Source organism: Scytonema sp. HK-05 (assembly GCF_963872035.1).
Classification (GTDB): domain Bacteria; phylum Cyanobacteriota; class Cyanobacteriia; order Cyanobacteriales; family Nostocaceae; genus Kalymmatonema.
Window position 1 is genome coordinate 1 of sequence record NZ_CAWMYC010000068.1, and the last position, 57,671, is coordinate 57,671.

48 protein-coding genes, 1 tRNA gene, 5 pseudogenes and 2 CRISPR repeat arrays (1 of these 56 running past the window's edge) are annotated in these 57,671 nt (G+C 43.8%); of the genes and pseudogenes, 29 read left to right on the top strand and 25 right to left on the bottom strand.

Going from position 1 to position 57,671, the window contains the following annotated elements; genetic code table 11:
- Positions 1 to 423: pseudogene (locus AACT52_RS09670) on the bottom strand (hypothetical protein); the annotation flags it as partial.
- Positions 424 to 475: 52 nt separating this feature from the next.
- Between AACT52_RS09670 and AACT52_RS09675 the strand changes: the two are divergent.
- On the top strand, positions 476 to 691 hold the full coding sequence (locus tag AACT52_RS09675; RefSeq protein ID WP_143172762.1) for a hypothetical protein: 216 nt from the start codon (positions 476 to 478) through the stop codon (positions 689 to 691).
- A 62-nt stretch (positions 692 to 753) separates the two neighbouring features.
- Entirely contained in the window at positions 754 to 2,250 is a 1,497-nt protein-coding gene (locus tag AACT52_RS09680) for a site-2 protease family protein (RefSeq protein ID WP_073630440.1), read from the top strand.
- Between the two features lie 416 nt (positions 2,251 to 2,666).
- On the opposite strand, the gene AACT52_RS09685 is transcribed toward AACT52_RS09680, so the two are convergent.
- From AACT52_RS09685 to AACT52_RS09705, 5 genes are all read right to left on the bottom strand, one after another.
- The gene (locus AACT52_RS09685; RefSeq protein ID WP_073630442.1) at positions 2,667 to 3,266 is read right to left on the bottom strand and encodes a hypothetical protein; all 600 of its coding nucleotides are present in this window, start codon (positions 3,264 to 3,266) and stop codon (positions 2,667 to 2,669) included.
- Positions 3,267 to 3,440: 174 nt separating this feature from the next.
- On the bottom strand, positions 3,441 to 3,725 hold the full coding sequence (locus tag AACT52_RS09690; RefSeq protein WP_073630444.1) for an AraC family transcriptional regulator: 285 nt from the start codon (positions 3,723 to 3,725) through the stop codon (positions 3,441 to 3,443).
- Between the two features lie 187 nt (positions 3,726 to 3,912).
- On the bottom strand, positions 3,913 to 4,314 hold the full coding sequence (locus tag AACT52_RS09695; RefSeq protein ID WP_143172763.1) for a hypothetical protein: 402 nt from the start codon (positions 4,312 to 4,314) through the stop codon (positions 3,913 to 3,915).
- Positions 4,315 to 4,386: 72 nt separating this feature from the next.
- A complete protein-coding gene (locus AACT52_RS09700; protein ID WP_073630449.1) occupies positions 4,387 to 4,569 on the bottom strand; it encodes a nuclear transport factor 2 family protein in 183 nt (60 codons plus the stop codon).
- Between the two features lie 338 nt (positions 4,570 to 4,907).
- Positions 4,908 to 6,164, bottom strand: coding sequence for a glycoside hydrolase family 10 protein (locus tag AACT52_RS09705; protein ID WP_073630451.1), 1,257 nt, complete (start codon positions 6,162 to 6,164; stop codon positions 4,908 to 4,910).
- 617 nt (positions 6,165 to 6,781) lie between these two features.
- Between AACT52_RS09705 and AACT52_RS09710 the strand changes: the two are divergent.
- The 3 genes and pseudogenes from AACT52_RS09710 to AACT52_RS09720 form a co-directional block, all read left to right on the top strand.
- Positions 6,782 to 7,063 (top strand): annotated as a pseudogene (locus tag AACT52_RS09710) (zinc ribbon domain-containing protein); the annotation flags it as partial.
- A gap of 530 nt (positions 7,064 to 7,593) precedes the next feature.
- A complete protein-coding gene (locus AACT52_RS09715) occupies positions 7,594 to 9,243 on the top strand; it encodes a hypothetical protein (protein ID WP_073630453.1) in 1,650 nt (549 codons plus the stop codon).
- 231 nt (positions 9,244 to 9,474) lie between these two features.
- On the top strand, positions 9,475 to 10,074 hold the full coding sequence (locus tag AACT52_RS09720) for a gamma-glutamylcyclotransferase (protein WP_073630455.1): 600 nt from the start codon (positions 9,475 to 9,477) through the stop codon (positions 10,072 to 10,074).
- A 124-nt stretch (positions 10,075 to 10,198) separates the two neighbouring features.
- Here AACT52_RS09720 and AACT52_RS09725 read toward each other — a convergent pair whose 3' ends face one another.
- A complete protein-coding gene (locus AACT52_RS09725) occupies positions 10,199 to 13,753 on the bottom strand; it encodes a two-partner secretion domain-containing protein (protein ID WP_073630457.1) in 3,555 nt (1,184 codons plus the stop codon).
- A 1,323-nt stretch (positions 13,754 to 15,076) separates the two neighbouring features.
- On the opposite strand from AACT52_RS09725, the gene AACT52_RS09730 reads away from it, so the two are divergent.
- From AACT52_RS09730 to AACT52_RS09740, 3 genes and pseudogenes are all read left to right on the top strand, one after another.
- Positions 15,077 to 15,748 (top strand): response regulator transcription factor, encoded by a 672-nt coding sequence (locus tag AACT52_RS09730; RefSeq protein WP_073630459.1) that lies wholly within the window; start codon positions 15,077 to 15,079, stop codon positions 15,746 to 15,748.
- A 4-nt stretch (positions 15,749 to 15,752) separates the two neighbouring features.
- Positions 15,753 to 15,866 (top strand): annotated as a pseudogene (locus AACT52_RS09735) (IS607 family transposase); the annotation flags it as partial.
- Positions 15,866 to 16,099 (top strand): hypothetical protein, encoded by a 234-nt coding sequence (locus AACT52_RS09740; RefSeq protein ID WP_073630461.1) that lies wholly within the window; start codon positions 15,866 to 15,868, stop codon positions 16,097 to 16,099. The pseudogene AACT52_RS09735 and the gene AACT52_RS09740, both read left to right, overlap by 1 nt.
- 13 nt (positions 16,100 to 16,112) lie before the next feature.
- Here AACT52_RS09740 and AACT52_RS09745 read toward each other — a convergent pair whose 3' ends face one another.
- Entirely contained in the window at positions 16,113 to 17,408 is a 1,296-nt protein-coding gene (locus tag AACT52_RS09745) for an NB-ARC domain-containing protein (protein WP_073630463.1), read from the bottom strand.
- 669 nt (positions 17,409 to 18,077) lie between these two features.
- Positions 18,078 to 18,329 (bottom strand): Mo-dependent nitrogenase C-terminal domain-containing protein, encoded by a 252-nt coding sequence (locus AACT52_RS09750; RefSeq protein WP_073630465.1) that lies wholly within the window; start codon positions 18,327 to 18,329, stop codon positions 18,078 to 18,080.
- Between the two features lie 501 nt (positions 18,330 to 18,830).
- Here AACT52_RS09750 and AACT52_RS09755 point away from each other — a divergent pair.
- Complete coding sequence (locus AACT52_RS09755) at positions 18,831 to 19,268, top strand: peptidoglycan-binding domain-containing protein (protein ID WP_073630466.1); 438 nt, start codon at positions 18,831 to 18,833, stop codon at positions 19,266 to 19,268.
- A gap of 113 nt (positions 19,269 to 19,381) precedes the next feature.
- Here the strand turns inward: AACT52_RS09755 and AACT52_RS09760 are convergent, their stop codons facing one another.
- Positions 19,382 to 20,026: a MarC family protein gene (locus AACT52_RS09760; protein WP_073630468.1), complete on the bottom strand. Its 645-nt coding sequence runs from the start codon at positions 20,024 to 20,026 to the stop codon at positions 19,382 to 19,384.
- Positions 20,027 to 20,358: 332 nt separating this feature from the next.
- Here AACT52_RS09760 and AACT52_RS09765 point away from each other — a divergent pair, with 332 nt between their 5' ends.
- A complete protein-coding gene (locus AACT52_RS09765; RefSeq protein WP_198940891.1) occupies positions 20,359 to 20,514 on the top strand; it encodes a hypothetical protein in 156 nt (51 codons plus the stop codon).
- Positions 20,515 to 20,752: 238 nt separating this feature from the next.
- Here the strand turns inward: AACT52_RS09765 and AACT52_RS09770 are convergent, their stop codons facing one another.
- Complete coding sequence (locus tag AACT52_RS09770; RefSeq protein WP_073630469.1) at positions 20,753 to 22,012, bottom strand: RNA-guided endonuclease InsQ/TnpB family protein; 1,260 nt, start codon at positions 22,010 to 22,012, stop codon at positions 20,753 to 20,755.
- A gap of 344 nt (positions 22,013 to 22,356) precedes the next feature.
- Here AACT52_RS09770 and AACT52_RS09775 point away from each other — a divergent pair, with 344 nt between their 5' ends.
- Positions 22,357 to 22,875, top strand: coding sequence for a DUF4232 domain-containing protein (locus AACT52_RS09775; protein ID WP_073630470.1), 519 nt, complete (start codon positions 22,357 to 22,359; stop codon positions 22,873 to 22,875).
- Positions 22,876 to 22,966: 91 nt separating this feature from the next.
- On the opposite strand, the gene AACT52_RS41320 is transcribed toward AACT52_RS09775, so the two are convergent.
- On the bottom strand, positions 22,967 to 23,107 hold the full coding sequence (locus AACT52_RS41320) for a hypothetical protein (protein ID WP_445263922.1): 141 nt from the start codon (positions 23,105 to 23,107) through the stop codon (positions 22,967 to 22,969).
- Positions 23,108 to 23,133: 26 nt separating this feature from the next.
- On the opposite strand from AACT52_RS41320, the pseudogene AACT52_RS41325 reads away from it, so the two are divergent.
- Both AACT52_RS41325 and AACT52_RS09780 read left to right on the top strand, forming a co-directional pair.
- A pseudogene (locus tag AACT52_RS41325) lies at positions 23,134 to 23,337 on the top strand (acetolactate decarboxylase); the annotation flags it as partial.
- A gap of 108 nt (positions 23,338 to 23,445) precedes the next feature.
- Positions 23,446 to 25,410 (top strand): amylosucrase, encoded by a 1,965-nt coding sequence (locus tag AACT52_RS09780; protein ID WP_233153897.1) that lies wholly within the window; start codon positions 23,446 to 23,448, stop codon positions 25,408 to 25,410.
- Here the strand turns inward: AACT52_RS09780 and AACT52_RS09785 are convergent.
- On the bottom strand, positions 25,393 to 25,539 hold the full coding sequence (locus AACT52_RS09785) for a hypothetical protein (RefSeq protein ID WP_158054596.1): 147 nt from the start codon (positions 25,537 to 25,539) through the stop codon (positions 25,393 to 25,395). The two genes, AACT52_RS09780 and AACT52_RS09785, sit on opposite strands and share 18 nt — an antisense overlap.
- An 820-nt stretch (positions 25,540 to 26,359) precedes the next feature.
- On the opposite strand from AACT52_RS09785, the gene AACT52_RS09790 reads away from it, so the two are divergent.
- Positions 26,360 to 26,491, top strand: coding sequence for a hypothetical protein (locus AACT52_RS09790; RefSeq protein WP_272937087.1), 132 nt, complete (start codon positions 26,360 to 26,362; stop codon positions 26,489 to 26,491).
- 19 nt (positions 26,492 to 26,510) lie between these two features.
- Here AACT52_RS09790 and AACT52_RS09795 read toward each other — a convergent pair whose 3' ends face one another.
- Complete coding sequence (locus AACT52_RS09795; protein WP_073630474.1) at positions 26,511 to 27,011, bottom strand: hypothetical protein; 501 nt, start codon at positions 27,009 to 27,011, stop codon at positions 26,511 to 26,513.
- Positions 27,012 to 27,348: 337 nt separating this feature from the next.
- Positions 27,349 to 28,326: an RNA polymerase sigma factor, RpoD/SigA family gene (locus tag AACT52_RS09805; RefSeq protein ID WP_443216625.1), complete on the bottom strand. Its 978-nt coding sequence runs from the start codon at positions 28,324 to 28,326 to the stop codon at positions 27,349 to 27,351.
- Positions 28,327 to 28,515: 189 nt separating this feature from the next.
- On the opposite strand from AACT52_RS09805, the gene AACT52_RS09810 reads away from it, so the two are divergent.
- The 11 genes from AACT52_RS09810 (at position 28,516) to AACT52_RS09860 (ending at position 42,053) form a co-directional block, all read left to right on the top strand.
- Positions 28,516 to 32,337, top strand: coding sequence for an NB-ARC domain-containing protein (locus AACT52_RS09810; protein WP_073630478.1), 3,822 nt, complete (start codon positions 28,516 to 28,518; stop codon positions 32,335 to 32,337).
- A gap of 121 nt (positions 32,338 to 32,458) precedes the next feature.
- A complete protein-coding gene (locus AACT52_RS09815) occupies positions 32,459 to 32,707 on the top strand; it encodes a DUF7219 family protein (protein ID WP_073630480.1) in 249 nt (82 codons plus the stop codon).
- 483 nt (positions 32,708 to 33,190) lie between these two features.
- A complete protein-coding gene (locus AACT52_RS09820) occupies positions 33,191 to 33,424 on the top strand; it encodes a hypothetical protein (RefSeq protein ID WP_073630482.1) in 234 nt (77 codons plus the stop codon).
- Between the two features lie 74 nt (positions 33,425 to 33,498).
- A complete protein-coding gene (locus AACT52_RS09825) occupies positions 33,499 to 33,675 on the top strand; it encodes a hypothetical protein (protein ID WP_198940892.1) in 177 nt (58 codons plus the stop codon).
- Positions 33,676 to 33,757: 82 nt separating this feature from the next.
- The gene (locus tag AACT52_RS09830) at positions 33,758 to 34,054 is read left to right on the top strand and encodes a hypothetical protein (RefSeq protein WP_073630484.1); all 297 of its coding nucleotides are present in this window, start codon (positions 33,758 to 33,760) and stop codon (positions 34,052 to 34,054) included.
- A 2-nt stretch (positions 34,055 to 34,056) separates the two neighbouring features.
- Positions 34,057 to 34,185, top strand: coding sequence for a hypothetical protein (locus AACT52_RS09835; RefSeq protein ID WP_272937088.1), 129 nt, complete (start codon positions 34,057 to 34,059; stop codon positions 34,183 to 34,185).
- Between the two features lie 74 nt (positions 34,186 to 34,259).
- A complete protein-coding gene (locus tag AACT52_RS09840; RefSeq protein ID WP_272937089.1) occupies positions 34,260 to 34,391 on the top strand; it encodes a hypothetical protein in 132 nt (43 codons plus the stop codon).
- 352 nt (positions 34,392 to 34,743) lie between these two features.
- Positions 34,744 to 37,878 (top strand): ATP-binding protein, encoded by a 3,135-nt coding sequence (locus tag AACT52_RS09845; protein ID WP_073630485.1) that lies wholly within the window; start codon positions 34,744 to 34,746, stop codon positions 37,876 to 37,878.
- 28 nt (positions 37,879 to 37,906) lie between these two features.
- A complete protein-coding gene (locus AACT52_RS09850; RefSeq protein WP_073630487.1) occupies positions 37,907 to 38,986 on the top strand; it encodes a hybrid sensor histidine kinase/response regulator in 1,080 nt (359 codons plus the stop codon).
- Between the two features lie 118 nt (positions 38,987 to 39,104).
- Entirely contained in the window at positions 39,105 to 39,323 is a 219-nt protein-coding gene (locus AACT52_RS09855; RefSeq protein ID WP_073630489.1) for a hypothetical protein, read from the top strand.
- 232 nt (positions 39,324 to 39,555) lie between these two features.
- Positions 39,556 to 40,306: direct repeats of the CRISPR family, unit length 35 nt; unit sequence GTTTGACTCTTGTTAAAGAGAAAAGGTGCTGAAAC.
- Between the two features lie 205 nt (positions 40,307 to 40,511).
- Positions 40,512 to 42,053 (top strand): RAMP superfamily CRISPR-associated protein, encoded by a 1,542-nt coding sequence (locus AACT52_RS09860; protein WP_073630491.1) that lies wholly within the window; start codon positions 40,512 to 40,514, stop codon positions 42,051 to 42,053.
- A 197-nt stretch (positions 42,054 to 42,250) separates the two neighbouring features.
- Positions 42,251 to 43,159: direct repeats of the CRISPR family, unit length 37 nt; unit sequence GTTGCGACCTCTTTTAAAGAGGAAAAGGTGCTGAAAC.
- Between the two features lie 127 nt (positions 43,160 to 43,286).
- Here the strand turns inward: AACT52_RS09860 and AACT52_RS09865 are convergent.
- From AACT52_RS09865 to AACT52_RS09885, 5 genes are read right to left on the bottom strand one after another with little or no spacing between them, the layout of a single operon-like run.
- On the bottom strand, positions 43,287 to 43,721 hold the full coding sequence (locus AACT52_RS09865; RefSeq protein WP_073630493.1) for a hypothetical protein: 435 nt from the start codon (positions 43,719 to 43,721) through the stop codon (positions 43,287 to 43,289).
- A 3-nt stretch (positions 43,722 to 43,724) separates the two neighbouring features.
- On the bottom strand, positions 43,725 to 44,516 hold the full coding sequence (locus AACT52_RS09870) for an RAMP superfamily CRISPR-associated protein (protein ID WP_073630495.1): 792 nt from the start codon (positions 44,514 to 44,516) through the stop codon (positions 43,725 to 43,727).
- A 5-nt stretch (positions 44,517 to 44,521) separates the two neighbouring features.
- On the bottom strand, positions 44,522 to 45,487 hold the full coding sequence (locus AACT52_RS09875; RefSeq protein WP_073630497.1) for a hypothetical protein: 966 nt from the start codon (positions 45,485 to 45,487) through the stop codon (positions 44,522 to 44,524).
- Positions 45,484 to 47,700 (bottom strand): Cas10/Cmr2 second palm domain-containing protein, encoded by a 2,217-nt coding sequence (locus AACT52_RS09880; protein ID WP_073630499.1) that lies wholly within the window; start codon positions 47,698 to 47,700, stop codon positions 45,484 to 45,486. The genes AACT52_RS09875 and AACT52_RS09880 overlap by 4 nt, the downstream gene beginning before the upstream one ends.
- Complete coding sequence (locus tag AACT52_RS09885) at positions 47,691 to 49,148, bottom strand: hypothetical protein (protein ID WP_073630501.1); 1,458 nt, start codon at positions 49,146 to 49,148, stop codon at positions 47,691 to 47,693. The genes AACT52_RS09880 and AACT52_RS09885 overlap by 10 nt, the downstream gene beginning before the upstream one ends.
- 427 nt (positions 49,149 to 49,575) lie before the next feature.
- Here AACT52_RS09885 and AACT52_RS09890 point away from each other — a divergent pair, with 427 nt between their 5' ends.
- Entirely contained in the window at positions 49,576 to 49,806 is a 231-nt protein-coding gene (locus AACT52_RS09890; protein ID WP_073630503.1) for a hypothetical protein, read from the top strand.
- Here the strand turns inward: AACT52_RS09890 and AACT52_RS09895 are convergent.
- A complete protein-coding gene (locus tag AACT52_RS09895) occupies positions 49,798 to 50,757 on the bottom strand; it encodes an N-acetylmuramoyl-L-alanine amidase (protein WP_073630505.1) in 960 nt (319 codons plus the stop codon). The genes AACT52_RS09890 and AACT52_RS09895 overlap by 9 nt on opposite strands.
- Positions 50,758 to 50,851: 94 nt before the next feature.
- Here AACT52_RS09895 and AACT52_RS09900 point away from each other — a divergent pair, with 94 nt between their 5' ends.
- Positions 50,852 to 51,022, top strand: a complete 171-nt coding sequence (locus AACT52_RS09900; RefSeq protein WP_158054598.1) for a hypothetical protein — start codon at positions 50,852 to 50,854, stop codon at positions 51,020 to 51,022.
- A 126-nt stretch (positions 51,023 to 51,148) separates the two neighbouring features.
- On the opposite strand, the gene AACT52_RS09905 is transcribed toward AACT52_RS09900, so the two are convergent.
- From AACT52_RS09905 to AACT52_RS09920, 4 genes and pseudogenes are all read right to left on the bottom strand, one after another.
- The gene (locus AACT52_RS09905) at positions 51,149 to 52,066 is read right to left on the bottom strand and encodes a tyrosine-type recombinase/integrase (RefSeq protein ID WP_233153898.1); all 918 of its coding nucleotides are present in this window, start codon (positions 52,064 to 52,066) and stop codon (positions 51,149 to 51,151) included.
- 65 nt (positions 52,067 to 52,131) lie between these two features.
- A pseudogene (locus AACT52_RS09910) lies at positions 52,132 to 53,257 on the bottom strand (RNA-guided endonuclease InsQ/TnpB family protein).
- Positions 53,258 to 53,677: 420 nt separating this feature from the next.
- Positions 53,678 to 53,749, bottom strand: a tRNA-Cys gene (locus AACT52_RS09915).
- A 317-nt stretch (positions 53,750 to 54,066) separates the two neighbouring features.
- On the bottom strand, positions 54,067 to 54,669 hold the full coding sequence (locus tag AACT52_RS09920; protein WP_073630507.1) for a chromophore lyase CpcT/CpeT: 603 nt from the start codon (positions 54,667 to 54,669) through the stop codon (positions 54,067 to 54,069).
- A gap of 234 nt (positions 54,670 to 54,903) precedes the next feature.
- Here AACT52_RS09920 and AACT52_RS09925 point away from each other — a divergent pair, with 234 nt between their 5' ends.
- Together AACT52_RS09925 and purD are read left to right on the top strand one after the other, a co-directional pair.
- Entirely contained in the window at positions 54,904 to 56,139 is a 1,236-nt protein-coding gene (locus AACT52_RS09925) for a tetratricopeptide repeat protein (RefSeq protein ID WP_073630632.1), read from the top strand.
- A gap of 409 nt (positions 56,140 to 56,548) precedes the next feature.
- On the top strand, positions 56,549 to 57,671 hold the 5' portion of the coding sequence (gene purD, locus AACT52_RS09930) for a phosphoribosylamine--glycine ligase (protein WP_073630511.1). It continues 149 nt past the right edge of the window; 1,123 of the gene's 1,272 nt are visible here — the first part of the coding sequence; the start codon lies at positions 56,549 to 56,551; its stop codon lies beyond the right edge, outside the window.

Consider the following 57,671-nt stretch of genomic DNA (forward strand, 5'->3'; position numbering starts at 1 on the left):
GCTCATACGCTGTATCCGCCCGATATCTCCCTTGCCAATCTCTAAAATGTTCTCCCCATCGTAGCCAGTCAAAAAAGTGCGGTTTCCAGGGTCGAGAGCAATCACTCTTTCGCTTCCGGTTCCCACAATCTCAACCACTTGCGGAAAGCAAGCAAACCATTTACCCCGCTGGTAAACTAGCTGTGTGCCATATTCACATTGATATGGGACTGCTTGAGATGCTTCATACTTTAAGCCTTTGGTTGTTTTGGGATACCAAGTACCATTTTTGTAGTTGCCAGCCTTGAATTTGATAACCTGGCTTTTAGCTTTACAGGATTTGAACCTAGCAAAACCTCTACTGAACCAAGAAAAAATTTCCTTTTCTGTTGCGTTTAAATTCGCTTGCTTGTGACCAAAATGCTTTTTTAACAGTGCGAACATCGCGCTTCCTTGCGCAGCGAACGCAAGTGCGTCTTTGCTACACCAGAAGGCGATGAGCCGCAGGATCTGCCCTGCATGGCGATTGCGCGGAGTGCAGTGCCCTGCATGGCGATTGCGATTCGGGGCACGCAAGAGAGCGCAATCGCACGAAGTGCCCGCGATCGCTGCTTTTCGCGCTTCGTTCTATTCTGTATTCAGCACTGATAAAGGCAAACCAGATTCCTCATCGGTTACATTAATCTCTAAGAAAGCGCCAGCCTCGTTATAAATTATTAATATCCCTGAACAACTGACTTACTCAGGCTTGGTTTCAAAAACAAAGGTTTAAAGATGTTGAATTCATCAGAAACACCTATTATTGCCACAATTGTGCTGGCCGCTTTCGGAATTTTAGGTTGGGGCTTTTATCGCGCTAGACCTTATGGCAAACTGGGAATCTTAGCCTGGTTACAGTCGGTGGTATTGATGGGTCCTTGGTTGTTGTTTTTTGGCTTGTTTGCCGCAGGCATTTACATCAATATAGTAGGCATATTGTTCTTGTTGGTGGCATCCGCTGGGGTATACATCTTTTTAGGAAGACAGTTGCGAGCCGCCGGACAGGATGCGATACTCAGGCAACGGGCAACTCAAAGGCTTGAGGCTGATGCCTCACTACAAGCCAGTCCCACAGATAATTCCACCGCTCCGGAAGGATCTGCACAATTGAAACTTGAAGTCCCGCCGATACCTGAAGAAGACTTAAATATCATTAAAGGTATTTTCGGCATTGATACATTTTTTACCACAGAAACCATTGCTTACCAAGAAGGAGCCATCTTTAAAGGAAATTTGCGAGGAGAGCCAGAAGCGGTTCATAACCGTCTGAGTGCGAGTTTGCGAGAACGAGTAGGTGATAAATACCGTCTTTTTTTAGTGGAAAACACAGATGGTAGACCCGTGGTGATTGTCCTTCCTAGCCGCAATGACCCTCGTCCGATGACCTTACCACAGAAAATCTTTGCTGTTATCCTGCTGGTGGGAACAATCGCCACGAGCCTGGAGACTGGGGGGTTACTCCTGAATTTTGATTTCTTTAGCAACCCAGAACGCTTCCGAGAAGCTTTACCGATTGGTGTCGGTATCTTAGTGGTTTTGGCAGCTCACGAAATTGGTCATTGGTTACTTGCCCGCCGTCACCAAATCCGCCTTAGCTTACCTTACTTTCTTCCGGCTGTGCAAATCGGTTCGTTTGGTGCTATTACCCGTTTTGAATCTTTTTTACCCAACCGTAAGGTACTATTCGATATTTCCTTGGCAGGACCTGCGGCTGGAGGAATTGTATCTTTATTAATGTTGGTAACTGGATTACTGCTTTCTCATCAAGGTAGTCTATTTCAATTGCCAAATCAGTTTTTCTCTGGTTCGATTCTTGTAGGAACTTTGGCACGAGTTATCCTCGGTTCTGCATTACAATCACCTTTGGTAGATGTACATCCACTTGTGGTGATTGGTTGGTTGGGCTTGGTCATTACTGCTTTAAATTTGATGCCAGCAGGTCAACTCGATGGTGGTCGCATTGTCCAAGCGATTTACGGACGCAAAACTGCAGGACAAACAACAATAGCAACCCTAATTGTGCTGGGGTTAGTGTCTCTGGCTAATCCTTTGGCTATGTACTGGGCAATTGTGATTCTGTTTTTACAACGAGATTTAGAACGTCCCAGCTTAAATGAAATCAGCGAACCTGATGATGCACGCGCTGCTTTGGGTCTTTTGGCTTTGTTCTTGATGGTTGCTACTCTCCTTCCACTCACTCCCGGTTTAGCTGGGCGTTTGGGGATTGGCTGATGATGCTTCGGGTGGACTACATAAGTAAAAAGTTAAAAGTTAAAGGTAAAAAGAATTTCTTTTAACTTTTTACTTTTTAGCGACTTAGAAAAAGTGCGGAATGAAGGAATCAGGGTTGAGCGCGTTTACTTCCGAGAGCGATTGCGCAAAGCGCAGTGCCGTGCCGGGCGATCGCGTTTTGGCTTGCATCCTAAACCAAGGAATTATACCAATTCACTAAGTACAGCGTTTCATCTCTGTACGGCATTAAGAAAGCCTAACATAACGAGGGTTTGGGAGTGTGTATCTGTCGCATTCTTTTTTCACGCTTGGTATTAGTTCAAACCCACATTCCGCAGGTTAATTTTCTAATTTTGGTATTTTTCAAAATTCAGGTATCACACTATTACGAATTTCCATTATTAGAAAAATGGACATCAATGCTCTTGAGACAGTCCTTTGGTCATCTGTGTGCAAATTTTTACAGCTTCAATCAGACCGGATACGTGCTTCAGGTCTACATTTAACTCGCCCACAATTGCCCTAGTTACAAATATAAATTCTAGAAACGACCAGCAATCGGATAATGTACTACGATTACCCATTGCTTGCTCCAATTCTTCAAGATCGGAGCAACTTAACCCTAGTTTTAGCAACATCTGGAGTAACTCCTCCTGTTTCTGTAAACCTCGTGTCACTGCCCAAATGTATAGAGCGTTCTCACGTTCATGCAACTCAGAAATAGAGCATTGATTATACTGTTTCAATAAAGCATCTTGATTCTCAAAAACTTCATTAATCCAGACATTTGCTGTCTTTACAGGAGTTACATAATTTTGGTTTTGAGCCACGATAGCCAACCATTCAATGATTAGATCTGGAAGGAGCTGAAGGTGTTTTTGTAATGCTAGTATGATTTGAGACATCAGCACGACACAATTATTTACTTCATCAAGTAGATCGGTAGTGAGTCGATTCAAAGCGATGAATTGCTCGTATCTGTTTGAGCTAGAAGGAGAGTAAGTAGAGTCAGCCAAAATCTGCCTCCTCAAAATCAGAAAATTTGGTTAAACCTGACTGCAGTTCACACAGTTACCGTGAAAACCGCAGAACTGGAGGTGCGTAAATGATACAGATTTGCGAAGACCTAGCGATCAATGTTAGTGATGTAGGCATGGTCTGCTCGATCGCCTTCGGAATCTTGCTACTTTTTAGCGTGTGTGGCGATAGGCGCTGGGAGTTACACCTGTTAAGGGTTTGAATTGAGTAGCTAGGTGGCTGGGGCTGTTATACCCGACCGAAGACGCCACTTCCAGCACACCTAAATCGGTTTCCCTCAAGAGTCGCTTCGCTGCTTCAATCCGAAGGCGCACGACATATTGATTGGGACTTTCACCAGTTGATTGTTTGAACAGGCGTGAAAAGTGATAAGTACTCATCCCAACTTGTTGAGCCAAGTCATCAAGCGACAAATCCGTGTCTAAATGCGCTTGCACATAATCGGTAACACGGCGCAGTCGATCCCCAGGCAGTATGAGTTGCGTATTGTCGGTTGGGTCACAACGATTGAAAAATCTGCCGAGCCAGAGGAAAAATCGCCCATGTATAAATACTCATTTTTTTAGAAAAATCGACGTTTGGGGCATCTTAGCGCCCAGATCGTTGGCGCGCTCACCAACGCGCTTAGTAATGAGGCACCGCAGTTTTTCCGGTTTTAATGAAGCGGAGACTGACATCAGCGCCATTTCTCAACTTGCTTTTGCTCACCCAAATAAATGTAGACAGAGCCATATTACCGTCCACTTGGATATCGATCTCGCCTTCGGGCTTGATTTCATGATATGAGAGTCGCTGCTGCATAATGGGAATCCAAGTGTCAATGTACTCCTGCACACTCCGAATAATGATCACATCGCCATCAAAATTATCGTAGACGAGAATCTCACCCGATCTTGGATCGAAAACTTCTTCAAGACCTACACCCGTAAACGGTTTTTCTTTTTGGCTCCAGATATCAAACCATTTGCGAGTTAGGTTTCTAATCTCAGCCTCATCATTAATATCGCTCTGAGGCAATTGACTCATCGTTCCCATACTCCACTTGTGTTAACAATCAAATACTTCTGCTGCTACCCGCTTTAATCGAGTCGCATTGAGCTACAAACCACTTACGGCTGAGGCAGTATCTCGAACAGGTGTTGAAATATGCTCATGTACAATCTGCCACTTATCACTACGGTTTTCAAAAACGAGCGTTGCATGCAAATCGCCTGAAATCGTTTGACTATCAGCTTTTGTCAATAATGCTTCTCCTTCTTCAAATGCATCAAGTGGGATCATTTTGAAAAGCTATATTACAATCGCGGTTTAGAATACAACCACTTGATTAATTTATTGAAGTACAGGTGGGTTTCCAAACCCGCCCCGTGGAAAAAACCTGCACAAAACGCGCAACCCTTTTACGGTTACTCGTTCTACGCTCCACGATTAGTCGTGAAGTGCCCCAAATCGAGCGGTTTCTTAGAAAAAATTGTCAAGCTTTCACGAAAAATGCCGCTCGATTTGTTGTCGGGTTGCGCGTTTTGTGTAGATTAATGCGTCCCCTACCTTGAATTTTGAGTTTGAGCGAAAAGGAAAGTATTTTTACTTTTAACTTTTTCTCCCCACTCTTCTACTTGTTACGGTTTCCAACCAGCCAGTAGATTCGGATAAGCAACTGGTGTTGGGAAAATTTTCTGGAAACCAGATTGACGTTGTTGTGATGTTTCGCCAGTTACGTTCCAGAGAGTTTCGTAGAAAAAGAACGAGACTCCTGCAAAGTTGCGTTCTCGCACTTTTTGTACTTGTGTCTGTATTTGTTGCATAGGTACATATTTGCCTTTTAAGCCAGACATAATGCCTATGCTCACTGGAATATGACTTTGTGCTGCTTTCACTTCTGGGTTCTCTAGTTCTTTAACGAAGACATCTGGATCATCACGGTATAGTTGTATAATCAGTTCTTCAACAAGTCCCAACCGTTCCCACTGTTCCCAGTCGGCTAAAAAGGATTCGTAGGAAAAGCGCTGGGGATTAGGCGATACAGAGACAAGACAATTTTTTTTAGTCGCTTTGATGGCTTGGAAGACCCGCTTCATGTAGTCAGTTATTTTATTAGCTCTCCACCGTAGCCATTCTGGGTCTTGAGGATTTATTGGAGGAGCTTGACCACGGTGTTCTTTTTTGTACAATGCAACTGTGTAGGCGTCATATCCCAATTCAGCAGGCAAGCCAAAATGGTCATCAAATTGAATGCCGTCGATGTCGTAGTTTCGGACGATTTCGACAATTAAATCTTGGATAAATTGTTGAACTTCAGGGTGAAAGGGATTCAGCCAAACCCGATCATGGGTGCCTTCTTTCCAAATTTTGCTACCATCGCGGCGACTGGTTAACCATTGCGGACGATTTTTGGCTAATTGTGAGTCGGCAGGTGCCATAAAGCCAAACTCGAACCAGGGAATGACTGTTAAGCCTTTTTGATGTCCGACTGTCGCAATTTCTTTGAGTATATCTCGCCCTTGCAGTTTCGGGGCTGGGTCGAGCGATCGCCCGATCACTTTTTGTGCTACTTTGCTGGGGTACAGTGTCCAACCCCAATTCCACACTGTAGGATAAACAGTGTTAAAGTTCAGATTTTTCAGGCTTTGCAAAGAGCCTTGCAGACGATTGCGATCAAACAGCACATCGCTATCTATATTAGTTAACCACACACCCCGTAACTCAGACATCTGCGGACGGTAAGGAGTATTTTTTTGAGCATATAAGGGAAACGAGAGCAGCACCGCAGCTACCATGCTTAGGGCTACCACAAGTGCAAAAAATCCCAGTTTTTTGATTGCTTGAGCTTCCCGACATAGAAATATATTATACCATTTCAACAATTTTTTCGTCATCTACTTATGAGAAAAGTTAAATTTTGTATGAGAAAACGATCAGTAATGACTTAGGTCAATGGGCAAAAGTTGCTCTTGCGCCTGCATATAGCATTCCCACTCAGGTCAAGCATGATTCATCATTGTTAATCTTTTTTAAAGATTCCTGGTTTTTGCGGAAAACTTTATCCTCTTTGTTGATTTATACTACAACTGTTAAATGCTGTAACTGTAAATCTCTTGATGGAAGGCGGGCAAAAGGCTCACTCCACAACAACTGTATTTAATAAGTAGCGAGCGTGTAAATAATTAAAGGCTTCGCCGTGAGATCAGCGGCTCGAGTGAGCCTCGCCGAACTCCGAACGGTATGTAGTAAGCGCTTACTACGCATGCTAGTTTCCAAGCTTTACTTTTCTTTACATAGTTTGATTTTTTCTCGCCTACTTACTTAGATATGAAAACCACTACCAGTAGAAAAATGACGAAAAAACAACTCGCTAAGTGAGAATTGCTACATAAATCCTTTGCAGCTAAGTACAGCTTTGCATTAATACGAGCGCGAATTTCTCCATCATCTGTGCCACTGTATATGACCATTTGATGGGTTTGGCAGAGTCGTTGTGACGAGCAATACAGCGGGAAAGGTTACAGTTGCTGTGACTCCCCATAACACGAGCCAGAATTGCTCTAATTGTGGCGAGAAGGTGAAGAAATCTCTATCGACTAGAACTCATGTCTGTCCACATTGTGGATTTGTGGAGGATAGAGACGTGAATGCAAGCATCAACATCTTGAGATTGGGACTCAGTACCGTGGGGCACACGGGAACGTCGCGCAGGCGTGATTTGCCCTCTTGGGCGATTGGGGTAACCCTGTCGTCTAACGGCGAGTCAACGAACCAAGAATCTCCGACCCTTTAGGGCGGAGAGTGTCAAGAATCCGCTCTTATTCTTCGTGGCTCCTTCTGGGTTCCTAGCTGCGGAATTTTGAGTTTTTTTCCATCCAAATCACCCAATCTGGTGAGTCTTCTGGGTGAGGTATTTTCACCCAGCATAAATTTAGTATAGAGAATAAGGAACAATGGACAATCATAGTAGCGTCTATTTTCACATCTGCCTCGTCAAACAGGCGCTTCAATTATCCCAAGTCGTTCTTCTTATATGGGATGAGAAAACCATTTGTTCTTTTCATAGTTGCTAGTTATTAGTTTTTGTCGGTTGACTCATACTAATATCTATTAACTCATATACAAACGTTTAATATCATGTCCGGCTAATTAGTTATGATTCCCACGTTAATTGCACCCCACCCCGCGCATCCCCTCCCCGTAAGCGGGGAGGGGAAGTGAAGCGCAGCTTTACTGGGGTGGGGTTCTTAGGGTAATGATGAGTATTTAACCGGACTTGATATAAGTTACTATTTTCGCTATAGCTAAGATTCTTATATTGCTATGAAAAATACTCTAAAAACTTATTGTACTACGAAACAAGCGCGAATTTTCACAGCGTTAGTTTTATCTGGGATGTTATCTGTTGGTAGCAGTTTCTCAGCGATAAAAAGCGCAACAGCAGCTCCGGCAAACTACTTTGCCCAAACAGCCAACGAAGTCCTAAAAGAAAACATTAAAACAAACAGCTTACCAAGCCGAGTTGCTTCTGCGGTACTGCAAGATTTATCTGAGAGAGAGCAAATTTCCGACAGAAAACTGGAAATCATTGATTACACTCAACGGACTTGGCGTGACGGATGCATGAATTTGCCAAATCCTGACGAATTTTGTACACAAGCATTAGTTCCTGGTTGGCGCGTTGTCCTTTCAAATGGTAGTCAAACATGGATTTATCACACTGATAAGAACGGGCGTTCTGTACGCTTGGCAAATCCTTATATTCTGACAAGAAATCTGCCACAAAACTTTCCAAATTATATAGAGGATGCAGTTCTAGAAGACGCATCTGGGCGCTTGAATTTACCGACTTCTCGACTAAATATTATTCAAGCTCAACAACGGACTTGGGGCAATGGCTGTTTGAACTTACCAAGACCAGATGAAAGCTGTACCCAGGCTTTAGAAAAAGGTTGGCGGGTCGTTGTTAAAGCAGCTGACCAAACGTTGGTTTATCACACCAATACAACTGGTTCCAAAATTAGGTTGAATAAAAAGGAAAGCGAAGTCACTGAAGCCAGATTACCTGCAAAAGTCAGAGATGCTGTATTGCGTCGGGCAAGTGAAGAGTCGGGTTTACCTCAAAGGTCGCTGAGTATTGTTGAATCTAAACCAACACAATCGACATATGGCTCTGGTTGGCAAGTTACAGTAGGCGCTGGGCTAAATCGTTGGGTGTTTGTCACTGATGAGAAAGCTTCCCGAATTCAGCTTTCAAGCCAGTATGGTGAAACGCCTAATGCTAACTTACCGAGAGATATTGCTGAGAGAGTTTTGGTACGAGCCTCTAAGCGTTCACAAGTGCCAATTTCGCAATTACGGATAGCTGAGGTGGAACGGCGACAATGGCCCGATAGCTGTTTGGGTATAGCAGATCCGCTGGCTTTATGCGCCGCAGTTGTTGTACCAGGTTGGGAGGTGAGTGTGAGCGATGGGCAACAACGCTTGGTTTATCGCGTTAGCGAATCGGGTACTGTTATTTTAGATGAAAAAGCTAGCTCAATTGCTGATAACAATACACAGAGCAAGCCAATTTCCATTCCTAGAAGTGAGTTACCACTACCTTTGGATAGCGGCGTGATTTTTCGGCAAATCTCCAGCGGTGGCTTTGCTGGTAGAACCTACGAAACTGTTTTGCTCGACGACGGGCGTCTGATTCGTGTTCAAATTGGTGATAGCAATGATTCTGGGCGTAGCGTTCGCCGTATTCCCTTAGAACAAGTCCAAAGGTTTCAGCGATTGCTAGAACAGCAAAGCGATGAATTCAACAATGTGAGTTATCCAGCACCAAGAGGCGCTGCTGATTACATCACCTACACCCTCACCAGCCGCGATGGTACCGTTAAATACAACGACGTTTCTCAAAATAGCTTACCCGAGGATTTACGTATAATAGTCAACACTTGGAACCGGATCAGCACAACCTATCAGTAGCTTACTTTTCACGGTATCTGGAAAACCTCGCTTCTATTTCTCTCTCCTATAAGGAGAGAGACGCAAGAATTTTGGGGAAAGAAAGTTAGATTTTTTGTGGACTTTTCCACATGACGTGAAAAGTCAGATCTTCTACACCCAGTGAAATCTACGGTTTGTTCGTCGGGATAAGTTGCATCTGATTCTAGGATATAATATGATATGTTACGTAGTCGATAATACTCGCAATCAATGAGCAATCAGACTGGACACGTACACCACACTTGGGTACAAACTCTTCATCCTGTAAACTCAGATTTGAGACTGCAACAAGTACAAGAGAAAGAGCCGATGTTTTACTATTTTGCTTACGGCTCGTGTATGTGTCCTGTTGATTTGAAGCGCTCCCTTGGTGAAAATACGCACCCCTTTGTCATCGGTCATGCGACACTCAAAGGTTATCGACTTGGATTTTATCGTCTTTCACCTAGTCGCAAATGTGGCGTTTTGGATGTGGTGAAAGACCCTAAAGCGAGTGTGAATGGTGTACTCTATCAGCTACCTTGGCGATTAAGCGAACACTTAGATAAACGAGAAGAAGTTCCGCATGGTGGTTACCGCCATGAATTTGTAGATATCCACTGCAAACAAGAAGTATATAAAAATGTGCGTACTTACGTGGTAGTAAACAAACTCTTAGAGGAAGCCGCCCCCAACGACTGGTACTTTAATGTTGTCCTGCGGGGCGCTGTCACTTGCGGATTGCCAGAGGAATATTGTTGGAGTTTGTTTAACCATATGTACAAATTGCAACAGCGCCATCAGGCACAACATTGGGTGCGATCGGCTTAGGAACGACTTGAAAAGCCCACGAGATACGTCTAGAACGTCCTGTTAGAGCGAAGCGAGTGACACCAATGTTCTATGCCGTGCCCCTACAGAGTGCTTTATTTACTTGAAAAGCGCTGCAAACAGTTTACTGTCTGCCAATGCAGTTAACTGGCTCCTTTAACGGATGCTGCAGCATTGGGTTAGGTGTGGTGGCAACCAGGATAATTTCTCCACTGGGAGTTCTCTGCCATCCAGTTGCTTCGATGATTGGGGTGTAGGATTTGGGCTTCGGCGTGAGCTGTTGTGAACGGTTTGGGGTGTGAGTGCTTCGGGTATGGGGTGTGGGTTGCTGTGGGGAATGCTGACCAACTGTTAGCCTACGTCGGTCTTGCCACTCGGCGTCATCGTCTAATTCCTGCTCAGGAGTGGGAGGCAAGCCACCTCGACCAGTGATGATAAAAGAGTTACCCTCGTTAGCAGGACAGCCAGTAGCAATCAACCGCGACAGATCTACAAATTCAATCGGTAATTCAACTAAACCAGAAGTCGGGTCAATTCCTGCTGTGGTGACATTGATTGTACCATTTAAGGCAGAGTTCGCTCCCGTGGCAGTGATATCACTTAAGGAGGTCGGCTGAAAACGCGGTTGAATGCCAAACATAGAATAGGCATTGATGCTGACATTACCGCCACGAAAATCCTGTGAATTGGCGCTGATATTGCTATCTTCATTCTTGCCAGCCACGAGAAACCGGGTATCAATGCCAATGTTGCCACCGGGAATGTTGTTACCCGTGGCGTTGGTGCTGATGTTACTGCCGTTTCGTAACAGAATTAGGGGAGCGAGCAAATTAATATTCCCACCACCGCCAGAAGTGTCAGCTCGAATTCTGCCCTGGTTGTCAAGAAAGATGCGATCGGCATCGACAAACAAGTTGCCTGCAGTGCCTGTGCCCGAACTGCTGACGGTGACTTCTGCTTGGTTTTGAATGCCGAGGGTGCCTGTGCGAAGAGTTAAGTTGCCACCTGCACCACCGCCACCGGTGCCTGCAGCAATAACCGAACCATTCCCGGTAAGAGTAATCGACTCTGGGGCAGTAATTGCCAACGTTCCACCTCGACCACTGCTAGAGGTGGAAGCAGAGATTTGTGCCCCGGATTGCAGGTTCACCCGCACACTTTGCCCGTTGCCCTGTGGTTGAATTGTCAAGTTACCTGCATCCCCGGCATTAGTGGTTCCGGCAAATAGACCACTGGTTGCCCCTGATAGCTGTAGATCAGGAGTATTCACCGTGATGTCACCAGCACGACCGTTACTAGCCGTCGTGGTCAGCACTTGTCCCCCACCACTCAAACCTACCGTGTTAGCACTGAGTGTGATGTTGCCAGCGTTACCCTCTCCAGAGGTGGAAGCTGCAAGTTGAGCGCCATTGAGCAGTGAGAGAGATCGTGCTGTAATATCAATATCGCCACCCCTGCCCACTCCTCCTTGCTCAAGCCTGCTGATGGCATTCCCCCCATCAAACTCGACGGCATCGCTTGCCTGAATCTGGATCTTCCCGGCATTGCCTTGCCCCTCAGTATTCGTGTTAATTGTGCTAAAGTCAGAAACAGACAGAGAGCCTGTGGTGATAGTTACGTCTCCTCCATTCCCCACCCCTCCTGACTTCACTGAGGTAGTCACCCCATTAGCGAAGTTCTTAACTTCACCGGAGTCGGAGGTAAAACTACGAGCTGTTCCACTCATTTGGACATCGCGAGCATTAATGGTGACACTACCGGCTTTTCCCTGCCCTAGGGTAGAGGTATTCACGCCACTTCCGTTGGTTAGAGACAGTGAGCTAGTGGTAATCGTCACATTTCCGCCTTGACCTACAGCTTTTAATCCCACTAGTGTTTCTGATCCCACTTGTGTAGCGATAGTGCTGGGGCGTGTGCCAGGGATGGGGGGCGAACCGTCTAGGGAAACGCGATCACGGGCATTGATATTCACGGAGCCTGCATTTCCCTGTCCAAAAGTGTTGGAAAGCAGGACACTGCCATTGGTGAGAGAAAGCGATCCTGTAGTGATGTTGATACCGCCAACGTTACCGGAGCCATAGAATATGTAATTCGCTACATCACTGTCATCCAAAGAAATAGTATTGTAGGCATTGATATTCACGGAGCCTGCATTTCCCTGTCCAAAAGTGCTGGATCTCAGTCCACTCTTATTCGTGAGAGAAACAGTATCGCGAGCATTAATATTCACACTGCCTGCATTTCCCTGTCCTAAAGTGTCGCTCATCAGGTAAGAGACATTGGTGATAGAAAGAGAACCCGTGGTGATGTTGATACCGCCAACGTTACCGACACCAGTTTCGCTTCGATTGAATATATAAGTGCTCTTAAACGAGACGGTATCGCGGGCATTAATATTCACACTGCCTGTATTTCCCTGTCCATACGTTACGGAACTCAGTCCAGCATCCGTGAGAGAAAGCGACCCCGTGGTGATGTTGATACTGCCAGCGTTACCGACACCAGTTTCGCGTACCACATTGGATACATCAGCGATATCCAAAGAGACGAGATCGCCCGCACTTAGATTGATGCTACCGATAGTTCCCACTCCAAATAACCCGTTGCCCAAGCGGCTCCGGCTGAGTGTGATAGAGCCAGTTGCATTCAGATCAATATCTCCAGTTTGGGTATCGGGTAACCTCGAATCGTAGGGAATCCCTATCTGAAGTAAACTTCTTTTGATATCAATGTTTTGGGCAAGCAATCGAATACTGCCACTGGCTCCCCTAACGTCAATACCACTGCCATTGCTGAAGGAGATATCTGCTCTTGGCACTCCATCGGGTATCGTCAGTTGCCAATCAGGGCTAGCTGTCGATAAACCAACAGTTCCTACCCCACCTACAGCCCCTAACTCGACATAGCTTCCCGGACTAATTAACCATCCACCGTCTGGTTGAACATTTTTTCTGGCACTAGGGGTGAATAAAAAAGACAATATGGGTTGTCCAGGGGGGCTTGTGGGAATAAATGGCTCTCCACTATCTAGTTGAATCGCTCCACCCACGAGCAATAGGTTTTGTCCAGGGGGAACGTGTAAACCCGTGCCGTTAAAACTAGATTCATTGAAAACCCTCTCGTCAAAACGAGATTGAACGATTATTGGCTTTTGCGTGAGTTGGTTAAAGAACAGAGCATTGGGATTAACGGTGAGCAATTGACTAGGCAACGGACTCTTCGCATCGCTGCTGAACACCTCGCCGTTGGGAAAGCCTAGAGCATTGGCAGTCGTAGCCACAAAGGAACCGCCAATGTTGAGAGAGGCAGAAGGACCAAACAAAATGCCATTTGGGTTGAGCAAGAACAGGTTGGCTGTACCGTTTGCCCGAATTAAGCCATCAATATTAGAAATTGACCCACCTGTGACTCGTGTCAGGATGTTCTGTACATCTGCTGCATTATTGAAGAAGGCAGAACCTCCGGTGGGTACGGAAAACTGCTGAAAGCTGTGGAACAGATTGCCCCCCCGCCTTGCTCCACCGTCAATTTGGAAGTTGGGATTGCCTGTGACTTGCGTTTGCTCTGCTTTTGGCAGTGTGTTATCGGGAACGACTTGAGCTGCGATTGGTAATGCACAGGCAAGCACACTCAAGGCGCTGCCAATTAAGAACCATGATTTCAGATGCCACCTGTTCATAAAAGCTGTTTTGCCCTCCGCATCCCTAACCACAACTCAGGCGCTGTTTACAAAAGCTTAAACAATAGTAAAATAATTGTGGCGATCAGCTAAGAGTGTTTCTTACAAACGCTTCAACTTTATTAACACCAGCTTGAGCCTTCCTTAGAGGATGTCACAGAAGTCTTATTTTTTACTTGACCCACGATTGCCCAAGGGGCACTGCTTTCCCTTGCAATCACGCTCAAATTCAAAATTCACAAGGTACTGATTCAAAAATCATTAAGAAATAATGAAAAAGAAAAATTTTAAATTCTTTGAATTTTGGAATGAAATTTACCTTGTTCAAGGCTTTCAAGCCCCTTAATTTATTAAGGTCGGTAGAAAAATTCACTCGCTTCATTATTCAAGCCCCCACTCGCTGCGCTCAAATTCAAAATTCAACTAGGGAAATTCAAAAAAGAATTAACCCGGATTACTTCTTAATTTTGAATTGATAATGCGTGAATTTTGAATTCCCGTAAGCGCAAAGCGCACGCTACGCGAACGCGCAGCGTGCCCGTAAGCGCAAGCGCACACTACGTGAACGCGCAGCGTGTCCGTAAGGACTCAGGGCTTAGGGGGTGTGGGGTCTTTAATGCCTGAACGAGCGAATGCCGTACCTTACATTTTACACCAATAAAAATTGATGTAACTTCATGACTCAGTAATAAACCGAAACCCTTGATTTTGCGATAAAAGCCAATCAAAATAAGGTAGCTTTTTCAGGCATATTTTTACGTTGCCTGCGTTTGTACGGTGAGGTGCAAGATATCAGGTACCTTGTGAATTAAGCGAAGGGGCTGACCAGGCAAGTTTAACTAGTTAACGACTAACTTAATTACCATTCGTGAGCAGTAAGTTTCACCCTTTAGAAGGATGTTACCAGACAGAACTTTGTTTTTGTGCGGAGTTTGATTGTTCTGATGAGTCTGTCACTATGCCATCTTCCAATCCAGGCGGTGTCAAATACCCGCATCGCCATCCAAATTTGTTGGTTTAACTGTAGCCAGCAAATGTCAAGAATTTGCAAAGATTTTTCTTTCTCAACCTTCAGATCGGACAACAACGTTCTCTAAGTTACTGCCAAAAAGGTCTATCTTGCCTGGTATGAGCCGGAAATTGGGTAGAAGATAAACAAAGACAAGTGTGGAGGAACGGCAACAATACAGTTTTACCAGAAAAAAGTGTAGGGTGCGGTAAAAAAAAGTTTTTACTCCTTACACCCGTCCCGAAGGGCTTTGTCACAAACTCCCATATAAGTGATCAGACTTGGCAATATCGTTATTCAAATTGGGTAACAATATGAGAATCTTGATAGTGGAAGACGAGCAGCGCATTGCTAAACCCATAGCTGAAGATTTGAAACATCAGCATTACATTGTAGATATAGCCCATGATGGAATTGAGGGTTGGCAATATACACAATCTACTCAATATGATCTAATTCTATTAGATATGATGCTACCGCAATTAGATGGAATTAGCTTGTGTAAGCGTTTACGCACTGCTAGATATAACGCTCTCATTTTGATGCTATCGGCGCGAGGCACAACCGCAGATAAAGTGGTTGGACTAGATGCGGGGGCTGATGATTATTTAGTTAAACCCTTTGAATTAGAAGAATTAGCAGCACGAGTTAGGGCTTTATCTCGTAGAACTCCAGAAACTCGTCCATCAATATTAGTTCATGGTGATTTACAACTTGATCCAGGTAGCTGCAACGTCACTTATCGGGGCAAGCGGTTATCATTAACACCTAAAGAATATATGTTATTAGAATGTTTTCTGAGAAACCAAAACCAGGTTTTGACTCGCTCATCACTTATAGACAAATTGTGGAATTATGACAAATTAGCTGGGAAAGAAACAGTCAAAACTCATATAACCAATTTGCGGAAGAAGTTAAAAGCAGCAGGTTCACAAAACTTGATTGAAACAGTATATGGAATTGGCTATCGTTTGGGTAATAGTTGAAAGGCAAGATTTGGCAGCAATGATCACCAGCTTTTGTGCACGTCTGTATGGTCTGCGTCGTGCCAAGCGCAAAACAGAGAAGCTAATTGCAGAACTTCAAGCTCAGGCAGATGAGTAATGCAGTTAGTTGAAAAGCATATAATCAAGTCAGGGCATAGATTTTTGAAGGAAATAGATGCCTTATGTTTTGCCTCAAAAAATCTTTACAACGCTGCCAATTATCTAATCCGTACTCACTGGATTTGGGGCTGGGGATATTTAGGATATAACAAGTGTGCTCGTCTCATGCAATCTCATGAGGCATACAAAGCACTACCAGCGAAGGTAAGTCAGCAAGTACTAATGGTATAAGTACGTTGAATGATTACGCGGCTTTAGCCCAAGAAGAGGTCAAATTAGTATCCATGTGCTGGGTTAGTTGCTCGCTCACGTATTCCATCCACATGGGCTGTAAGGTGTAGCACCTAGACTGTTTCTCAATCAGCGATCGCCAATTCAACCCCTCTAACCCTTCCAAGAGATCGGCTGCGGAGACTGTAGGCACAATTTGTGAGCGTAACTGTGCAATCGTTGTCCATTCCTGATTACGGGCAAGCCAGTACATGATGCTTTGTTCCAACTTAGAGAGGCGATGGAACTGCTGCTTGAGTAGGCGACGAATCCCATTAAAAACTATGGTATTTTGGTTGAGGAATTCTGCAATGTCGCCGTCAAACAGATCGTGAATTGAAGTGGCGACAATCTTCATTGCTTGAGGGTTATAACCGTAGTACTCACACAGTTGTTGCTGTTGCGCCTCAGTTCCCACGAGTCCTTTTGCTCGCATGAGTGTTAAAGCAGCTTCTTTAGAACCACTCAACTTTAGGGAACGCACTGTGAAGAGATCCCCTTCAATAGCAGCAATCTCGGCTGGCTTTTCTCGACTGGTCAAAATCAGACAACTTTGATGGCTAGTTTCTCCCACTACCCGGAGTAACTCACCATATCTCTCATAACCCGGACGATAAACCCCTGGATGACCAGCTTCCAAAACTGTTTCTAGATTGTCAAACACGATCAAACAACGAGAGGTACGCAAATAATGCATCAGTCGTCCCATATCGGCTGTACTCTCTTGCTGATTTGAAAGAAACGATACTAGTTCAGCCACCAAGGTGTCAAAAGATGGAGCTTGGGAGAGTGAAAGCCATTTGACATAATCGTACTTATGCTGCGCCTGTTTGGCGAACTTAAGGGCAAACGCCGTTTTGCCAATTCCGCCCATTCCCAGCACAGCTACCAAGCGACACTGTTCTATCAGTACCCACTGATGCAATTGCATAAGTTCTTCTGAGCGACCCACGAACGCAGAGATATCCATTGCCTCGCCCCAATCAACGGCCTTAACTTCGCTTGGTCGAGTATAGTCAGCTTTGTCCAACTCTAATCCAAAAGCTCGGAAGCAGTATTCTAGAGAAAGCTTATCCACTGCTTCAGTGCGCCCGATCACGCGAGAAATGGTATGTAATGATAGACCAGTGCGATCGCTAAGTTCTTCATAAGTGTAGCGATTAGCGTTATTCTCCCGAAACTCGCACTCGCGTTTACAGGTCTGAAATTTGTCCCAACCTGTAGCAGAAAGGATAACGCCACGCTTGCGGACTGATTTTGAATACGACATAAACGACCTACCAAGATAATTTTCAACAGGCGAAGGATTACCAAGCTGTAGAACAAGTGTGGTTCTTTAAGCTATGTTCTTAATTGCAATATTCCCTGTATATAAAGTCTTTGTGGGTGAAGATGGATAACTTAGGAGTGAAGTTAAGGTAATTTTAGATTGCACAGTCACAGCAATTAAAGGCGGAAGCCCACGAGTATGTGGGTGATCCAAGAACCCACATACGTCCTTTAGGCGTGGGAGGTTGGGTAAAAACCTACACCGTGCCAGTAATGGCAAACGCGGTGTGCCTGGGAACCCGCCAACTCAATTGAGCTTATGGGATATTGGAGACTTGGCTTAGTCTTCAAGAATCCCACACCTTCTAGGTGTGGGAGTGTCAACTAACTGCTACCAACTCCTTGAGCGCTTGCACCGTCCCTTTACCCAATTGCCAAGTTTGGGTTTCTCCATGAGTGAACGTTAATCTCATTTGCAGGGTTTGGTCTGCCAATTGGGCTATATGTCCGTAAGGACTTACAAAGCAGCGTGTCCTTTTGGACTCAGGGCATACTTTGAATGCGTGAATGCCGTACCTTAGAGCGTGATTGCAAGGGAAAGCAGTGCGGGAGCAGGGCAATCGTCGGTCATGGTTAATTAACTCCTAAAACTCATTCATATAAAAAACATCTAAGATGAGTGTTCGGCAAGATAACACAAAGCACGAAAACGCAAGCCAATCAATTGCTCGTACAGAGGATTAAGCTTGCATAAGGGTGGAATGTGGACAATCAAGTTACCGAATAGTTTGATGTTGCGTTCAAACGGACAGGAATCTGGGATAAATCTGCACAAAAACTGCGCCAATCTAAGATTATTGATTTCAATAGCGTCAAGGTTTTGCCGTATTGGTTGTAGTAAGTCTAATTGATGCGTGATCATGGTGAATTTCCTTTTTAGTTTCAACTTTGTGCTATTTGCTCGCTAAATCTTAAACAGGTCAATAGCAGATATTCCACTGGCAAACCAAGTTACCGTCTACAATTTGCCAGCTACCAACTAGTTTCTGTTTTTTAGAGCGCGTACAAACAACATTCAAAGAACTGGTCTTAGGTTCAGACTTTTGAAGAGATAAAGAAATCATCATTTGACTCCATGAGTACAAGTTGGAAAGATTGCACCTTGCCGATGTGCATCATTGATTCCAATTTGCACTCTAGAAAAAGCTGTATGGGTGAACAACGTTAAGTTAGTGATGAAGTTAGAGAAAACTTAAAGACTTGGGGTATGGATGTAGCGGTGTAAGTAAATTCTATTCCCTCAACCCCATGTGGAGCGATGTTTTTCCTTATCTTTGACCTTAAGTTATCCATCTTCACCCACAAATACCTTAACAAGCGAGAAACTCAAATTATCAAGTCCACGATGTGAGATTTTTAAACCATGACTAACTATAAAAATTCCGAGATCCGCAGCATTCTGAATGGCTTAGGTTACAGAAGCCATCTCAACAGTAATGACCTTGACTTTCCCATCTCTCAGGATGAGTCGGACTTGACCGATGAGCCGACACGAAAGGCAATTATGAAATTTCAAGTGGATTACGACCTCACGGTAGATGGTGTTGTCGGTCAACAGACAATGGCAAAAATGCAGGAAGAGATGAACGTTCTCCATGAAGAATTGAACTGGATCATGGGAACAAACATTTCTCTAGACCAACCATTTTACGGACGCAAGACGATCAATGCAGTTCAACAGTTTCAGAGAAGGTACATCATTACAATCGATGGTCTTGCCAGTTTTGCACTTCGTGAAGAACTTTTTGAAACACTACAGGATAACGCACAAGCCACTTCCACAAATACCGCAGTTATTTAAGCATATTATGAGGTTTTTTAAAAAGGAGAAGAAACTATGAAAGCAATTTCCGATGTACTAGAAGGATATCGCAGTACTAACAACAAATTGCTTAATGTAGCAAACTGAATTCCTTAACTTAGCAAACTGGGTGCAGATGTCTTGAGGATTTCTAGAATACCCTCGGTTATAAGTTGCACAGCTATTGCCAGAATTAAAAACCCTAGTATCCGATTAAGCGCTCCTATGCCAGTTTGCCCCAGTTTTTCAATCAATCGTTCTCCAAGAACAAGAAATACGTAGATCAAGATTCCTAACAAAGCAATACCAATCACACAGCCCAGGTAATCAATCCACTGATGAACTTTGGTTGAAAGTCCGATCACCACTCCAATTGCTCCAGGACCACTGATCATTGGCACAGCCATAGGAGTAAAAGATATATCTTCTTTGTCCGCTGCTTCTGCGTGTTCTTGAGTCGTCAATCGTTGTCGAACTGTTACCATTTCCCAAGCAGTATGAGCAACGATTAAACCACCTGCAATTCTCAGGACTCCTAGTGATATCCCAAAGAAACTGAGTATAAGTTTACCGACTAACAAAAAAGTAAACAGTACACCAACAACATTCAATGTTGTTTTTTGCGCCTGTTGAAGGCGGTAACGTGGAGTATTGGTTGCTGTCAAGCTATAAAAAATTGGCACTGCACCTATAGGATTGGCAATTGGAAACAAGGCAGCAAGCGTTCCAAGTGTGTAAGAGATAAGATTTTGCCACATATTATGAATAACGGTATACCTAATCGCAAAACTCGGAATTCATCTTACAACGCGGTGAGTACAAAACGCTTCTTTGTCCGGGTTATATCCAAAGTGAGCTCAATTACGCTCTCTCCAGTTCTCTTAAAAGTGATCTGGAAACCTTTCCAAGTTCTTGACATCAGCTTTCTACACTGAAATTAACTGTGTTCTTTGAAAGTAACAAAAATTACTTGTGTTGCTGAATTCATTGGGTTTGAGTGCTTAATCAAAACACAGGTTGATTCAGGAGCCAACTCCCCTTGTGAATTTTTACTGAATCCCTTTTCAACAACAATTTAGGAGAAAGAATCATGTTTTTATTGCATAAACTAGGACAAATGGTTGAATATATTTCGGAAGCTGCCATCACAATTTTCAGCCCGAATGATGATAATTATCCAGAAGTAGGGACTCAGCCTTTTGAAGGAGAATCTTTTGACGGGAACATACCAAAAAAAGCTGCTTGAGCAATATCGTTAGACAACGCATAATGAAGTCAGAAGCCTACACTGTACCTGTACTCAGGGAGCGTGTAGGTAGTTCACTATGACCTCTTTAATTGACTTAAATTAGAGCTTAACTGGCTAATCTTGACTGGTGCAACCATTGGCAGCAGGACAAACTGTAAGACATACTAGCCAACTGTAAATTCTAGTGACATCCTCCCACACTAACCGCAAGCGGTATAGTGTGGGCTTCCAAAACTCACATTTTGGATTTCCTGGTTACTCCCTTACGGGGTTTCGACACTTGCCTAGACTGATTTTTACCAGTCCCCGGTAGATCGTCTGCGCAGGCTGTTTGCGTTCCGCTGTGTCCCAGCGTACTAATTAGTTCGATTCCTCTGTTTCTGATATTTTGACCTGCTGCTATATCTCGGTCAGTTTTATATCCACAATGAGGGCAATCATGAACTCTCACACTCAGGTCTTTTTTGACTTCACCACCACATTCAGGACACAACTGAGAAGTCCCCCTCGCGTCAACTTCACTAAAAAACTTCCCTCTCTTCCAGCACACGTACTTGACGATGGTTCTAAATTGACCAAAAGAAGCATCGAGCATATGCTTCCCAAACATTCCTTTAGCGCTGGTTCGGTAATCCAAGTCTTCCATGAAGACCATGTCGCCACCATCGCAAAGGGCATGGGCTTGCTTAAAGTGGAAATCTTTTCTCGTGTTGTCGATTTTGTGGTGAAGTCTGGCTACTTTAAGACGTTGTTTCTCGTAGTTTTTCGACCTCCGTTGTAATCTCGCCAGTCTGCGTTGCAGCAATTTCAGCTCACTTTGCAGAGATTTAAAAAACTTGGGCGGTTTACTTTGAACACCATCACTGGTTACCAAGAACTTTTCCAGCCCCACATCCACTCCAATGGGATGTCCGTGAGGAGTTGGATCAGGAATGCTAACATCACATTGCAAGGAGATAGAGGCATACCATCTATCTGCTTTCCTCAAGATTCGTACCTGCTTGACCGCAAACCCAATGGGAATAGGTCGATGCAGGTTGATGGGAATTGCTCCAATCTTAGGAAGATTCAGATGCAAGTTCGTTACTGGATTCTTCTTGAATTGAGGAAACAGCAACGATTTAAACTGTCCAAACTTCTTGAATCTGGGGAAGCCAAATCCTATGCGTTGGAAGTATTTCCAGCCAACGTGCAACTGCTTAATGGCTTGTTGGAGAACTTGAGAAGGAACTTCACCAAGTTTTGGGAAACTCTTTTTAGCCTCTGGCAAGTTGTTAAGCTGATAGACTTCACCAGGAAACTTCAAGTCAGCAGGAAGGATATACTCTTTTTCCAAAGAGCATCTATCTACCAAGCACTTGCGACCAAGGCACCAATCTTTTATCTCCCGAAGTGCATAGTTATACGCTCCTCGACAGATTTCCATCCACTCAATGAACTGGTGTTCTTGAACTGCACTAGGATAGATTCGGTAACGGTGGGTAAGTGTCAGCATTCCAGTATTATACTGACTTTACTGACCACAAATCAACTATTAACTGTTAATTTAAGGGGCATCGAACCCCTTAAATTAACCTGGGGGAGTCCATGTATCCCACGCCAAATTAAAAATTATGGCGTGGGTCTTATAGCTCCCCCAAACCCCCACGAAAGATAAAAGTGAGTACCAGAAACACCACAAAAATTTTCATCAGGGGAAAAAGCCTTTGGCGGAGGTTCTGATGAAGGCACGAGACATATTCTACATATTGAATTTGAAACATCTCAAAGAAGAGACAGTAAAACCGAAAATTTTGTAGTAATTAGTATCAATTCTCATTAATAGAAGTCAAAAATCAAATGAATCGTACAATTTTATTTTTTGCAAGTTTTTCCTTCTTGACTTTACCTTTTATTACCGTTGCAATTCACCCTGCTAAAGCCGAAGTTCCTCAACGTTGCCACAGTAATCAGTTATCGGTACGTCCTGTGTCCTCTAGTGCAGGAGCTGGCAATAGAGCAGTGAACTACGCTTTTACTAACACCTCATCCTCAACCTGTGCTCTCAAAGGGTATCCGGGGCTTGAGTTACTAAACGCCAAAAATCAGCCAATCAAAGGAATACAGATTAACTGGACACAGAGTACTTATTTCTATAGTGCAAAGCCACAGCTTGTCACCCTAGCTCCTGGTGCTCAAGCCTATTTCCAAGCAGCCTTCAATCGTATCCCTGCAGGACAATCCTGCACAACTTCATCTAAACTCAAAATTACACCTCCTAATGCTTACCGCTCGTTGACTCTCAACGATCAGCTCACAGTTTGTGGAGGTCGGATCAATCTCACACCAGTTCAACGGGGAATGATTCAAGGCTATTGAGTATGGAACTCTGGTTGGGGTAAACTAATCCTACTTAAATCTATGCAGACTCTTCGGATTGTCGATTATTGCTGGTTTCTCTCCGTTTTGGTTACTGCTTAGTTAGAGCGTTGACGACCAATGGTTCTTGAGGTCTTCCAATCCCCGGAGGCTTAACCGTACCTTCTACCCCTGAAGGTCGAACCTGCATTCTATGTTCAGTGCCTGCGCTCTTAACCTCGGTTGTAGCCACCCGCGTTGTAGCGCTTTTGGACACCAGAGTATGTCAAGTCAGTCAGTATACCAGGATACCACTTGCATTTTCTTAGCAGCGATCGCCAAGGAGGCGGGGATCTACTAGACTGTTCGGCTCAGAGGCTCACAGTGCAGATTCAGCACGAAGCAGATTTTCGTTTGTCTTTGCCGGAAAACTCAGCTTTTTTACTGGGTAGCATCTTTGTGATAAAACTTGGTCACTGCTGAAAACTCCCTCTGCTCGGGCTGTGATGCGTTTCCTTGCAATCGCTGTTTAAATACTCCATCCTCTATAGTGTATACTTTGCTTCATTACCCATGCATAATTTGCTACAAATGTCTAGCGCATCGCGCTCCGTTTTTGAGGCATTGACACAGCGTCTCGCACCTGCACTGGCAGCACGCTGTGCACCAAGGGATGTTGACCTGTTTTTGATCCGTTTAGAGCGCTACTTCGAGGATTTGTACTTACCATTAGTGCAACTTTATGGTGAGGCTGCTGATTGGCACCACCAGTTTGAGGCTTTGTTTGCTCAAATGGTCGATGCCTACGCCGCACGACCTGAACCCCTGCGGTTACTCGATCTCGAACGACAATGCACACCAGACTGGTTTGGGCAACCGAACATGGTAGGTTACGTATGCTACAGCGACCTTTTCGCAGGTACACTTACTGGAGTGCGCGAGCGGGTGAGCTATCTGCAAGAACTTGGAGTCACGTATCTACACCTCATGCCAGTGCTCAAGGCGCGTCCTGGTGCTAGCGACGGTGGCTACGCTGTGATGGATTACCGCGCTGTTAACCCTGCACTGGGTAACATGGCAGACTTGCAAGCGCTGGCAAGCGAGTTGCATAAGAGTGGCATTAGCCTATGTATAGACTTGGTAATCAACCATACTGCAAAAGAACACGAGTGGGCGCAAGGGGCGATCGCTGGAGAGGAGAAGTACCTGAATTATTACTATACCTTCCCAGATCGTACCCTTCCCGACGCCTACGAGCACACGCTCCCAGAAGTCTTCCCTGACTTTGCCCCTGGCAACTTCAGCTGGTATCCCGCAATCGCTGAGTCTGGACGCTGGGTTTGGACAACATTCAATGAGTTTCAGTGGGATCTCAACTATACAAATCCTACTGTATTTCGAGAGATGCTAGACATCATGTTCTTCCTAGCAAATCAAGGCGTAGATATACTGCGGCTTGACGCTGTGCCGTTTATTTGGAAACGAATGGGCACCAACTGTCAGAACGAACCCGAGGTCTATCTGCTGATCCAGGCGTTTCGTGGTCTCATGCGAGTCGTCGCACCTGCAGTTATCTTTAAGGCTGAAGCAATCACGCCGCCCAAATACTTGCTCCCGTATTTAGGGGTTAAAAATACCGTCGGGAAAGAGTGTGAGCTAGCATACAACAATCAGCTAATGGTGCTACTCTGGAGTACTCTTGCCACCCGCAAGGTAACACTCATGACCCATGTGCTCCATGATATGCCGCGTGTTCTGTTGGGCAGCACTTGGATCACCTACATCCGCAACCACGACGATATCGGTTGGGCGATAACCGATGAAGATGCAGCAGCCGTTGGTGAAAATGGGTTCCTCCACCGTCAGTTTCTCATCGATTTCTACAACAATACATTCCCCGGATCGTTTGCCAAAGGTGCTCTCTTCCAGTACAATCCGGTCACCCGCGATGCCCGTATTAGTGGGACCACTGCATCGCTAGCGGGTTTGGAAGCAGCAGTAGCTAAGCAGGATGACTATGAAATCGACCTAGCGGTGCGCCGCATCCTACTGTTACATAGCATAATTATGGTTTACGGTGGTATTCCGCTTATCTACATGGGTGATGAACTTGGGCTGTTCAACGATCGCTCCTACCTGAGCGATTCTACTAACGCTGAAGATAACCGTTGGATGCATCGACCGCCGATGGACTGGACAAAAGCGAAGAGCCGCCACGACTCAACAAACATTGTGGGACGGATCTACAAGGGACTGCTAAATTTGCTTGCAGCCCGCAAATATGAACCTGCTTTACACTATTTGGGGCTGATTCAGCCGATGTGGACTGATAACGACCATGTCTTTGCGCTGTTGCGTCGGAATCCAAAAGGGCGACTGCTGCTATTGGCAAACTTCCATGAAAGCGAGCAGTCGGTAACAGCCGATTTGCTACAGTATAGCGATTTAGGTGGAAATGTACGCAACCTGCTCGCTGAAGGAAGTCTCCTCACACTAGCCGATGGACGCATCCATCTTGCACCTTATGAAAGTATGTGGCTAGCCGGCGATAAATAGCGTGACGTTCTCCCACCACCTTTCCGGTGTACCGTTATGGTGGAGGCTTCTACAAGTCGCCTCATAGAAATTTCCTGCTTCATTGGTCTGTACACCGCGATGCCCCAAGAACAAGTCATACAGCAACATCCACGTTCCGATACCTCCACAGGCAGTGAGCGAGACTCAGTCAGGCCCCACGGAGTCTTTGTACAAGGAACCGAAGTTCTGTACAACCCTACATATTGGTTTTACGCACTGATGGTTTCATGCATTGATGCAATCTTTCTCAGTGCAACGCCCTACCAATTGTCATGGTTCTGTACCGTTCCCAACGTATGCCCTATGTCCTTCGGACACGCACTCGCGTTCGGGCACGCACTCGCGTTCGCACTGTACACCTTGCAAGCAAGTTCGTTTGTGTCGAGTGGTCAGCCCCTGAGTCCTTACGGACACGCTCCGCGAACGGGGAAGTCAAAAGTCACGCATTCAAAAGTCAAAAGTAAGAACCCCATAAATAAATTTAGGGGCTTGAGTCAGCGGACGCCGTATTTCTTGCGCCTACTCGATGAAATACGTTTTTTCTTTTTCCATAAATAAATTTAGGGGCTTGTACCTTTTTCTTTCTGGTCAGTGGGAGCGCTGATAAGACTATGATAGCATATGTTTAGATTTTGTGTAGACATATTTATCATGAAAGCTAAAGGATTACATATTAGGATTAGCGAGCGTAGATTGAATAAAATACGGATGTATGCCGCAAATAAGGAAAAGACGATTACTCAAATTATTGAAGACTATATTGACCGACTACCGACCACAGAGATTGACAATTTCTCAACCACCCCACTTCTTAAATAACCTGTGGTTATTGTCAGTCGGGGATGTTTTCGTCACTGTCCGGCGCAAGACCGGCCACGCTCACGGAGTACCGTTATAGTGGGGGACTTACGCCGAATTAGTTAAAACAGTGAACAGTACCAGCCGCAGTGCGTATGGTGTGGTTGTACTGACACCAACGCCTATGCCTACGGCACGTCTCTTGACGAACGGTGCTCTTAGTGTGGTGTTTCTCCCAGGAAGCGATGAAACTGATAACTGATAACTGTTAAAGCCAAGTACTAGTACAATTGATGTACTATACTTACTGGAACACAAGCACCACTGCTACAATCACTAACAATTAACGAACCATTATTGTTTTCCCAAATCCGAAAAGAATCGGGGTTATAATCATAGTCTCGTCTCCAACTTCCTGGGTAAACAGGGTTAGTGCCAGACAATATAAAGCCATTACCATCTGGTATAAGCCTCATAGTTTCTTGAGCAACAATTCGTCTTCCATTGGGAAGGATAGCATTAACTGTCATATTGCCGTAGTTGCCATCCATGTGGAGCCAAGCGTTATGAGGTATTCCATCGTAGCGCCAAGATAACCTCCAATTCCCGTTAAGAGCATTATTGGCGACTCCAGGAGCTACACTAAAAATTCTGGGTTGTTCGGCAGCAACAGCAGGTTTGTTCCAAGCAGTCGTTATAACTGACAAAGAGGTTGTAGCTAAAACAGCTAAACTAAGTTTTGTCATTTTTAGAATCATCGGTTTCAACGAAAAAGTTTTCATTTCAGTCCTCCAAAAAAATATTTTTTGTCTTGTTGGCATCATTGAGTGTGAGGAGAATGAGTACTCAAGAAACTGCCCAAAAATTTGCCATTGATTTCAGGAGTTGATAATCATTTGAAGTCTTCTTGAGCCTGATAAATTCAACTCTTTGAATCTCATATGTTAATTTAAATGTAGATAGTCAATGTCAAGAAATTGGAAAGATTTGAAGGTAGCCCTTGAAAATGCTCTTGTTTTCTGATAAGTACGTGCTGCGCTCTATTGAAGAATTGAAACATCAAAAGATAACTGATGAGCGCAGCAACCGTGAGAATCGGTATCGGAAAATTTGTGCTACTCAACTTGCTGCTAAATAACCTTCGATATCTGCCTTATGTTTACGGAGATTTCTCAGAGCAGTTTCCTCTAGTCGCCACACGCGTTCACGACTGATGTGGAGGCGATCGCCAATTGCTTTGAGACTCAGCGATTGTCCGTCTGCCAATCCATAACGTAAAGTCAGAACCATCTGCTGCTCTTGAGTTAACTCTGCAATCAAGTGGTTTACAGTATCTCGCAAAGAAGATTGCATGACTTGTTGTTCTGGTGAATGACTCGGGTCTTCTATTAAGTCTCCTAGTTCCGTGTTTTGGTCATCTCCTATTTGCTGGTCTAAAGAGGTCATCTGGCGTTCCCAACTGAGGTAGTCTCTCAACTGTTGAGGTGTTATCTTCAAGGCTTGAGCCAGTTCTTTTGCAGTGGCAGATCGTCCTAACTTTTGAGATAACTGATATTGAAGAGTTTTAAGTTTGTGGAGCTTCTCGCTAATGTTACTTGGTAAGCGGATGCTGCAACTCTGTTCTGTAATAGCGCGGGTGATTGCTTGACGAATCCACCAATAAGCATAGGTCGAGAACCGATAGCCCAACTTCGGGTCAAACTTTTCAACAGCTCGTTGCAAGCCGATCGTTCCTTCTTGGACGAGATCTAACAGTTCTATATTACGCTTGGTATACTTCTTGGCAACCGCAACCACTAACCGTAGATTTGCTTTCATCATTTTGCGTTTGGCAGTTTCACCGAGTGCGATCGCCTCTTGTAATTCTGTAACATTGAGCGCATAGTCACCACCAAGAGAAATTTTGACTTGCTTGACCCACTCTTCCAAGGTAGGTGAATGATCCAATTGACTAGCCAAAGCTGTTCTGACTTCATACAACGCTTGCAACCGTTGCACCTGTCTACTGTAGAAAATTTCCTGCTTATGAGTCAGCAATGGAATTCGACCAATTTCTTGCAGATATGTAGTTACAGAGTCTTTAGAAGTTTTCATCATTGTACTAACCTATGGGTAATAAATTTAAACAGAACAAAAATGTATTGCATTCATTTCTTTTGTTATTAGTTTCCATCGCACACCCTGCTTTTGTGGGTTAAGAAGAATAAGTTAGAGACAAGTTAACGAAGTGTTTTTATCTTTGTGTCAAAATGATATATTGTTGACACTTGCGACCGAGTCAAAATGATGGATTTGCCCGCAGGACAACGAAGTCGAGGTGTTGTACTTAGCAATACAGGACAGGCGAAGCTAGAGAACCGGATGCGTCAGCTAGAAATAGAACGCTATCCTGTTCAAGAGCTGGTTCGACGGTCTCAACTTGTTGAAGGTCAAGGACTGCACCCAGCAACAATTCGGAAAATTCTCCGGGGTCAGGGAGTTGATAAGGATTCAATGGCCTTGGTGTTTAAAGCTGTGGACTTGCAACTGGAACCTGGAGATTTCACAGGCGCAAGGCGAAATTCGGATATGGGGGTCAGGAGTCAGGAGGTCTTGGGACAAGGGGACACGGAGATAGGGGGACAAACAAATAACCAGAAAGTTCTAGAAACTCCATCCTCTTCCCCACATTCCCCACATCCTCTGACTGACTGGGGTGAAGCAGTTGATGTCTCTTTCTTTTGTGGTCGAACAGAAGAACTTGCCACATTACAGCAATGGATTGATAATGAACGCTGTCGGTTGGTAGCACTGCGAGGGAGTGGTGGAATTGGTAAGACCACGTTGGCTACTAAATTGGCACAACAGATCCAAGACCAATTTGAATTTGTCGTGTGGCGAAGTCTCCGTAATGCGCCCCCCTTAACCGAACTCTTGGACGATTTGCTCAAGTTTCTGTTTCCTCAACAGACGACTCAATTACCCGAAACAGAAGCTGGCAAACTCTCCAAACTCATGGAGCATCTGAGACAGCATCGTTGCTTGATTGTGTTGGACAATCTAGAAACATTGATGCAAAGTGGTACGTACGCGGGAAACTTGCAGACACAGTACAATGGTTACAATGGATTTTTCCGGCGCGTGGGAGAAATTGCACATCAAAGTTGTCTACTGCTGACTAGCCGAGAAAATCCCGATGTGATTGCTCCTTTAGCCGGAGAATCCCTCCCTGTGCGAGTGCTACAATTGGCAGGACTCAAGTCAGAAGCTCAGGAATTATTGACAAGCAAGGGACTTGCTTGTTCAGAACAAGAAAGTCAGCAGTTGATTTCGCGGTATAGTGGAAATCCCTTGATACTCAAAATTGTTGCCACAACTATTCAGGAATTGTTTGCTGGTGACACTACGGCTTTTCTACAAGCAGGGATTTCTAGCTTCAATAGCATCCGTGCAGTACTCAACCGACAGTTTGAACGCCTGAGTGATACAGAAAAAGGCGTGATGTACTGGTTAGCAATCAATCGCGAGGGAGTTTCATTTGTTGAACTCGAAGATGACATTTACCCCAAGTTACTCAAGCATCAGCTCTTGGAAACCGTAGAATCCTTACTACGACGCTCTCTGATTGAGCAAAGCTTTGCTGGGTTTACTCAGCAACCCGTGATTATGGAGTATGTCACCGAGCAACTTATTGAACAAGTTTGTGCACAAATAACAGAGAAAAGGGAACAGGAACCCTCTTCTACCCTATACCCTGAAAATTCACTCACAACTCACGCTCTTCTCAAAGCAACTGCCAAAAATTACATTCGATATGCACAATCAAGAGTAATTGTCAAGTCCGTGCTTGCTGAATTGTTACGTCAACTGGGAACCAAAAAAGCGATTGAACAGCGATTGCTGGAAATTCTTTCGTTGCAGCATGAGCAAGCTTCTCATGAGTCCGGCTATTTCGCTGGGAATATTCTCAACTTACTTTCTCATCTTGGAAGTGACTTGAGTGGTTATGATTTTTCGCATCTGTCGATTTGGCAGGCTGACCTCCAAGGAGTGATTCTGCATAAAGTCAATTTTGCCAATGCTGATTTAGCCAAGTCTGTTTTCACACAAATCTTTGGTAGCGTGTCAGCAATTGCCTTTAGCCTAGATGGAGAAATCTTAGCAACTGGCGATGACAACGGTGACGTTTATCTTTGGCAAGCGCGAGATGGTCAGCTGTTGATGACTCTTAAAGGACACACGAATCAGGTCAAGTCTGTCATTTTCCATCCCCACAATCAAACTCTGGTCACTAGAAGCGAAGACCAAACGGTAAAGTTTTGGGATGTGAACACCGGGCAAGTTTTGCGAACATTGCAACGGTATACCAGTCAAGCCCTGTCTATCTGTTGGGCTCCCAATGGTTTAATACTTATCAGTCAAGCCAGAGATAATACGGTGAGCCTTTGGGATATCGAAACGGGAGAATGTTTAATAACATTACAGGATGAACACGATCAGGTACAGTGTGTCGCTTTCAGTTCGCAAGGTCATATCTTAGCAACAGCAAGCGGGGAAGAAACTGTCACGCTATGGGATGCAACAACAGGTGAAACTCTTCTCACCTTGTACGGACATACGGAGCAAGTGCAGTGTATTGAAATCGCCCCCATCGCTAAAGCAGGGGAAGCAAGGGAAATCATAGCCACTGGTAGCGCAGATCAAACTGTGAAATTGTGGAATATCGAAACAGGGCAGTGTCTGGCAACGTTAGAAGGACATACTGGTCAAGTTTTATCCATCACCTTTAGCCCAGATGGATTAGTTCTTGCCAGCGCAAGTGCAGACCAGATGATCAGCCTGTGGGATGTGAACACTCAACAGTGTATCCGAGTTTTACAGGGACACACAAATGATGTGCGATCGCTCCAGTTCAGTCCAGATGGTGCAGTACTTGCCAGTGCAGGAGATGACCAAACAGTTAGACTATGGGATGTCGAAACTGGACAGTGCTTGAGAACATTGCAAGGATATACCAATCCGGTGTCTTCTGTTTGTTTTTGCATACCCCCCCTTCCCCCCGTTGTTAACTCAGGGCAAGAAGAGGGGGTTCTTGCATCTGGAAGTCATGACCACTTGGTGAGGTTATGGGATATTGCAACAGGACGGTGTGTCAAAACCTTAAGCGGACATACAAATCAAGTTTCAGCAGTTGCCTTTGGCTTGGTCTCTAAAGTGCGGGAAGTCGGAGGAATCCTTGCCAGTGGAAGTGCTGACCAAAGTATCAATCTTTGGGATGTGGAAACAGGACAACACCTGAGAACCTTGCAAGAACATACGGCAAAAGTTTCGTCTGTCGCTTTTAGCCCAAATGGACGATTTCTTGCCAGTGGTAGTATTGATTGCACTGTAAGACTGTGGGATGTACAGACAGGACAATGTCTAAGAATTCTACAAGAACATGGCGATTCCCTGCCCGATAGCTATGCCTCGCTTCGCTCACCATGCTTCGCAAACGCTTCACGCGTCTTTTCAGTGTGCTTCTCCCCAGATAGTCAATTTTTTGCCAGTGGAAGTGCAGACCAAACCATAAAACTCTGTTCCGTCAATACTGGGGAGTGCTTCCAAACTTTGCAAGGACATACCTACTGGGTGATGTCTGTGGCATTCAGTCCACTACCTCCTGAACCTCCTTTAGTCAGAGGGGTTGGGGGAATTTTCGCTAGTGGTAGTGCAGATCAAACCGTGAGACTGTGGGATGTTGAGACAGGACAATGTCTCAAAGTTCTACAAGGACACACCAATCATGTTTTGTCTGTGAATTTCAGTCCAGATGGACAAACTCTCGCCAGTGGGAGTGCAGATGAAACCATAAAACTTTGGGCAGTGGGTACTGGGCAATGCCTTAAAACTTTGCACGGACATACCAGCCAGGTTTTATCCGTAAGTTTTAGCCCGCAAGGTCATCTCCTGGCTAGCAGCAGCGCGGATGAGACAATTAAGCTGTGGGATATCAACACTGGTGAGTGTTTAAAAACATTGAGAGCAGATAGACCCTACGAAGGGATGAATATTACAGGTGTGACTGGCTTAACACAAGCTCAACGAGCAACGCTCAAAGCATTGGGAGCAGTTGAAAACAGGGATTAGCTTAAGTTTCCGCTAACTGTTTCGATAACTTATCAATCTTCACCCCATAACCGCTTTCTAAAACCGAAACTTAAAGATAACGATACACAAGACAACAACCACAAAGCATTGGGGGTAAGTTATGAAACAACAGTCAGACGCAGATAACTTTCTTTACACTGTACGTCGCTATCATGGTAAATTCACACCAGAGGCTGTAGTATTCAATGCCAACCTACAAGAATTTGCAACACGAGTCAGCTACATCTCCAATTTACAGACCAATGGAAAGCTTTCTCCCGAAAAGGCTTACCAGCAAATTAATGCGCTTTCGGAACAGTTGAAACGCAGCTATTGGGCACTGGGCATTGGCATAGAGGAAGCAGAGTAAGCTCACCCACGGCTGGAAACCCTGGGCTTCCGCCTTTAATCTCTGTGAAGTACCCCAACAAGATCCGCCGAAGTTGGGCGGCTTAGATCCTTTTTTTTGAATTCTGAATGAGGGAATTTGAGCGTAAGTGCAAAGCGCAGGCGCAGCCAACACGCTGCGCGTGTCCTTTTGGACTCAGGGACGAGAGCAAGGATCATTAAGCGGAAAATCCTACAATTTGCACATCTTCTTTTAATGAAAGTCTTGTGGGCTGGAAAGCCCGCCCAAATTGTGCAAATTAAATGCACGACAGCTTAGCAACACCTAAGCTGAATACCTGAACTTTGCCAGACTTTAACTGGAGCGACCATAAACAGTTAATGGCAGAAACTGAAATTAGAACGAATGAAGTGAGGCTTAACAAGCGTGGCATTCACTTATGTCCTGTTGAATAAGTGCATAAGTTTATTTCACTGACCCCTATAAAGAATAAGGAGAGGAACAATGTTATTTAAATACAAACTTCCTGCTATAAAACTAATGATTAATGAATTAACAATAACTAAAATCCCTGAAATTTTATCTACCAAGCATTTCCTTAAAAAGGATGAGAAACCTAGTTTTGATTTGTACTTGCCCAATGTTTTAAACAAGACAAATATTCTGACGGAATGCGACGATATTCAATCACAACAAATCCCAAGAAAAAGAATAAATCGTCCTTATTGGTGGATGTAGTCAGATAAAAAATGGTTTTGGATAATCCCGCGTATAAACACTTATCTTAATAACGAAACTAAAAGGAGTTATTTATGAAAATCTCAAACACTGAAACTCTCTTTTTCACTCCAGCCCAGCCAAATTTATTGTCAGAAAAAACTTTAACTCAGAATAGCAGAAAGGCTCAACCTAAACTTTCAATGATTTGGGTGAAAGAATTTGATGGAGAGCGTGAGCGCTTAGTGGCGCGATGGGTGACACAAGATTAGCTTCTCAAAAGGGCATCAACTTCTAAAAAAGTTGCTCGAACGGAAACTTCACATATTTACTTGAAACTTAGGAGCAGAGAAAATGCTAAATATCGCAAAAATAGGTGCCAATTCTCTCAAAATTACTGATAACAACGATTTAGCAGAAACTGTTACAGCAGGCGAACCAAAGCAAATCAAACTCATATATCGCGCTAACATTTTTGAGTGCACTCTTGCCCCTGAACGCCCATACCGTCAACCTCGTGCCATCAATTGGCGATTTCGTGTTCCTGGCAAAAACTACGATTTAACTCCGAAGAGTGAATTATTACCTCTACGTCACTATGGTCAAGCCAGAGCAGTAAACTGGCGATTTCAAGTAAGGCAGTCGCATTAACAGTGAACAGTACCAGCCGCAGTTATCAGTTAAATCCTTGGGGGAAACACCACACCAAGAGCGTGGAACGCGTTGGTGGCGGTGAGCGCATCCCCCACCATACGCCGTCAGGACTCAGGACTGATAACTGATAACTGATAACTGATTTAAATCACCACCATTAAAACCTATAGACCCTCTCACAACTATACAAGGAGACCATCTCATGAACCCCTACATCCCCTTTGAAACAGCACTTCAGTTCCTAGTCATGGTTTATGTAGCCTCAATGATGTTCGTACTCTTAGCTTCTGGAGTTTGTTTAGCAGTGATTGAAACAACAGAAGCTACCGACTGAAGGAAAAAAGTTAGCACAAGCCTCTATAAAAGGCGATGTTGTAGAACTATAAATGCTATCTTCAGATATGGCTTTCGGGAAAAAAGATGCATTGCCGCGCAATTTCCTTGCGCGGTTATTGCATTACAAATCCTTAAAGGCTGTTTATAAAAAAAACCTTAAATTTATAGGATGTGTTCACGACACTCATTAAGCACTTTACTGGGAAATGGTGCGTTACAGCTTAGAACCTGCAAAATAATGTCATTCATATGCTGAGGCAATATTGGGTTAAGATGCAATGAGATTAAGATAAACATTGCAATAAATAAGCCGCTCTCACTTCTAGAAAAAAGGAGAGTGAAATAGGCAGATGATCCAAAATCCTTGGCAACGTTGGCTTTCACCCTTAATGAAAGGCGTACCGCTAAGTCGCATCCTAGTGGTGCCATTTCTGCTGCAAATTTCGCTAGCTGTAGGATTGACTGCATGGTTATCAATTCGCAACGGGCAGAAGGCAGTCAATGATGTAGCTGGTGAATTGCGTCGTGAAGTTGCTCATCGAGTCGAGGAGAAACTACAGAATTATCTGTCAATATCGAGTCAGGTGCTTCGCAGCAACCAGAAAGCAATTGATTTTGGGCTGCTAAATATGCAGAATCTGGAAGCTTGGGAGCCATACATGGTGCAGCAGTTAGAAATCTTTGAGCCATCGACTATAGGCGTTGCTGTTGGTAATGAACAGGGTGAATATCTATCGATGGAAAGGGTGAGTGATACCAAATTTGTGCTCAGAAGAGCTAGAAAATCGAATGGGGACAACTTACAATACGAAGTCGATTATGACAACGGAAAACGCAGCAAGCTGCTTAAAGTGATCAAAAACTTCGATGTGCGATCGCGCCCTTTCTATCAAACTGCTGTAAAAAACAAAAAATTCAGCTTTAGTCCGATTTTTCCCAGCATCGCCCAACCAGTTTTCAACATTGCTGCGGCTGAGCCAGTCTATGATTCGCAAGGCAAATTGCTGGGAGTCACCAGCACCTTTATACCCATATCCCAATTTGATAAATACTTGGATTCGGTTCGCGTGGGTAAGTCGGGGCAAGTCTTGCTCCTAGAACGCTCAGGACTTTTGGTAGCATCCTCTACACCCGAAAACTCATTCCAGGTCAAAGATGGTAAAATAGCTCGGATAGTAGCGTCCCAAAGTCAGGATGCCCTAACTCGGGCAACTAGTCAATACTTAGTAGCCAAATATAGTGACCTTAACCGGATAAAAGGTTTACAGCAACTAGAATTTCAGTTTGAGGGCAAACGGCAGTTTTTAGAAGTCAGACCGTTGCAGGGTTCCCGGAATGTGAACTGGCTGATTGTGGTGGTTGTCCCAGAAGCAGACTTCATGGGGCAGATTACTCGCAATACTCAAATAACAATCCTACTTTGTATCGGAGCCTTTGGACTAGCTACAGTGCTAGGGATTCTCACCTCTCGTTGGATAGCTCAACCAATTCACCGTTTAAGCAGAGCTACCAAAGAATTAGCACAAAAAGCAACAAACGCAGATTTTGCCAATGGGGAACCAGAAACAGTAGTGATAGTGCAAGGCATCGATGAATTGGAAATGCTGACTGAGTCGTTCAACCAAATGGCGCAGCAGTTACACACATCCTTTGCCGCACTAGCAACAGCCAATGAAGACTTAGAACTGCGAGTAGAACAGCGAACTCAAGAGTTACAGCAAGAAATTCAAGAGCGCATGGAAAGCGAGCAGCGACTGCGCCAGCATAGTCAAGCACTCGCAGAACTCGCAAATCATAGGGCGATCGCAGACGGAGATTTGGAAACAGCATTCAAAGTCATTACCGAGAAAGCAGCGAATGCCTTAGAAGTAGAGCGAGTGAGCGTGTGGCTGCATAACGATGAGCGCACCAAACTAAAATGTGTAAACCTCTACGAACGCAGCAAACAGAGACATTCAGCAGGGATGGAACGCGATCGCTCAAATTATCCTGTATACTTTAAGGCGCTGGCAAGTGCCCGTACTATTAATGTCACTGACACTCGCACCGACCCACGGGTACAGGAATTGTGGGATGAACTGTTAGAACCAGAGAACATAGTCTCCCTGATTGATGCCCCCATTTGGGTTGGCGGTGAAGTAGTCGGAATGGTGTTTCATGAACAAATTGAAACCCCGCGCGAGTGGGAACTGTCTGAGCAAAACTTCGTTGGGTCGATCGCTGACTTTGTAGCGTTGACTTTGGAGGTGTACGAGCGGAAACTTGCCGAAGCGGATCTACGCGAGGCAAAAGAAGCTGCTGAAGTTGCCAACCGCGCCAAAAGTAGCTTCCTTGCCAACATGAGCCATGAACTGCGGACTCCACTCAACGCCATTTTAGGGATTACAGAAGCACTTCAGGATGAAGTCTGCGGACCTCTAACCGAAGAACAGCGCAAATCCCTATCTACCTTAGATAAAAGCGGTAAGCACCTGCTGGAACTGATTAATGATATCCTCGATCTTGCCAAAATTGAATCTGGCAAGATGGAACTGCAAACTGCTCCTACGTCTATCCGGGGATTATGTGACTCCAGCCTCAGTTTCGTCAGACAGCAAGCATTCAGCAAAAATATCCACCTCAGTGCGCGAGTACCAGATGGACTCGGACAAATTGAAATTGATGAGCGCCGCATTCGACAAGCGCTGATCAACCTATTAAGTAATGCTGTGAAGTTTACGCCAGAGCGTGGCGAAGTCTGGATTGAAGTTCACACAGATCCAACCAACGAACTCATTCACTTTAGTGTAGTAGATACTGGTATTGGCATTGCTCCAGAAAGTATACCCAACTTATTTCAACCTTTTGTTCAAGTGGAAACCTCCTACACCCGCCGTTATGCTGGGACAGGGCTAGGATTGTCGCTGGTTCGGCGAATTGTGGAACTACACGGCGGTAGCGTAGGTGTCGAAAGCGAAGTTGGCACAGGCAGTCGGTTCATAATCACACTCCCTTGGCAGCAGGTTCAGGACAAGGGGACAAAGGCAGATAACACAGCAACATCTTCCTCATCCCCCTTATCTCCCTCATCCCCCTCATCTCCCTCATCTTTCTCATCCGCCCATCCTCCCCTCATTCTTTTGGCAGAAGATCATGAGGCAAATATCTTTACCATCACCCAATACCTAGAAGCGTACGGTTATAGAATTATACTGGCGAATAATGGAAAAGAGGCAGTAGAGATAGCAAAGGCACAGCGTCCCGACTTGATTTTGATGGATGTGCAGATGCCAGAAATGGATGGATTAGAAGCAACTCGCCAGATTCGGGCAGATGCAGAAATTGCTCACATCCCTATCATTGCCTTAACCTCATTTGCAATGGTAACGGATCGCGAACAAGTCATGGCATCTGGTGTAGATAGCTACATACCAAAGCCAGTCAGCTTGAAGCAGTTAGTCGGGGAAATTGGCGAATATCTTTCCAACAAACAATTTGAAACTTAATTATTAATACCATTTAAGGATTATTGCAATGGAACGCAAACAATCTGTGTGGGTAGTGGATGATGAGCCGAATGGGTTTGAGGTGATTGAGTTGCTACTGCGTCGTGAAAGATACCACATAACCTACTTCAATAGTGGCAAAGAAGCACTAAGCCGTTTGGATACCACTCTTGCTGATGTCATTCTGCTCGATGTGATGATGCCAGAGATGGATGGGATTGAAACTTGCCGTCGTATTAAAGCAAATGCCAACTGGAAACCGATTCCAATTATTATGGTAACGGCGTTGGATTCTAAAGAAGATTTGGCACGAGCCTTAGAATCTGGAGCCGATGATTTCTTGACCAAACCAGTCAATGGTCTGGAACTGCGTGCCCGTGTCCGTTCCATGTTGCGAATTAAACAACAGTACGATGCACTGCAAGCGACAATCAACTTGCGGCGTGACTTGTCGAAGTTGGTCGTCGAAGATTTACGGCAACCAATGTCTACTGTGCTACTAGGGAGTCACTTACTGCTGCAAAGTCAGTTGGAATCAAAAGACCGGGAACGCGTAGAAATGGTTCATGCGGCTGGTCTAGAAATTGATAACATCATCAACGGTTTGTTACAACTGGCGAAGATGGAGTCTGGTAGACTGGTGCTGAATCGTGTTGAGGTAGACCTCAATGAGCTTGCAGAGGTGGTGGTGGCGAATTTTCAGGCGATCGCCAACTCCAAACAAATACGCCTGGTGAACACTTTACCAAAAAAAAGGCGTTGGATTTCCATTGATGCAAATCTATTCCATCGCTTGCTAGATAATCTTCTTTCCAATGCGATTCAATCGTCTCCTCCTGGAAGCAATGTTGCGCTTGAGATTAACTACCCAGACACCTCTGAATCCTTAAGACAAGCAGTTATTCGCGTGAGCGATCAAGGCTTTGGAACAAGCATTGACTTGCGACAATCCATTCTTGACAAATATGAGCCAGGAAGCTTGCTGAGCGGTTCTTCTCAAATTGGTCTTGGACTGACGTTTTGCAAAATGGTAGCGGAGGCCCACGGAGGTAGCGTCGCAATTGAGGATAATCAGCCTCAGGGTTTGATTGTAACAGTGGAGATTTGAAAATTGCCAGAACTCAAAAATTGGGACTAAAGATGACCCCCAAGCACTTCCTCCTGACTTACGGGATAACTTACCATGCCGCATCGCTTTTCGTTGCACAGATGCTATCTCTGGTCGCATGTCGGCTCTTGAACTGGAGAAGACGATTAGCACACAGAGCGATCGCCTAGCTACCATAAATCAGCAAATCCAACGTTTGCAACAGCAACAACTGGGTACTCGGTTGCAACGGGGGATGCAGTTAGCTCAGGAATTGGAGCAATTGAGCGCTGAGAGAGAGGAGTTGGTTGAGCAGTTGAGACAGAGCAATCAAAGAATAATGTTCAATTGGAAGTAAGCGACATTTGGAGTGTTTTCTTGTTTCTTTGTGATATTTTATGGGGGATGTAGGGAATCGCTCAAACCCTTATTCTGTCGTTGTATGCCGCAAATGCCTTTCCTGGTAAGGATTTGAAGTGTCCGTGGTGTTGATTTATTGAGAATTTTTATGAATTATTTGCTCTTAAATTTGACACCCACAAATTGGGGGGTGTAAAATGCTCTTACCACAAGGCTTGTAGAAGCCAAGGGTTTGACTCTTGCTAAAGAGAAAAGGTGCTGAAACGGAATGCTTTTCCAGAACGTAGTCCAGTAAATACTGGTTTGACTCTTGTTAAAGAGAAAAGGTGCTGAAACTATTCAGTAAGTACAGATGGAACCTGTTGGGGTTTGCGTTTGACTCTTGTTAAAGAGAAAAGGTGCTGAAACTTCTGCCACTCTTCAGATAGTCTACGAGGAAGAACTGGTTTGACTCTTGTTAAAGAGAAAAGGTGCTGAAACTATAATTTATCTTCTTCAATTCCTCGATAGAAAGGTTTGACTCTTGTTAAAGAGAAAAGGTGCTGAAACGCGAACAAGTATAAGGGAAATACTTTTTTGCAATCAGGTTTGACTCTTGTTAAAGAGAAAAGGTGCTGAAACGAGAATTTTTTCATCGGGCTGAGCAGAAGTAGAAAAGTTTGACTCTTGTTAAAGAGAAAAGGTGCTGAAACCTTCAGATAAACTTCCAGGCAGTTTCCTGGAACGAGTTTGACTCTTGTTAAAGAGAAAAGGTGCTGAAACTCAAAAACTTTTTCCTCTTCGCTGCCATCTGTCGATATGTTTGACTCTTGTTAAAGAGAAAAGGTGCTGAAACTCATAGTCGTAGATGTCATTGATGGAATAAAGACCAAAGGTTTGACTCTTGTTAAAGAGAAAAGGTGCTGAAACAAAATGTGATAACTGACACCCTATTCAGGAGTTTTGGGTTTGACTCTTGTTAAAGAGAAAAGGTGCTGAAACAAATGAACCCAACCCATAGTAAAGGCTGGAAATAAGTTTGACTCTTGTTAAAAGAGAAAAGGTGCTGAAATTTGTCGCTCTCTTCAGCACCAAAGCCTTTTATCAAGATTTGACCATTATTAATCAGCAAAAATATCAACTAAAACGCCCTATTTAGAACTAGTGGCTCTAACATTTAAACTTCTTAAATTAATAGGAAAAATTCATGTTGCCGTTACCAGAAACATTACCTAAGTGGTACACAGTTGAAGACACTCAAGAAAGAGGATGGACACCTGAAACTAAAGATATTATTGAAGGCAGTGGCAAGCCAGAGGTTATTAAGGCTTGGAAGAATGACCTGAATCTACAAAACTCAAAAAAGTTCACTGTTCGGCTTGATAGATTGCAAATTATTAGTCCCATTCAGGTGGGAGGTGGCAGTGTTTTTGAAGGCGGTATATTACCCGCTCAAATCGGTGGTGTTCCCTGCATTCCTGGTTCAAGCATTAGAGGTGTTTTACTAAAGTGGATAAAAGCGAAATGGGAAGGTTTACTAAGCAATGAAAGGGATTTTTGGCAAAGTTTAATCACTGAGGATTTGAGTGGTTGGCGACCTCGCGAGATTCGCTTTGAAAGTATTTTTTTTAAAGACTCGCTCAAACCCTTTCCCTTACACGCTCAACAAAATTGGCAAGTTTTTAATGAGAAAAGTAAGCATTTAAGCATACAATGGCAGTTAGTACCGGAGCATCCACCTAAACCTAATTCAAATAAATTCTCGCTGCAAGTTTTACTCAAAAGTAATCTCACAACTGCACAAAGCCAAGAAAAACAATGGCTGGAAACTCGACTAAAAGAAATGCTGCAACATCAAGGGATAGGACGTGGCACAGCATCGGGTTTTGGTCGATTAGCGACATTAATTCCATCAGGAAATTGGGAAATTAGACTAACAGGGATGAAACCTTGTGTGCAACAGCAAGATAACAAAAAAAATCAATGGGGTAAATATCGCTGGAGTCCACAAGTGTTGCGTGCTAACTTACGTGGCTATTTCACTCGTTTGGCTCTTTCTGTGTTAGGAAAGGAAAATGCCCTGGAGCTAACTAAGAAAATTTTTGGTGGACTGAATTCTCCCGCTAAGTTGATTTTGACTAGTTACTTGTTGCCGTTTCAGAAAGCACTAGTTGGACAGGATTTGCGTGATAAATACACTAATATCCCGGCTCAAGATGCTCACTCTACTTGGCTAATTAATGTCGATTGTCATAGCAATTTTCAAGCGTTAATTGGTGCATTGCTAAACTTAGCCAGCAGGTTGGGTGGACTTGGTGCTGGTTGGCGTAGACCTCCCCATGAGTTAGAACGTTTTCGGGGATTCCGGGGTAGTGAATTTACTGTCACACCAGCAAATTTAGAGGAACCTTTAAATCAGTTAATCAATCGCTTGCAAGGGATGATTCGGAATTTAGCCCAGGAATATGGCATATCTGTTTTGTCTAATCCTGTTAAAATTTCTGGTAGCATTATTAGTATCTGGCAAGGAAAAACAAAGTTGTGGGAGAATTTGGTGCATGGTGTTTGCAGGAGTGCAGATAACCCAAACAATCCCAATCCAAATCGACCTTGTTGGTGTGGTAATTCTGAAGACCGTCCATCTGGCTATGCAGTACGACAACATCAAGATTTTTGTTTAGTTACTGTATTTGATCCACAGGTGGAAGCGACATTGAAGCGTTTGGGGTTTCAACAGGTCTGGTGTTGATCATTCCTTTGACAATGTTGCGCGGATCAGGAGAAATGGCTGAAATGACGAAACTTCGTTGTCATCCGCGACGTAGACCACATAAGCGTTTCAGAGAATTAGACCTGTGCAGTTCTGGCAGATTGTAGTGATAATTATCGGGTTCCGCGCAAATGGCGGCTGGACACTAGGCAGGATAAGGGTTTGAATCAGGGTGAGTTGCGACCTCTTTTAAAGAGGAAAAGGTGCTGAAACGAAAATGTTGGAGGCGATCGCCGCGATGGACTCGTTGCGACCTCTTTTAAAGAGGAAAAGGTGCTGAAACTTCGCTATTGTTATCGAATGAATCCAGAGCATTGGTTGCGACCTCTTTTAAAGAGGAAAAGGTGCTGAAACTTAGTGGAATCAACTGAATAACTTTACCGCATAACTGTTGCGACCTCTTTTAAAGAGGAAAAGGTGCTGAAACTTTGACGATGATGTGACGGCTCAGTGTACGTAGCGTTGCGACCTCTTTTAAAGAGGAAAAGGTGCTGAAACTATATTTGCCTTTGTACAACGTTCTTAGTTCATCGTTGCGACCTCTTTTAAAGAGGAAAAGGTGCTGAAACTTCTCAGCTTCTTCAGCTTCGACTGCATCTTTGATAGTTGCGACCTCTTTTAAAGAGGAAAAGGTGCTGAAACCAAATCTGAGAATACCTAGAAATTTAGCAGCTTCGGAGGTTGCGACCTCTTTTAAAGAGGAAAAGGTGCTGAAACTACGTCACGTTATCCCCGCAGTATGGCTTGGTGAGAAGGTTGCGACCTCTTTTAAAGAGGAAAAGGTGCTGAAACTCTTGATTAAAACTTCTTAACATTGCTTGACAAAGAGTTAAGTTGCGACCTCTTTTAAAGAGGAAAAGGTGCTGAAACTCCTGGGTGAGATATATCGGCTTCGTTTCTTGTTTCGTTGCGACCTCTTTTAAAGAGGAAAAGGTGCTGAAACCCGTGAATAAAGTCTATTGCTGCTGCAAATAGCCGTTGCGACCTCTTTTAAAGAGGAAAAGGTGCTGAAACAATAACATCCATCGAGCAATAAGCAATGCATCACGTTGCGACCTCTTTTAAAGAGGAAAAGGTGCTGAAATCCTTCAGTACCGAAAACCAAGTCATACCAAAATAAAAAGAAGCGAAGCCTTTTACCCGCTTCGCTTCTTTAAATTACTAATTACCAACCTAAAATTATCAATACCTTAACATCAAGTCTTCAGCCATCTAAACCGAATCATTCCTATCTTGAACATCTTTTAATCGCATTGTCCAAAACTGGATCGTATCAGCGATTTCAATCAATAAATCCGTTAATAATACCTGTTGATTAAAATTTAAATTCCTAAATCTATCCTGAAAGTCAGCCGTTGTCATCTCCGGCTCAATTTTTAAATCATTACCTACAATCTTACACAAAACCACCCGTGCAACTCCCCAAGCAAAATAACGCCGTTGTTCGTCTGAACCCGCTTCTGCATCGGGTATTATTCCATCTTTTAAAACAGGGGAACGCGACATTGCCCAGAAGCGTTCCATTCCCCAACTTGACACATAATCAGCAATACCACTGGCTGCACCTTGCCAATCTTTTAATTTTTCAACTCCTGTTTTCAACAGTTGAAAAACTTCTCTATCTAATTCATAAGAGCTTACGGGCATAATTCACTCCTCGCCTGCAAATGGAGAAATACAAATTCGTCCATAACCAACGCTCCACAACCCACCAAGATAATGTTCATTCCTTAAAAATTGCTGCCACTTCTCCAAATCTTGAACTTTATCTCCTCTGGTTGTCCAAGAAATCATAAACACTGCTTGTGGAGGAATTCCTTCAACAGCAAATAAATTACCTACTAAACTTCCTTTCTCATTTGGCTCATCTAAAAGGCTGACTCTGGGCTGACGTACTAAACCCATGTCCACAATTAAATTAATACAGTCATCTGGCACAACAATCCGTCGCTCTTGGAGTACTTCTGCATGATTAGGAGCAGGTAAATTTTTGTCGTAATATTGCACATTGGTTAACTTGAGCCAGCGCAGATAAACAGTTTTATTTTTAAGTTGCGGCTCGGTGATATACACTTGGTTATTTGCTAAATTAACTGGTGGCTTTTGGCATAATTGCTGAAATCTATTTAGCCAACTGGGGCAACTCACCCACCAATTGCCATAACCCAAAACATGAACGGGCCACCATACAGGCCATCCCCAACCCAGAGAAATATTGCCGCGAGTCATGTCATTCTTATCCCCCCCAAACCAATTAAAAACGAAAGGTTGAAATTCCTTCTCATTGTCGGCGTGTTCTCGCAATGCACCGCGCAGGGAACTACCTGGAATCGCCGGGCTGCGGTCAGGAAGGCGAAATATAGGATTATTATTACCGCGACTGCTGCTATCTGCACCGCCAATATGAACAGGTTCTCGACAAATCAACCATTCAATTGTCATTTCGTTCAATCCTCAAATAACCACAAATGTCCGTATCCCAAAACATGACGATTAAAGTTATCTGGTAAAGGAGCAGATTTTTGCAAAGGTGCAACTCCTTCCCACAGATAAACTGCACCTGCGGGGGTCATCCATTCGCCAGGTGTTAACACTTGCACCCTTTTTTCTTGATCGTGGCGATCGCGTACCCGTTTCCATGACTGCCAAGGAACCCCTGTTTCAGCAGCATAAGCTTTTATACCTCCACCCACAGGGGGGTAGGGAATAGACACTTTGTCATTACCTTTTTGCCACAATGCTGCGGTGAGTAAAATTGCTCCTGTGGCATTAGGACATTCTGCTTCTAACCAACTGTCGGTAACTTGCACGGGTGTAATGACAACAGGCGTTCCCCCCGCACCCAAAAAACTCCAGTTGGAGTTAGGAGGCGTATAGTTGCCAATCACTTTTACCAAAATTGACCAACCTGGGTTCATGAGAGTGGTCATTTCTGCAAAAAAGCCACCCTCATCTTTAACTTGAAAATCTTCTCGGCTATTCTGACTTAAGGTCAGCGTTTTCCAAGGCGGTTCTTGTAATTGTGCATTCCTCAATTCCCCTGTTTTCCAAAAAGTCTTGAGACTGTTCCCGCCAATCAAATATCTCCCGCCAACAATTTCAATTTCTTTACCTTGATGTTCCGGACGCACCCGCCATTGTTCATCCCGCCATTGCATTCGGAAAATTTCTTTGGGAATCGGTTCTGGCGATACTAACCTGTAGACTAGCAGTGGTAAAGTCACATAAATATCTCGCCCAAAATACCAAAATGGTCCCCACAGTTGACAATCCTTGGGTAAATTTAAGCAAGCTGCTAATTGATGCCCGTTGGGAGGCCAACGGCAACCAACTTGTCCGCTATTTTGTCCAATCGGAGTGAGATTACCAATTGCCACCGTTCCCGCTGGGGTAATTGCATACCATCCTGTCATTGCTGTTCCCCGCTAATTTTTTCCAGCCATTTCTGGCGTTCCCGTTGTTGACGCGCTAAAAATGCTTTGAGGCTAATCCAATTTATCCACCACTGCCAATCTTTGATTTCTTTCTCAAACTCTTGCCTGTGTGCCAATACCTGTTCCCAAGTCAGAGGAATTCCCACACTCGCCCATAAAGTTTCAATCAATTCTCCTACAGTAAGGATAGAGACATCTCGCAAACGCGAACTTTCCAAGTAAAACAGCAATTTTTCCCAGCGATTCAATTCAGTTTGGTCTGTGGTGATGGGTTCAATGGGCATTAATAAATTCCACAAATGCCAAGGACAAACCCACTCTAGCGATTGCCCACTGTTAAATAACACCCTCAGGCAAACACGGTTTCGTCCTTGATTTTTGGCTTCCTTGTATGCCTGATTCAACCCTCGATGCCAAAGGGATTGAGGAATTCGCCGTTGGGCAATAACTATGCCCAAACTGAAATTCATTTGTTTTCCTGGCACAGGATAAATTTCATCATCCTGATAACGTACCCACCCATCTACAAACGGTTGCAATGGCTGTGTTAATGGTGTAGTTTCTCCTGTCCACAGCCGATGTAAATTGCTAGTCAGTGCAATTGCTTCTGTCAGGGGACCTAAGAGTAAAAAATCGTCTCCTCCAGCAAAGATGACCTTGCCATGATGATGTTTTTCAGTGAGGGAATACAGCAGTTTATTCCACGAACTAAATAGCACTGACAAATCAAGTATATGTGGAAGTTCAATTTTCCTTGGTGAGTTGGCTGGCACAATCACAGGAGTCATTCCTAACTCATATTTGGCACTTATTTCTGGTGTGGGATGCCACTGCGACCAAAGTAACTTTAGGGTTTTATACTGTTCCCCAGATAACCATTTGCCCATATTGTCGCCATCGCCCCGCCAGCCTACCGTCCATTCAATTGTGCTTTCCCAACCTTTAGGGACCTCAGTCTCCCAATCTGAGAGTACGGTATCCTCAATGTTGCGCCGTTCTAAAACTCGCGGGTGAGCAAATGCAGGCGATCGCTGATCGACTTTTGGCATTCCCCATTCATAACTGGGTTTGCTGCCCAAAAAGTATTCGTGCCACAATTCAACCTCTTGATTCCAAGTTTCAGCACCGATGTGCTGAGTTACCCAAGCAGCAGCAGCCGCAGTACGATCGGGGAAGCGTCCCCAAGGACAAGGCGGAGGTGCTTTTCCCCACAAACGCTGTAAAGTTGGTTGGATAATTTCTGGAACTGACGCTAAACGCTTGACTAACTCAATGCTGTTAAGGCGATCGCTGCTAGAAAACAGCCCTGATAACCGAGTTTTTTCTGTCGCTTTTTCTTCCCACCATTCCTTGATTTGGTTATCCGGTAATCCCCAAGTTCCTCCCTGAGTAATCAACCGTAACCCTGGATGCCAAATCGACAAACAGCCATCACTAGGACTGGTACGTCCTCCCCACCATGTACTTTGCCATTTTCGGCCAATCTTTTCTGACTCAATATATTGATGTAAACTATCAATTTCTTCAGCAATTCTGCCAACTTGTAGCTGTCCTGACTTGGCATAAACTGACCAAAAATACTGATGGTCATGATGGATAACACGCCATCCCTGACCATTCAGCAAATTTGGGTATTTTTTAATAACTTCCTGTTCCAAACCCTCTAGAAAACGTCCCCATTCTTGATTAATCACTAGCTGGACATTTTCTAGCCAATTAGGTTCTTCTGGGTGCAAACCTGTAATCACATTTGGCAGTTCAGCTTGCCAAAATCTTTCTGCATTTACCGAGTCTGAAGCACGAAACCACTTTATCAAATCTGAAGAATAATGCAAGGGTAGCAAAACTTTACCACCATACTCTTCCCATCTGTAAATTAAGACTGCTGAGAGATAGTGACATAACCAGGAAGCTACAGCCCAATCTCTCAGTCGTTGTCCACCTCCCAAGAAGGTTTGAACCGGACCAAAAGTCAGTACTGCGACTTGAGTGAGTTCAGCTTTATTAGCAAATTCAATTTGATTGCAAGCTTCCTGAGTTGCTCCTCCTCCCCACCAGAATTGGCTTTTCATGTATTGAGAATCCTGCCAATTGCCACTAGCAGGATGAATAGAAATTGTAGGGGTATCTTCAGTTAAACTTTGGTTGGGATAGAGCTTTTTTTGTTGAGTTAACCAGTCTTTTAGATCCATGATTTCAGTTGATTCTTTATTTCTGAATCGCGAGTCTTATAAACTTCGACTCTTCTATGCACTTCAACAGACACCCCTGCTAGCTGAATAATATAGTTCAGCCAGTTAACCGCTATTTGAGAAGGATGATTTTGGTCAGTAACGCCTTTGTTAAGTTCCTTTGTCTTCTGGTCTAAAAGCTCGTCTATGTTATCCCCTATTAAACTATGATAAAGCGAATTTCTTAATGTTACAAAACCCAACGTTTGTTGTGGATTGTTCTCTAACCTCCAGTCATCAACATAAAATTTTTTAAATTCTTGCCAAGGTTCATCTCCAATGGAATTTATAGTAAAATTTTTGAACCTTCCTTGTGTTAAAAGCTCATTAACAATCTTGCTTATGCTGCACTTAGAAATTTCTCCATTATTCTTATCATTCTTAAAGATTAATTTGCGTTTATGCCATTGATAATCACCATTCCCCTGCTTTTCTACCAACAGGAGTAAAGCTAATTCTAAAGCCCCAGCTATTCTAAGAGACCAGTGCATCCACTGACTGCGATCGCGAAAAGCTTTTTCACTCCACAAGGCAATACTTATGCGTTCAATAATACTCTCTCTATCACCTAAAGAACGCCCCTCAAGATTCAGAGATACTGATTTATCTAAAAACTCAAGATTGTTTTTTAGCTGTTGATAGTTTGGATGTTGACTATCAAGTAATTTCAAAGCACCACTAAAATCCTGAATTTTCAATAACTCCCGAATTTGTGGGTCTTTTAACCGCCATTGCCAATGCTTTCCAGAATGCGGTGTACAATTTATGTCTTGCTCAGAGATATAAGCAAACTCAATCTTGTCTCCAACAGCAAGTTTTTTCTCAACACCCCAAAGATACAAAGCACCACTCAAAGCTGGAGTACCGCTGCTGTGCTGCACAATAATTTTTTCTAACTGAATCTTCTCTGATTCATTCGGCTGGAAATAAATTAAATTATTTTCAACAATATTAAAATACCGAGCTAGTAAAGAATCTACTGCATCCGCCATACCTTCCCAGTCAGCTACACCATAATTAACCTTTGGAGCGACATCAAGAACAATGGGATAGTGTTTAAGATTTTGTTGTTCACACCAAGCCGCTAGAATATTTTGCCACCAAATTCCATCTAATGTGACGAATGTGTTCCAACCTTCACCAGAGCCATTTCGTTCCTGCATCCACTTAACTTGATTAGTAAGGATAAAAGCAAATACAGTATCAGAATCAGAGGGTAGGCTATCCCTAAGTTTTTTGATAAGAGGAAAATCAACTCTATCTAAATCGGGAATTAAATCCTTATCATTCCATGCTGCTTTTTGCTTAATATCCTCTAATGAATCAACATCTAGTAGCTGGTGAAATCCTTCTCCTCCATCACATAAAACATCACTTTTACCTAAAATTTGCAGAATTAAATGAGTCATATCCAATCAAGAGGTTGTCCTTTATTTAGCTACCTTGGATTGCTTTCACAAGGATATTTGTTAAAAAATATACATTTCAAAAATGGATTTCTTCAAGGGTCGCGCCTCTTTCTTTATGACCGCTTCACTATTTTTTTACTTTTTGACTACAAAAAATTATTTTTTGACTGATTATAAATATTACTAAAGTTTAGTAAATACCATGTAGAGAGCGGGCGATCGCCTTGTCACAAAATTGAATGGCAGTTTAAGGTGACGCAGAAGTGCGCGAGCCATCATCTGCGATTACTGTCAGAATGTCCAAACTGTGGAGCAAGATTTAAGGTTCCTGCGCTGTGGGTGGATGGACATTGCCAGCGTTGTTTTATGACGTTTGCACAGATGACGAACTATCAAAAGTATTGTTTTTAATCGATGGAGTAACATTATGGTTTTTCAATTTTCTGTTCAAAACAATTTGGTCATAGAGCACAGCAACTCTTGCTGGATATGTGACTTTACCTGTTTAGATGTATTGCTTGCAGAGCAAAACGGTTCGGTTCTTGGTCGCCCTTGGTTGACTCTAGTTATAGACGTTTACTCTACCTCCTGCACCCGATGGGTTTACAAAGACCAAATTAAAATCTACACAAACTTAGGCATCCAATTATTAATGTAGTAATTTCCTAGCTTCTGGCAAGATTGAAATTACTTTATTGGCATAGGCTTTATCCGGGCAATATCCACAACCAACGATAAATTTTAAATAATCTTCTGGACTAGAATATTGCTCCCATCCCTGGTATGGTTTCCTGCCAATAAATAACCAATATCCCTTTACTGCATCTTCTAGAGTTTGAAATTTGCAATAATCATCAACTCCGTCATGGGCTTTATAGGAAACATTTTGAGCAATTTCGCTCATTTCCCTCCGCCATTTCAAACCATAGGGGTTGTTGTGCTCTAAAAATAATTCAGAAGTTCCCCTGCCTGATTCTAAAATTGCTTGCGCTAATTGTGCTGGCTTCAATTGCGGATAGGCTATATTAGCAGCTTTAAGCACATCTATAAATTCCTGCCACTTAGCCGCGCGATCTGGACTTTTGGCAGGAGTTGCGACACATTGCCCGGTTAATCCCTTAACAATAGCCGCTGCCATCGTGTCAGCATTTAATAAATTCATATCCGTTGCGGAATCTACAAAGCAGCACTCTACAAGAATCGCTGGCATACATGTATTTTTCAAAACATACAGATGAGATCCATCTTTTACCCCACGGTTGAAAAATCCCAGAGAGCAGATTTCGTTTATTACATTCTTAGCTAAAGTCTTCCCGCTGTTGCTCATTGCATAGACTTCAGTCCCGTAAGCTTTGCAATTAAAGGCATTGAAATGAATACTGACGAAAACATCCACTTTCTCGCTGTTGGCGATTTGGCAACGTTGCCTTAACGAATCACCGACGCTGCTAGCTTTTGTAGGAGTACAATTAACAACCTCATGCCCTAGCGATCTCAAGCCAGCCATAACTCGACTACCTACAGCTAGAGTCAATACATCTTCTTGCTTAATTCCAACAGCCCCAGTATCCGGGGTTGCGTTGTGTCCGCAATCAATTCCATATTTCATCTTTTTTACTTAATTAATTTTATTAAAATCGTGTTTTCTTAAACTTCAGTTAGCCAAACTTCGGCTGTTTCAGTTTCACATAAGATTGCGTATCTTGCCCACCTTTAGCGTTGTATGCCCTGATGATAAACTTAGGTCTAACACCCCTGGTACCGATGACATCACCTTTGAGCAAAGTGCAACTTTCGTTGATTCGGGTAGCACCATAGAGGCAGACACCGAACAGAGCGCGATCGCGTCCTTGTATTATTTACACAAGTACTAAGAGTTAATGAACAAGGTGATGACAAGTAGCGACATTTAGTGCAAAAGTTACTTTTATCAGATCACCGTATTTTCTGATAAACACAATTGCTTTGTAGGCGATCGCCCATATTTTAATTCAACAAATTTATAATTCTGGCACCTGTAAGTTACGTTTATTACCTGCGTAATGCTTGTAAATAATTTCTGGAGAGTTACCAACCCACCTTCCTACATCCTTCGCATCAATATCAGCTTCCAGGCAAAGAGTAATAAAAGTGTGCCTGCATTGGTAAGGTTTGCGATATTCGCTGACTACGCCCTCTTTTACAAGTTGAGTTACGATTCCATCTATATGTGTACCACGATGATTTTTGTAACCTTTCCAGGCATGATTGAGAAAATCTCCAAAGTCTACTATGCCGCCTTTCTTGCTTCTAAAGATAAAATCATCTGGGTTACAGTTGTCAGGCTTGATGGAGTCTAAAATTTCACGGTGCTGATGATTAATCGGAAAACGTCTTTGGCTTTGGGTTTTTAATCCATCTTTGAGGGCTAACCCTTTAGTACTGATGGTAATTGCTTGCTCAAAGGTAATGTATTTATCACTGATGTGCTTCCATTGTAGAGCGATCGCTTCTGATGGTCTGCACCCAGTAAAAAATAATAATTTTACTAAAGGAGCATAGTAGCTGTAGAGTTTGCTCTCCTCAAATGCTTGAATTATGTTATCCCGTTCTTCCTTCGTAAAGGGATTAATTTCATATTCTGTTGATTCTGACTTCGGAAGAAGAATGTCTTTTGCCATACTTTGAAAGGGATTGGATTCAATTAGCTGACTTTTAAGTGCCCAATCACAGCAAGCATTTATATTTGTCAAAGTACGTTTGGCGGCATTAGCACTGAGATTTGCAAGTAAATAGTCTCGAATTGCGATCGCATCATCTAAAGTTTTAGTTGGTAACTTAGCAATGTGATTGCGATACTTGCGGTAGTCAACCGCATAAGTAGAAGGACTAACCTGTGGTTTTTTAAACTCAGTGTATTTTTCCCATAATTCTCCCAAGTCTGGTTGGGGGCTACGTGAAGGTTTGACATACTCCCTGCCCTATAAGGGCAGGGATTCTAGGCTCAAACAACAATTGCAGGCATAGCCCGTCTTACATCATCTAACCTAACAGTTGATGCCCCAACTGCACAAATATTCTTCGCTGCGTTGTCGTCTCTCCCGTTCACTGACTGACAGGACGGACAACGCCACTCCCTGACTGACAAATCTAGTTTTTCTAGAACGTGTCCACAGTTTGAACAGGTTTTACTAGATGCAAACCATCGATCCACAAATACGACTTGCTTGCCTTTCTTTTTGGCAATCCACTCTAGAATTTGAAGGAATTCCCCAAAGGCTAAGTCTGAGATTTTACGACCCCAAAGACGTTGCATTCCTTTAAGGTTCAAGGTTTCAAAACACAGCACATCAAACCTATTAGTTAGGTCGTGTGCCAACTTCCACTCACCTATCACGCCTAGCATTAGAAATATCCTCATACTTGCGTACTAGATTCTTTCTGGCTCGCTCCCGATTGGATGAACCTTTCAACTTTTTGGAGTGCTGTCTACTCGCTTTCTTGATGGCGTTGAGGGACTGTTTAAGAAATTGGGGAGATTCAATACTGGAGCCATCAGAGCAAGTGAGAAATGTCTTGAGCCCGAAGTCAAATCCCGCTATTCTACCAGTCGTGAATTTGATTTCTGGTTCAACTACATCGTCAACCACAACAACCATAAACAATTCACCCAATGCGGTGCGTTTAATGGTTAGAGTTTTGACCGTTCCCTCTATCTCTCTAGATTTCCAAAATTGATAAACTCGATTCCCAATCTTAACCCGATTACCACTTAAAAATTTATACCCTGCTTGTTTAAGGGTGAATGATTTGTATTTCTTAACTTTCTTAAATCCTGGTGGACGAACCCCCTTCTTATTGTGTTTAAAAAACAATTGGTATGCTTTTTCAATGCGTTGACAAATGTCCTGTACTGCTTGAGAACCTACTAATTGCCAAAACGGGTTACGTTTCCGCAATTTGGCTATATGAGATTGAAGGAAAGCGCAACTCAAGTGCTTGCCCCACATCTTGTAGTAGCGACGATGCAGGGCAATGCAATGGTTATAAATCACCCCAGAAGCGTTAATCATTCGCTTGAGGTATCTATTCCGCTTGTGTGAGTACAACTTAAACTTCAATGTTTTCATGCTACTATTGTACACAAAAAAGCTGTACAATTGTATGAAAAAACGATTAGATTTTAGAGTAGAAGAGTACGAACTTCAAATTCTTGAAGACTACTGCTTATCTGTCGGCAGAACAAAAACTGATGTACTCAGAGAACTCATCAGAACTCTGAAGACAAAGAGAAAGCCGTCCTAGAAGGACCGGGCTTTAAACCCAATTTTTCGGTAAACATTTTTACTTTTCCACTTTACCCCAGTTTTACCCCAGAAATGTCTATTGGGGTAAACACCTTTACCTTACATATCTACCCCAGTTTTACCCCAGTTGTTTCCCCAAACTACCCAAAATTACCCCAAAAATATTGGAAGGCTCTGGAAACAAGCCCTACAACTACCATTAAAAAAGGGCTTCAAAGCCCTGTAATGCTTATATTTCTTTGAAGGCGGCACCCGGATTTGAACCGGGGGATGGAGGTTTTGCAGACCTCTGCCTTACCACTTGGCTATGCCGCCAGTTATGGGCTTGCGCCGTCACACAACTGAATATTTCCTGAAATTTAGCTTATAACTAGCTCGATTTACAGGTGTGTTTCTCATTGTACGCAAAAAGTAGACTGATTACAACCATGTGGAATTTCGGTTTTGTTGGGTAAAGCTTAAAGCAGTCTCTTAGGGACTTGCAATTAAAAAAATCTCCAATTTGTAGTGACGCAAACAATGGTGGGTTACGGCGCACTTTAATTATCATGTAAAACCTCAACTGTCGTACGCCTAACCCACCCTACATAATGGATAATTTATTTTTTGGTACTCCCTTAGGACTTTGGAACTCAGGATTCAGGAGTTAGTTTGACTTCATCTGCAAAACTTGCCCAGCGGACAAAGTAAAATGGTCCAGCGACTGACCCCCAGATATGCTCATCGGTTTCCGGGTCGCGTCCGCGATCGCGACTGATAAATTTGTCTTCATCAATCTCAAAATCACTATCCAGGTAGGTCTTTTGTCCTTTGCGAACGACAATGCAGCCTTTACCTGGTTCTACCGTGCCTTTAAAGTTGTGACCCGTCCACTGTACAATCATATTGCAGCCTGGTAGTTTTTCCAGATCATCAGCAGTTAGGGTTTTGAGGCGTTCAAGGTTACGGGATGCGCCGTAAAACTTTTTTTCTTCCTTAACGCTGTAGTTCTCAATTTCGATGTGCTTTCCTGTGTTCACCAGCTTCAGTACCCTTAAGCGATAAGGATCATTAAGCGAATAGTCATAAGCTTGTTCAACAAAAAAACCTATCCCAGATAAGACTTCCAAGGGGAGAGGACGCATACAAACGCGAATGTGAGCAAAAAAAGGCGGGTTTTCAAAAGCTTGTTCTTGATTGCTGAAATCTGCCGCCATCCAGCGGGCTAAAGTTGCTATATCCGTAGAATTAGTCATTCTATCAAATTTAGATTCTGAATTTTGGATTTGGTCAACAAAGCTACCAGGTATAAAAAGCTTACCAGTATGTAGCCGGACAAAATAGAAATTGTATTATGGAATATTTTATAGCTTGTGGTTGTTCTTAGGAGAATTTTTTGCTGACTCTCGTCAGATAGGTAATAGGTTTGTAGTTGCGCTACCGCGCAACAGTTGAGCAAGTTAGTAATGCAACAAAAAGGTAAAATGTCCATGCTACGGCGCTTAAGTGTTACCATGACAGCCACTGCTACATTGTGTCTGCTTTGCAGTTCGCCGACACTAGCAGCGAGCAAAAAGCCTACACAGCCAGATAAATTCCCTCCTAATCCACTGGAGCTCACCACACCCGATCCACTGTTACCACGTTCGCCAAAAGATAAACAGCCGCTGACTCCGCAAGAGAGTCAAAAGTTGGAGGCGGCGCTGGATGAGCTCAATCAACAAGCTACAACTACACTACAAACAGGGGATAGGATAACAGCGTTTGATATCTGGAACCGGGAACTGCGTTTACGCCGTTATTTAGGTCCATTGGCAGAGGTACAAGCACTGTCGCGAGTCGGTGACATCGCTTGGAGAGAAAACGAGCGCCAAGAAGTGCAGTATATCACACAGCGATTGCAACTAATCCAAAAAGAGGCTCAATCGCAAAAGACTACACCAGATTTACAACTTTTGCAAGCTATAGGTCAAGCTTACCAAGGAGTGCGATCGCCTAAAGAAGCGCTGCAAGTTTACGATCAAGTTTTGGTAGGAGTGCGACAGCAAGGAGATACCACAGCAGAAGTAAACACCCTAAAGACCATTGGAGAATTGCATCTAGGTTGGTTTGATTACGCATCAGCAGGGGCTACTTATGAGCAATTGCTAACTTTTGCTTCCTCTAGAGGCGATCGCGCTAACGAAATAGCATATCTACAACAGCTCGCTTACATTTACAAACAAGCAAACCAACCAGAAAAATCAGTAAAGATACGTAATAAACTAGCAGAAGTTTATCAGCAAGAAAACAACCAGATCCAGTTAGTAGCATTAAAGCAGGCTATTGGCTCAGATTATGAAGCTTTGGCACGGGAAAATCCCAGCTTACTGCAAGAAGCTTTCAAGAACTATGAAGAAGCTTACACTACAGCTTGGCAATCACAGCAATTTGTTCGTGCTGGGGAGATTTTGCAGAAATTAATTGCACTGTACCGTTCTCAAGGACAAGTGGAGGAGGCTTTGCAAGCAAGCCAAATTCTCTTGCAAGCAGAGGAGCGATCTGCCAACTTTTACGGTTTAATGAATGCTTATGACCAAATTGGGCAACTTCATTTGCAACGCAAAGACTATCCCCAAGCACGAACAGCTTTTCAAAAAGGGCTGGAGATAGCGCAACAGTTGAACTATGACCAAGCATACTTCACCCAGCAAATTCAAAAAACATCTGGGCAAAGTTCCCAGTAGGAAGGATGAGGGGAAAGCCGTCACCCCTTCTCCTATCGGAGACGCTGCGCGAACGGGGAAGTCAAAAGTCAAAAGTCAAAAGTCAAAAGTCAACCACTTGGGGGAATTCAAAATTCACGCATTCGCTCATTCACGCATAGAAGACCCCAAAGGATGTTGACGGGGGCTTGAATAATTAGCTTGTGCTTTTTTTCCTGTGCATGACCGCGCGTTGGGGGCTTGTATCCTTTTCTTTTTCGGTCATTCGTGCTGGCTCCTCCTGACTCGTGAGTGGTGAATTCTGCTCTCCGTTATCATCTCATGAGGCAAGGAAGGCAAAGGGACTTGCACAATTATCAGAATTGATGAAAAATTGTACGGCGAGTAGCCATTGGGCATTCTCGCTTGCAAGAAACCCAAGAGGATATCAGTGAAAGTTTTAGTTGTCGGTAATGGAGGGCGAGAACACGCCCTAGCCTGGAAACTGTTGCAATCAAAGCAAATTGAGCAAGTTGTCTGTGCGCCAGGAAACGGAGGTACGGCAAGTATAAAAGGCTGCCAAAACTTACCCTTAGCAGTAGATGACTTTGAGGGGATCAGCCAATTTGCTTTGGATGAGGGCATTTCTCTTATATTGGTAGGACCAGAAGTGCCCTTAGCAAAAGGCATAACAGACTACCTCAACTCAAAAGGTCTAAAGGTTTTTGGTCCAACGAGAGCAGGCGCACAGATTGAGGCTAGTAAGGCTTGGGCAAAAGCCTTGATGCAGGAAGCAGGAATTCCGACGGCACGGGCTGCGGTATTTACGGAGGCAGCAGCGGCAAAATCCTATGTGAAAGCACAAGGGGCACCGATTGTTGTTAAAGCTGATGGTTTAGCAGCTGGTAAAGGTGTCATAGTTGCTGAAACGGTGGAACAAGCACAGGCGGGGATTGATGCCATGTTCGGCGGGGAATTTGGCAGTGCTGGGAAATTTGTTGTTATTGAAGAATGCTTGACTGGGGAAGAAGTTTCGGTTTTAGCGCTGACGGATGGGTTAACAATTCGCCCGTTGCAGCCCGCTCAAGACCATAAGCGGATTGGTGAGGGTGATACGGGGGAAAATACTGGTGGAATGGGAGCTTATGCCCCAGCGCCGATTGCGACGCCAGAGGTGATGGCAAGAATTCAAAAGGAAGTCTTGGAAAAAGCGATCGCCGCACTCAAAGCTAAAGGCATTGACTACCGAGGTGTGCTTTACGCTGGGTTGATGATGACTCCTCAAGGTGATTTTAAGGTTTTGGAATTTAACTGTCGCTTTGGCGATCCAGAAACACAAGTGGTGCTACCACTGTTGGAAACACCGCTAGAAGAGTTAATCTTAGCTTGTGTTGAGCAACGCTTGGCTGAAATGCCACCTATCGCTTGGAAGCAGGGGGCGGCTGTCACGGTGGTTGCTGCTTCTGGTGGTTATCCGGGAGCATACGAAAAAGGAAAAGTCGTTACTGGCATTGAGCAGGCAGAGGCACTAGGAACGACTGTATTTCACGCTGGGACAAACTTGAACCAAGAAC

Excerpts from the sequence above, each read along its gene's own strand:
- AACT52_RS09675 (WP_143172762.1), top strand. The coding sequence starts at position 476 with ATGAGCCGCAGGATCTGCCCTGCATGGCGATTGCGCGGAGTGCAGTGC.
- AACT52_RS09680 (WP_073630440.1), top strand. The coding sequence starts at position 754 with ATGTTGAATTCATCAGAAACACCTATTATTGCCACAATTGTGCTGGCC.
- AACT52_RS09695 (WP_143172763.1), bottom strand. The coding sequence starts at position 4,314 with ATGAGTCAATTGCCTCAGAGCGATATTAATGATGAGGCTGAGATTAGA.
- AACT52_RS09700 (WP_073630449.1), bottom strand. The coding sequence starts at position 4,569 with ATGATCCCACTTGATGCATTTGAAGAAGGAGAAGCATTATTGACAAAA.
- AACT52_RS09705 (WP_073630451.1), bottom strand. The coding sequence starts at position 6,164 with ATGACGAAAAAATTGTTGAAATGGTATAATATATTTCTATGTCGGGAA.
- AACT52_RS09715 (WP_073630453.1), top strand. The coding sequence starts at position 7,594 with ATGAAAAATACTCTAAAAACTTATTGTACTACGAAACAAGCGCGAATT.
- AACT52_RS09720 (WP_073630455.1), top strand. The coding sequence starts at position 9,475 with ATGAGCAATCAGACTGGACACGTACACCACACTTGGGTACAAACTCTT.
- AACT52_RS09725 (WP_073630457.1), bottom strand. The coding sequence starts at position 13,753 with ATGAACAGGTGGCATCTGAAATCATGGTTCTTAATTGGCAGCGCCTTG.
- AACT52_RS09730 (WP_073630459.1), top strand. The coding sequence starts at position 15,077 with ATGAGAATCTTGATAGTGGAAGACGAGCAGCGCATTGCTAAACCCATA.
- AACT52_RS09740 (WP_073630461.1), top strand. The coding sequence starts at position 15,866 with ATGCAGTTAGTTGAAAAGCATATAATCAAGTCAGGGCATAGATTTTTG.
- AACT52_RS09745 (WP_073630463.1), bottom strand. The coding sequence starts at position 17,408 with ATGTCGTATTCAAAATCAGTCCGCAAGCGTGGCGTTATCCTTTCTGCT.
- AACT52_RS09750 (WP_073630465.1), bottom strand. The coding sequence starts at position 18,329 with ATGATCACGCATCAATTAGACTTACTACAACCAATACGGCAAAACCTT.
- AACT52_RS09755 (WP_073630466.1), top strand. The coding sequence starts at position 18,831 with ATGACTAACTATAAAAATTCCGAGATCCGCAGCATTCTGAATGGCTTA.
- AACT52_RS09760 (WP_073630468.1), bottom strand. The coding sequence starts at position 20,026 with ATGTGGCAAAATCTTATCTCTTACACACTTGGAACGCTTGCTGCCTTG.
- AACT52_RS09765 (WP_198940891.1), top strand. The coding sequence starts at position 20,359 with ATGTTTTTATTGCATAAACTAGGACAAATGGTTGAATATATTTCGGAA.
- AACT52_RS09770 (WP_073630469.1), bottom strand. The coding sequence starts at position 22,012 with ATGCTGACACTTACCCACCGTTACCGAATCTATCCTAGTGCAGTTCAA.
- AACT52_RS09775 (WP_073630470.1), top strand. The coding sequence starts at position 22,357 with ATGAATCGTACAATTTTATTTTTTGCAAGTTTTTCCTTCTTGACTTTA.
- AACT52_RS09780 (WP_233153897.1), top strand. The coding sequence starts at position 23,446 with ATGTCTAGCGCATCGCGCTCCGTTTTTGAGGCATTGACACAGCGTCTC.
- AACT52_RS09785 (WP_158054596.1), bottom strand. The coding sequence starts at position 25,539 with ATGTTGCTGTATGACTTGTTCTTGGGGCATCGCGGTGTACAGACCAAT.
- AACT52_RS09795 (WP_073630474.1), bottom strand. The coding sequence starts at position 27,011 with ATGAAAACTTTTTCGTTGAAACCGATGATTCTAAAAATGACAAAACTT.
- AACT52_RS09805 (WP_443216625.1), bottom strand. The coding sequence starts at position 28,326 with ATGATGAAAACTTCTAAAGACTCTGTAACTACATATCTGCAAGAAATT.
- AACT52_RS09810 (WP_073630478.1), top strand. The coding sequence starts at position 28,516 with ATGGATTTGCCCGCAGGACAACGAAGTCGAGGTGTTGTACTTAGCAAT.
- AACT52_RS09815 (WP_073630480.1), top strand. The coding sequence starts at position 32,459 with ATGAAACAACAGTCAGACGCAGATAACTTTCTTTACACTGTACGTCGC.
- AACT52_RS09820 (WP_073630482.1), top strand. The coding sequence starts at position 33,191 with ATGTTATTTAAATACAAACTTCCTGCTATAAAACTAATGATTAATGAA.
- AACT52_RS09825 (WP_198940892.1), top strand. The coding sequence starts at position 33,499 with ATGAAAATCTCAAACACTGAAACTCTCTTTTTCACTCCAGCCCAGCCA.
- AACT52_RS09830 (WP_073630484.1), top strand. The coding sequence starts at position 33,758 with ATGCTAAATATCGCAAAAATAGGTGCCAATTCTCTCAAAATTACTGAT.
- AACT52_RS09840 (WP_272937089.1), top strand. The coding sequence starts at position 34,260 with ATGAACCCCTACATCCCCTTTGAAACAGCACTTCAGTTCCTAGTCATG.
- AACT52_RS09845 (WP_073630485.1), top strand. The coding sequence starts at position 34,744 with ATGATCCAAAATCCTTGGCAACGTTGGCTTTCACCCTTAATGAAAGGC.
- AACT52_RS09850 (WP_073630487.1), top strand. The coding sequence starts at position 37,907 with ATGGAACGCAAACAATCTGTGTGGGTAGTGGATGATGAGCCGAATGGG.
- AACT52_RS09855 (WP_073630489.1), top strand. The coding sequence starts at position 39,105 with ATGTCGGCTCTTGAACTGGAGAAGACGATTAGCACACAGAGCGATCGC.
- AACT52_RS09860 (WP_073630491.1), top strand. The coding sequence starts at position 40,512 with ATGTTGCCGTTACCAGAAACATTACCTAAGTGGTACACAGTTGAAGAC.
- AACT52_RS09865 (WP_073630493.1), bottom strand. The coding sequence starts at position 43,721 with ATGCCCGTAAGCTCTTATGAATTAGATAGAGAAGTTTTTCAACTGTTG.
- AACT52_RS09870 (WP_073630495.1), bottom strand. The coding sequence starts at position 44,516 with ATGACAATTGAATGGTTGATTTGTCGAGAACCTGTTCATATTGGCGGT.
- AACT52_RS09875 (WP_073630497.1), bottom strand. The coding sequence starts at position 45,487 with ATGACAGGATGGTATGCAATTACCCCAGCGGGAACGGTGGCAATTGGT.
- AACT52_RS09880 (WP_073630499.1), bottom strand. The coding sequence starts at position 47,700 with ATGGATCTAAAAGACTGGTTAACTCAACAAAAAAAGCTCTATCCCAAC.
- AACT52_RS09885 (WP_073630501.1), bottom strand. The coding sequence starts at position 49,148 with ATGACTCATTTAATTCTGCAAATTTTAGGTAAAAGTGATGTTTTATGT.
- AACT52_RS09890 (WP_073630503.1), top strand. The coding sequence starts at position 49,576 with ATGGTTTTTCAATTTTCTGTTCAAAACAATTTGGTCATAGAGCACAGC.
- AACT52_RS09895 (WP_073630505.1), bottom strand. The coding sequence starts at position 50,757 with ATGAAATATGGAATTGATTGCGGACACAACGCAACCCCGGATACTGGG.
- AACT52_RS09920 (WP_073630507.1), bottom strand. The coding sequence starts at position 54,669 with ATGACTAATTCTACGGATATAGCAACTTTAGCCCGCTGGATGGCGGCA.
- AACT52_RS09925 (WP_073630632.1), top strand. The coding sequence starts at position 54,904 with ATGCTACGGCGCTTAAGTGTTACCATGACAGCCACTGCTACATTGTGT.